Genomic DNA, 54,194 nt, shown 5'->3' on the forward strand with positions numbered 1-54,194 from the left:
ACGACGATGCCAGCGTCGCAGGCCTGCTTGATGGCGCCGTTGAGCGCATCGGGCGAGGCGGCATTGATGACGATGGCGTCATAACCCTGCAGGATCAGGTTCTGCACCTGGGCTGCCTGGGTCGGCACTTCCTTGTCGGCCGTGGTGAAGATGTCGGCGGCTGCGACCACCTTGTCCTCGACCGCTTTCTTGGTGACGATGCCGTAGCTGTCGAGCATCGCCTGGCGCCACGAATTGCCGGCATAGTTGTTGGAGAAGGCTATCTTCTTGCCGCTTGTGTCGGCCAGCGCCGTGCCCGAGGCAAGCATCGCCGCCAGAGCGCTCAGGACGAGTAGTTTCTTCATCGCAAAAATCCTCCCAGATGTTGTTGACTGCTGCAATTCCTGCCGGATCGCGTCCGGCACACCTCCATGCCACGATGCCTTGGCACCGCTGCCGCCGGACCTTGGATCGGCGGCCATCCCGAATTGAGCGCCAACGCGCTCAAAACAGCCTCAATCCCGGCACGCGAACCCTTAGCCGGTAAAGCGAAGTCGACGCGGCGATGTAGAGGCTCCTCAGATCCTCGTCGCCGAAAGTGAAGTTGGCGCAGTATTCCGGCGTGCGTATGACACCCAGAAGATCGCCCGACGCATCGAAGACATGAATGCCGCCCGGGCCTGTGCAATAGAGGTTGCCACGGCTGTCGATCTTCATCCCGTCTGGCGATCCGGGCTCGCCGCCCTCGGTCACGGCCCATACGGCGCCGCCATTCAGGTCGCCATTCGCTTCGACGCCGAACACCCTGATATGGCCGCGCTCGGTATCGTTGATGAACAGGCGCGACTCGTCCAGCGAAAAGCACAGCCCGTTCGGCTGCACGAAATCATCGGCAAGCAGCGTCAGAAGGGCGCCGTCGCCATCGATGCGGTAGACGCCCTGGAACGACAGCTCCTGCATCCTCGGCACGCCGTAGAATTCCATGCGTCCAAAGCTCGGATCGGTGAAGTAGATCGCCCCGCCCGTGGCGACGACGACATCGTTCGGGCTGTTGAGCTCTCTGTCACCGTGATGCGTTGCCAGCACGCTCATGCTGCCATTCGGCTCGGCGCGGGTGACGCGGCTTGTCGCATGCTCGCAGGTGACCAGCCGCCCCTGGCGGTCGAGCGTATTGCCATTGGCCTTGTGGCTTGGATCGCGGAACGGCTCGATCTCGCCCGAGACAAGGCGCCGGTACATGCGGCTTTCCGGAATGTCGGAAAACACCAGCCATTTCTCATAGGGATGCCATACCGGCCCTTCGGTGAAGCTGAAGCCGGTCGCGAGCCGCTCCATGGCGGCGTTGCCGACGACATCGCCGAAGCCGGAATGGCGGGCTGCCGCCGACATCGGCATTATTGGCTCTTCGGCTTTCCGACGGCCGTGCCGCCGACGAACCAGTCGCTGGCCGCGACGTCCTCGAACACCACCCAGATCGCTTCCCTGGGCAGTTCCGCAACCTCGCTGATTGCTTCGGTGACGCGGCGCGAGATCTCGTCCTTGCGCTTTTGCGAATGGCCCTCGAGTATTCGTATGTTGACGAACGGCATGAGCGCTTCCCGGTATTTTCTTTGTTGTGGGCCGAGCCTAGTCACGGCGCCAACGGCGCGATACCGCTCAAAGCGCAACGCCGACTGTGCGTTTGCACAGTCGCCGCCATCAAGACGCGGGCACGCGCGGGCGGCGTCCCTGGAAGTAAGGAAACTGACAATGGCACAGCCTCACATCGATCCAATCGTCCGCATAGCGGAATTGGAGATCGACCCAGATCAAATCGATGAGTTCAAGGCCTTGCTTGCCGAAGAGATCGTAACGTCTGTAGAGCGCGAGCCCGACGTGTTGTTCCTTTACGCCGTGTCGGTAAAGGGCACGCCTTCAGCGGTGCGCGTGTTCGAATGTTACGCCGACCCGCTCGCCTACCAAGCCCATCTGACCACCCCGCACTTTCTCAAGTACAAGACGCAGACGGCCGACATGGTAAGGTCGCTTCGGCTGATCGAAACCGAGCCGATTGCTCTTGCGGCAAAGAGCGGTCAACACTCAGGCTGAGCGACTGTCCAGGGGCCATGATCGAGGATCACTGATCCGGCAGCGGAGCCGTCTGCGCCAGCCAGGCGTCGAGCCGGTCCTGCTCGCGGCGCAGCGCGTCGATGTTGATCAGGCCGCGCGCCATGGCAAGATAGATCGCCCGGGTGCGCGAGTTGAAGACGGAGGCCTCGCCTGCGCCCTCCTCCGACGGCACGATGCCGAGCTTGTCGTAGACATGCTTGATGCGGCTCTGCGCGCCGCGGATCGACAGGCCGCGGCGAGCGGCGATGGCCCTGTCGGTGAGGCCGAGCGCGATGTCGATCAGGCTCTCATATTCGCCGTCGGTGATGCCTTCGAAGCGGTCCTGCACGCGGTGCTGGATGCCGCGGATCTCGCGGTCGATGATGCAGTGGCCTTCGCGGAACACACCGCGCAGCGCCGAGCGCATGCCCTCTTCCGTCGCCGATTTCAGCACATAGCCATAGACCGAACCGGGCGGCACGATACGCGCCACGCCCCTGACATAGGCCTCGTCGGCGAAATTCGACCAGAACAGGATGTGGGTGCCGGCGCGGCGGCTCCAGATCGCGCGCGCCACCTCTATTCCCGTAGCCTTGGGCAGCTGCAGGTCGAGCACGACATGCGGCGGCTCGCGCTCGGCCGCCAGGCTGATTGCGTCCGCGCCGTCGCCGGCTTCGATCACCTCGACATCGCCCGGCCATAATTGCTCGACGGTGCGGCGCGCGAAGGTGCGGTGCAGACCGTCATTCTCGGCAATCATCACCAGCATCACACCACCTCCGGCACGGCCTGTTCCCCGGGCATTGCGGCGGGCATGGCCTGGGCCCTGCCCAAGGCGGGCCTGCGGTCGACCTCGATGACCACGCGCGTGCCACCCTTGCGGCTCGCCGCTTCGAAGCTTAGCCGCGCCCCGACAAGGGCTGCCCGCGTATGCATGTGGCCGATGCCGCCCTGGGAGGCCGGATCGACCGCGCCGCAGCCATGGCCGTCGTCGGTGACGACGACCCTGAACACGCTTTCGGTCGATGTCAGAAGCACCTCGATGCGGCCGGGTGCGGCATGGCGCACCGCATTGTTGATCGCTTCCTGGATGATCCGGTAGAGCGCCGTGCGCATCGTTTCCGACAGGCCGTCGGCGCTGCCGTCGCTGCTGTCGGCGATGCGCACCGCGATCGGCGGCTTGGCCCTGGCGACGCTGCGGTTGAGATGCGCCTCGACGGCGTCGCGCAGGCCGAACAGTTCGAGCACGCTCGGCCGCATGTCGTCGACGATGTGGCGCAGTTCGGTCAGGCAGCTTGCGATCTCCTGCTCGAGATCGGCTAGCTGGGCGGTTCGCGCCACGCCCTGGCTGCGAAACGCCGAGACCTGGCGCGCGATGCGGGCAAGGTCGCCAAGCGTCTGGTCGTGCAGGTCCATGGCCATGCGGCGGCGCTCGCGCTCCATGCCTTCGGTGAGCTGCGAGGCGCCGACCCGCAAAAGTTCGGCACGGTTGCGCGCCTCGCTCTCGGCCAGCATGGCGCGCCGCGCCTCCTCGGTCTGGATCAGCGCGAAGATGTAGGGCGCGATCAGATCGGCGCATTGCTGGGCGACCGCGACGTCCGCCAGCGTGTAGCAGCCGACCTCGTGCCGGCTGATGTTGAGGGCACCGATGATGCTGCCGCGCGCCCTGAGCGGCACGATGATGCGGCTGCGCAGCTCGGCGGCGAAGATCGGCTCGTCGAACGCCCCTGCGAAGTGGAAGCGTGGGTCGACAACCGCGTTGTCCGACAACAGGTAGGGCGTCTCGCCCCACAGCACACGCCGGATCGGGCTGCCTTCCACCGGATGCTGCGCCAGTTCGCTCCAGCTGGTGTGAAAGCCGGCTTCGTAGCAGGCGTGCAGGCGTCCGTCCTGCAACAGCACCGCCAGATCGATGTGATCGTGCGGAATGAGCGTTCCGATTTCGATGGCTGTTGCCCGAAACGCCGAGCCGGTATCGATATGGCCGGCCAGCGCCCGCGAAATGGCCACCAACCGGTCGATCAACTGGGGAGATGCGTCCGACATGGTTCCTCCCTGGCATCACTGCAAATCGACCGGGCGCCGCGACGCCATTGCCAGCGCACGGCCGATACCCGGTTTGCCTGCAGTCCTCCCTGCCAGCGAAATAGTGGACACTTGCCGATGCCGCTGTCAACGGCGCCTCCCGTTGCCGCAGGCGATTAACTTCAGGTGCGACGATTGAAAAGGCTTCGGCTCCTGGTTTAGGAACGGCGGCAGGAGACCAATGCATGGCAGCGACGCCGACTGTTGCTCAGGGCGCCCCGGGGATACCGGCGCGCTGGACGTCAAGCGCCAAGAGTGGCGTCGGCACCGCACTTTCAGCGGCCAGCCGTGTCTGGTTCACCATCAGCCACGGCATTTTGAACGAAATCTACTATCCGCGCCTCGACAGCGCCTGCACGCGCGACTTGGGGCTGATCGTCACCGGTCCCGGCGGCACTTTTTCCGAAGAAAAGCGCGGCGCCAGGCATGAGATCGCGCCGTTCGAGGATGGCGTGCCTGGCTACAGCCTGACCAACACCGCCGCCGACGGAAGCTGGCGGATCGAAAAGCGCATCGTTACGGACCCGAAATGCCCTGCTCTACTGCAGGAGATCACCTTCACGCCGCTGAAAGGCTCGGCTGCCGACTACTGCGTCTACGCGCTGCTGGCGCCGCACCTCGTCAATGCCGGCATGGGCAATACCGCCTGGGTTGCCGACCACAAGGGCAAGCCTGTCCTGTTCGCAACCGGGCGCGGCGTCTTTCTGGCGCTCGCCTCGTCGCTGCCCTGGGGCGCCTGCTCGGCCGGCTATGTCGGTTTCTCCAACGGCTGGCAGCAGCTCCGACATGGCGGCGGACTCGACCCCGCCTGCCAAAGGGCCGAAGACGGCAATGTGGCGCTGACCGGCGAGATCGGCTTTTCCGCCGCGGCGACCAAGGCCCTGCTGGCGCTCGGCTTCGGCGCGACGCACGAGGAAGCGGCCGACAACGCTTCCGCCAGCCTGAAGCGAGGCTTCGAGCCGGTGGCGAGGTCTTATACCCAGAACTGGCGCAAATGGCAGGACGGCCTGCTGCCGATGGATCGCCATACGGCGTCCGACCTCAACACCTACCGCGTCAGCACCGCGGTTCTGGCCGCGCACCGGTCGTTCGCCGTGCCGGGCGCGGCGGTAGCCAGCCTGTCGATCCCCTGGGGCTTCAGCAAGGGCGATGACGATCTCGGCGGCTATCACCTGGTCTGGCCGCGCGACCTGGTCGAGACGGCGGGCGGCTTCCTGGCCGCCGGCGACCCCGATGAGGCGCTGCGCATCCTCGCCTATCTCCGTTCGATCCAGCAGCCGGATGGCCATTGGCCGCAGAATGCCTGGCTCGACGGCTCGGCCTATTGGCCGGGCATACAGATGGACGAATGCGCCTTTCCGCTGCTGCTCGCCGACGCGCTGCGTCGCGCCGGCCACCTCCCGGGCGCCGCACTCTCCGCCTTCATGCCGATGATCGAGCTGGCCGCGTCCTATGTCGTGCGTAACGGCCCGGTCACCGGCGAAGACCGCTGGGAGGAAGATGCGGGCTACAGCCCGTTCACGCTTGCCGTCGAGATTGTCGCTTTGCTCGCGGCGGCGGACATGTTCGATATCTCGGGAAAAACAGAGCCGGCAAAATATCTGCGCGAGACCGCCGATTGCTGGAACGACCAGATCGAGCGCTGGACCTATGTCACCGGCACGGCGCTGTGCACCGATGCCGGCGTCAAAGGCTATTATGTCCGCATCGCACCGCCGGACGCTTCAGGCGCCGCATCGGCGAAAGACGGTTTTGTCCCGATCAAGAACCGGCCGCCCGGCGATTCGAACCGTCCGGCCGAAGCGATCGTCAGTCCCGATGCGCTGGCGTTGGTGCGCTTCGGCCTGAGAGCGGCGGACGATCCGTGCATTCTCGACACGCTGAAGGTGATCGACGCCACGCTGCGCTGCGACCTGCCGCAGGGGCCGGTCTGGTACCGCTATACGGGCGACGGTTATGGCGAGCACGACGACGGCGCGCCTTTCGATGGGACCGGACGCGGCCGGCCCTGGCCATTGCTGGTCGGCGAGCGCGCCCACTACGAACTCGCCGCCGGGCGCAACGACGAGGCGGCGCGCCTGCTCGAAACCTTCGAAGCTTCGGCCGGAGCGGGCGGCCTGCTGCCCGAGCAGGTCTGGGACGGCTCCGACATGCCCGAACGCGAATTGCGGCGCGGCGCGCCATCAGGCAGCGCCATGCCGCTGGTCTGGGCGCATTCCGAGCACATCAAGCTGCTGCGTTCGCTCCGCGACGGCGCCGTCTTCGACATGCCGCCGCAAGGCGTCAAGCGCTACATCGAGGACAAGACCGTCTCGCCGCTCAGGATATGGCGCTTCAACAACAAGATCCGGACCATCCCTGCCGGCAAGGCGCTGCGCGTGGAACTCTCGGCGCGCGGCGTGGTGCACTGGACGACAGACAAATGGCTGACCATCCACGACAGCAAAACCGCCGAGAATACCTTCGGCGTCCATCTGATGACCTGCCGGTTGATGACGTTCCACCGGGTCGTACAATCGTCTTCACTTTTTTCTGGCCCGACACCGGTCGTTGGGAGAATGTCGACTTCTCCGTCGGCATTGATGAGCCGGATAGAGCATGATCCCGAAAAGTGGGAACCGGTTTTCGGAAAAGATCATGCTCAACCAGCAGGCCACTAGACCTTCGATTCCTCAAACGTTCAGGACGAGACCATGCAGATCGGAATGATGGGACTGGGCAGGATGGGCGCCAACATGGTGCGCCGCCTCATGCGCGACGGCCACCAATGCGTCGTCTACGACATCAACGCGGCCAGCGTCGCCGCTTTGGTCAAGGACGGCGCCGTTGGCGCCGCGTCGATGGAGGAGTTCGTCGGTAAGCTCGCCAAGCCGCGCAGCGCCTGGCTGATGCTGCCGGCGGCGATCACCGGCAAGATCGCCGACCAGGTGGCTGCTTTTATGGAACCCGGCGACATCATCATCGACGGCGGCAATTCCTACTACCACGACGCCGTCGACCAGGCGGCCGAGCTTGCGGCCAAGGGCATCAGCTATGTCGATGTCGGCACCAGCGGCGGCGTCTGGGGGCTGGAGCGCGGCTACTGCCTGATGATCGGCGGCCCGGACGAGGCGGTGCGCCATCTCGATCCGATCTTCGCGACGCTGGCACCGGGCGCCGATGCCGGCGCCACCCCGGCCAAGGACAGCAGCACCGCCCCCTTCGGCTACCTCCATTGCGGGCCTAGCGGCGCCGGCCATTTCGTCAAGATGGTCCATAACGGCATCGAATACGGCGTCATGGCCGCCTATGCCGAAGGCATGAACATCCTGAAATCGGCCAATGCCGGCAAAAGGCAGCGTTCGGCCGACGCTGAGACCAGTCCGCTGGAGAACCCGCAATATTACCAGTTCGATATCGATCTAGCCCAAGTCGCCGAAGTCTGGCGCCACGGCAGCGTCATCGGCTCCTGGCTGCTCGACCTGACGGCCGGTGCCTTGAAAACCGATTCGGCGCTGACCCAGTTCGGCGGCCGGGTTTCAGATTCGGGAGAAGGACGCTGGACGCTGAAGGCGGCCATCGACACCGGTGTGCCGGCGCCGGTCCTGTCCTCGGCCCTGTTCGACCGCTTCTCCTCGCAAGGCGAATCCGAATTCGCAGACAAACTGCTGTCCGCCATGCGCTATGCCTTCGGCGGCCATGTCGAGAAGCCGAAGACCGGCGCCTGAGGGGAAACAAGATGAGCCAGGAACGGTCCGATACGCTGGTGCTCTTCGGGGCGACCGGCGACCTCGCCCACAAGAAGATTTTTCCCGCCCTCTACCAGATGGTCGCCAAGGGGACGCTCACCGAGCCGGTGATCGGCGTCGCCTTCGACCCCTGGGACATCGGCAAATTGCAGGCGCGTGCCCACGACGGCATCGTCAATGCACTGGGCAGCGTCGACGAGAAGGTCTTCGCCAAGCTCGCTTCGCAATTGCGCTATGTCAGCGGCGATTATCGCGATGGGGCGACCTTCGAGAAGCTGAAGGCAGCACTCGGCTCGGCGCAGCGTCCGCTGCACTACATGGCGGTGCCGCCGACCATGTTCGAAACCGTGGTCCAGGGGCTGGAACAATCAGGCACCGCGCATGGCGCGCGGCTGATGGTGGAAAAGCCCTTCGGCCATGATCTGCAATCGGCGCGCTGGCTGAACCGGGTGCTGCACCTGGTGTTCGACGAACAGTCGATCTTCCGCATCGACCACTATCTCGGCAAGGAGGCGATCCAGAACCTGCTCTATTTCCGCTTCGCCAATTCCTTCCTCGAACCGATCTGGAACCGCAACTTCGTCGAGAGCGTGCAGATCACCATGGCCGAGGATTTCGGCATCGAAGGGCGCGGCCGCTTCTACGACGACGTCGGCTGCATCCGCGACGTCATCGAGAACCATCTGCTCAACATCCTGTTGCTGCTGGCCATGGAGCCGCCGGTCGGCCACTCCGCCGACGATCTGATCGACGAGAAGGTGCAGGTGCTGCGGGCAATCCGCACGCTGACCAAGGACGACGTCGTGCGCGGCCAGTTCACCGGCTATCTCGCCGAGCCCGGCGTGGCGCCCAACTCGCCGGTCGAGACCTTCGCCGCGGTGCGCTTCTTCGTCGACACCTGGCGCTGGCAGGATGTGCCCTTCTTCATCCGTGCCGGCAAGAACATGCCGGTGCACGCCACCGAGGTGATCGTGCGGCTGAAACGGCCGCCGCTCGACGTCTTCGATCCGATCAAGCCGGGCGATGCCAACCACGTGCGCTTCCGCATCAATCCGCTGGTGGCGATCTCGATCGGCGCGCAACGCAAACAGGCCGGCGACGACATGGTCGGCGAGCAGGTCGAACTCACCGCCCTCGACGACAGCAAGGACGACATGCCGCCCTACGAGCGGCTTATCGGCGATGCCATGAACGGCAATCGCCAGCTGTTCACCCGCCAGGACGCCAGCGAGCTTGCCTGGCGCATTGTCGGCCCGGTGCTTGGCGACACCACGCCGCCGCATGTCTACGAGCCGAAAACCTGGGGACCGGCCGAGGCCATGAACGGTTTCGGTCCGCCGAACGGCTGGATCAATCCGTCGAAATAATTTCCGAGAGTCAAAGCGATGGCCAAGACGGCAAAGCCGGCTACACCAAACAGCGAACAGATCGTGCTCTCGATCGACATCGGCGGTTCGCACGTCAAGATCCTGACCAGCGCCGGCGGCGAGGAGCGCCGCGCCGATTCCGGACCTGGCCTTACGCCGCAGCAGATGATGGCGGCGGTGAAGACGCTGGCCGAGGGCCTGCCCTATGACGTCGTCGCGATGGGCTATCCCGGACCGGTGACCCATAACCGGCCGATGATCGACCCCGCCAATCTCGGCAAGGGCTGGGCCGGCTATGATTTTGCCGCCGCCTTCGGCAAGCCGGTGAAAGTCGTCAACGACGCGCTGATGCAGGCCATTGGCAGCTATGAGGGCGGCCGCATGCTGTTTCTCGGCTTGGGAACGGGCCTCGGTGCAGAGATGATCGTCGACAACGTCGCCCAACCGATGGAACTGGCGCACCTTCCCTACAAGAAGGGCGGCAGCTTCGAGGACTATGTCGGCGAGCGCGGTCTTGAAAAACGCGGCAAGAAGAAATGGCGCAGATACGTCTTCGATGTTGTCGACCGGCTTCGCGCCGCCTTGCAGCCGGACTACGTGGTCATCGGCGGCGGCAATGTCGACAAGCTTGACGAATTGCCTGCCGATTCGCGGCGTGGCGACAATACGCGCGCTTTCGAGGGCGGATTTCGACTGTGGCGCGACAGGGCGCTGATCGTCTGATAGTATTACGATTCAGTATAGTTGTTCAAAATTACGTGTGATGCGGCACGAAGTCATTGCGTCGGGCAGATTTGCCGACTAGGAGTGCCACCACCCCCCACCGACGGAGAGATAAATTGGCCGACGACAGCAATAACGCTCGCAAAGACATCGACCTGCTCGAGCTCACCGCCCACATTGTATCCGCCTACGTCGAGAAGAACCGCCTGCCCGCTTCCGGCCTCAGCGACCTCATCGCCAGCGTCAGCGCCTCGATCAGCGGCCTCGGCCAACCGGCCATCCCCGAGGCAGCGCCGCTGGTACCCGCGGTCAACCCCAGAAGGTCGGTGACGCCGGACTACATCATCTGCCTCGAGGACGGCAAGAAGTTCAAATCGCTGAAGCGCCATCTCGGCGTTCATTTCGGCCTAAGCCCGGAAGCCTATCGCACCAAATGGGGCCTGCCGTCCGACTATCCGATGGTCGCTCCCAACTATGCGGCCTCGCGCTCCGAGCTGGCGAAGTCGATCGGCCTTGGCCGCAAGGCCGCCGCGCCGGCGCCAGCCAAGGCAAAGGGCAGGAAAGCCAAAGCCGCGGCTTGAGCAACCGATGCCCGGCGCGGTCGGCGCTGAGCCAACGGTTTGAGCGACTGGAACCGAAGCCTGCCGGCGAATCCGCCTTGGCAGGCTTCATGCTTTTATGGCTTGGATACACCAAACAGGCTGTTTGGGGTGAAGCCATGAACTATGCCAGGATGGTGATCGAGAAAGAGGCGCCGGAGGAGTACGGCTACGACCGTATCCGCTACAATCTTTCCGAGAGCTCGATCGCCGACCAGAGGCTCTCCGATATCGGCCTGTCGCTGCCCGACCTGACGCTGTTCTATGGCGAGCATCGCGGCGACAAGGAATTGCGGGCGCTGATCGCGGCGCAGGATGAGGGGATCTCGCCCGACGACGTGCTGGTCACCGCGGGTGCCGCCGGCGCGCTGTTCATCATCTCGACCTCGCTGCTGTCGGAGCGCGACCACCTCGTCGTCATCAGGCCCAACTACGCCACCAACATCGAGACGCCCAAGGCGATCGGCTGCGCCATCTCCTATGTCGATCTCGATTTCGACGCAGGCTTCGCCATCGACGTCGCGCGTGTCGCAGCCAGCATGCGGCCGAACACGAGGCTGATCAGCGTCACCTGCCCGCACAACCCGACCGGCACGATGATGACGCGATCCGATCTCGACGCGCTGGTGGCGCTCGCCGAGCGCAGCAGCTGCCATCTGCTGGTCGACGAAACCTATCGCGACCTCTCCTATGGAACGCGCCTGCCATCAGCGGCATCGCTGAGTACGCGGGCGATCAGCGTCTCCTCGCTGTCAAAAGCCTTCGGCATTCCCGGCATCCGCATCGGCTGGCTCGTCACCCGCGACGCTGAACTCCAGGAAAAATTCCTCGCCGCCAAGGAGCAGATCGGCATTTGCGGCAGCGTCATCGACGAGGGCATCGCGCGCGGCATGCTCGAACGACGCGAGGCCTTCCTGGCGGCTTTGCTGCCCGATATGGCTAGGCGCCGCGACATCGTCCAGGCCTGGATCGACCGCGAACCATTGGTTGACTGGGTGCGGCCGGAAGGCGGCGTTGTCGGCTTCCCCAGGCTGAACGTCGATGCCGGTTTCGACCTCGACCGGTTCTACACCGATCTGCTCGAACGCCACGGCACCTATGTCGGCCCCGGCCACTGGTTCGACATGCCGAAGCGCTTCTTCCGCATCGGCTTCGGCTGGCCGAAAGAGGCCGACTTGCGCGGCGGGCTCGACGCCATCTCCGCCGCGCTGCGGGAATGAGCGCAGCCGCTGCGTTCATTCCGCAGGCACTCTGCTCTGAACTTCAGCCCGGAAACTCCCGATTCACCGCTGCGCCAGATGGATTCCTGCTAGCATGCAACGGACTGATCCGCCCGCGAGCTCTATGGTCGGAATGTCGAGGCTGACCGGGGTAATGCAGCGCTCTATGGCGGCGATCTGGTCAGGTCGCAGCGACCGCATCGCCCGTGATGAGATCGCCAGCAGGCGGCCATCGCGCCCCTGGAGTTCAAGGGCGTTGCCCGCGAACGCCTCGACCTGCTCAGCTGTCAGATCGACGACCGTGCGCCCTCCGGCCTCGAGCCGTTCGCGGACTTCGGCCCGCCGGCGATCCGACATGATGCTGGCAAGACCGATGAGGCACAGTTCTGTGCCGACGCACATCATGACGTTGGTGTGGTAGATGGGCCGGCCGGATCGGTCGAAGGCGTCGAACAGCATCGGTTCGAAGTTGAAATGAGTGCAGAAGCGTTCCAGCGCCGCCTCATTGGTGCGGTTCGACCGAGCTGCATAGGCGACGCGCTCAAGATGGTCGAGGACCATGGCGCCGGTGCCTTCGAGGAAGATGCCATCGGGCTCCAGCCCGGAATAGTCGATGACGTCCTGGACGCGGTAGTGTCGCTTAAGGAACTCGATGATGTCCCACCGCCGTTCCGCCTGCCGGCTGGGCGAAAACATCGGATAGACCGCGATATGGCCGCCGGTGTGGGTAGAGAACCAGTTGTTCGGAAAGACCGAATCCGGACGCCCGTCGGTCTCGTCTTCGAAAAGATGGACGGTGACGCCGACCGCCTCGAGGCGCGCCACCATGCGTGTCGATTCCTGGTAGGCCTCGGCGCTGATGGAGGCAGTTGTCCGGGTTCCGTCGCGGTTCTGGAATGCGTTGTCGGCGGCGGTCGCCTCATTGGGGGTGAAGTGATGCGGGCGGATCATGACGACGCCGCGCGGCGCCTGTGCGGAAATGGATCGCATGGTCATTCCGCCGCGCAAGCCGAGACCGGGCCGCTGGAGGCGGGCGCCGATAGCAGGCCGAACAGGTTTTGCGGATCGGCGGGCTGCGCCAGAAGGTCGATGTCGATGAAGAAATCGGTGTCCTGCACCTTGTCCACGAGGAAGCGGAGCGCGGAAAAATCTTCGATCGCGAAACCGACCGAATCGAAGATCGTGACCTGCCGGTCACTCCATCGGCCGGACACGTGGCCCGCGATGACCCGCCACAGTTCGGTGACCGGATAGTCGGACGGCATCTGCTGGATTTCGCCCTCGATGCGGGTCTGTTTCGGAAATTCGACAAAGGTATCCGCACGCAGCAGGATATCGCGCTGCAGTTCGGTCTTGCCGGCGCAGTCACCTCCGACGGCGTTGATGTGGATGCCGGCGCCAATCATGTTGTCGGAGAGGATCGTCGCATAAAGCTTGTCCGCCGTGATGGTGCTGATGATGTCGGCGCCAAGCACCGCTTCTTCGGTGGAGGATGCGGCGACGACTTCGAAGCCATGGCCGGCAATGTTGGCGCGGAACTTTTCCGTCGCGGCTGGATCGATGTCGAAGACGCGCAGTGCACGTATGCCCAGCAGCGCCTTGAACGCCAGCGCCTGGAATTCCGACTGCGCGCCAAGTCCGATGACGGCCATCGTCGCGGCGTCGCGGCGCGCCAGGTGTTTGGCCGCCAGCGCTGAAGTGGCGGCGGTGCGCAAGGCGGTGGTTATGGTCATTTCGGACAGGAACCGCGGATAGCCCGTCACCACGTCCGACATCATGCCGAAGGCGGTCACCGTCTGCAGTCCGCTCTGCGTGTTTCCGGGATGGCCGTTGACATACTTGAACCCGTACAGATCGCCATCGCTGACAGGCATCAGTTCGATCACGCCATCAGCGGAGTGGCTGGCCAGGCGCGCAGATTTCTCGAAGCTGTCCCAGCGGCGGAAATCGGCCTCGATATAGTTCGCCAAACCGGCGATGAAGGGTTCCACCCCGATCGAATCGACCAGCCGTATCAGATTTGCCGTGCCGACATATTGCACCATCCATGCGCTCCGCCTCGAGTGGGACTTTCTGACGAGGCGAGAGCTTAGGGGTAGCAGAATTTACAAGAAACCTGCAAAGTGTTCAAAACTGACGCTAGAATCGGGCGATCTGATCACTACGAGCTTGCAACATTGCCATGCATATCTTCGACGAAATCGATCGCCGGCTGATCTCGGTCCTCAGGGAGGACGGCCGCGCGCCCATTTCCAAGCTTGCGGATGTGCTCGCTGTTTCGCGCGGAACGGTGCAGGCGCGGCTGGACAAGTTGCTGTCGTCGGGCGCAGTGCTCGGCTTTACCGTCCGGGTGCGCCAGGACATAGACGATCGCGCCATCCGCGCCATCATGATGATCGAAGTCGCCGGAAAATCCACCACAACGATCATTAAACGGCTGCGCGGCATACCGGAACTGTATTCGCTGCATACGACCAACGGGACCTGGGATCTTATCGCCGAGATCCATGCGGCGAGCCTTTCGGACTTCGACCGTGTGCTGCGCGAAGTCAGGGCAATCGATGGCATCCTCAACAGCGAAACCAGCCTGATGCTGAGCAGCGTTTGAGCCTTTCGCCAAAGCTTGCAGTCGGCAGAAGATCCTTGGTCCAGTGCCAATTTTAGCGCACACGCTGCGACGAACTGAGCTAGAGTCTCCTTGGCCGGAACAGCGCCCACCGTGGAAGTGCCCCGCCGGCCAATGTCATTGCAACGGGGCCTTACCTCCATGACTGCAGAACAGATATCACCGGACCAGCGCTATGCCGCCTTCCGGCACAAAGCCTTCCTGAGCTACTGGACGGCGCGCTTCCTCGGCACATTCGCGACCATGATCGTCTCCGTCGCTGTCGGCTGGCAGATCTACGACCTGACGCGCGATCCCTTCGATCTTGGCATTGTCGGCATCGTCCAGTTCCTGCCGTCGTTGCTCCTGGTGCTGGTCACCGGCGTCGTCGCCGATCGCTTCGGCCGCCGCCTGATCATGGGACTGTCGACATTGATCGAGGCAGGCTGCGCACTCGTTCTCCTGGTCTTGACGTTGCACGGTCTCGCCAGTCCGCTGCCGATCTTCGCCGTGCTCGCGCTGTTCGGCGTTGTGCGCGCCTTCTTCGGTCCGGCTTCGTCCTCGCTGTTCGCCAATCTGGTGCCACCGGAGGATTTCGGCAATGCGATTGCCTGGAACTCGTCCGCCTGGCAGACGGCGACCATCGTCGGCCCGGTCGCCGGCGGCCTGCTCTATGGCCTCTCGGCGGAAGCTGCCTACGCCACCGCCGCCATCCTGATGGCGGTGGCCGCCCTGCTGATCTTCACCATTCCGAAGCCGGCCCAGCAGAGCGCCACCGACAAGCCGACGATGCAGACGCTGTTTGCCGGCTTCCGCTACATCTGGGGCGAGAAGATCGTGCTCGACGCCATCTCGCTCGATCTGTTTGCCGTGCTTCTTTCGGGCGCCTCGGCATTGCTGCCGGTCTATGCGCGCGACATCCTCGAGCTCGGCCCATGGGGCCTCGGCCTGCTGCGCTCGGCGCCCAGCGTCGGCGCAATCGTGGTGGCGATCTGGCTGGTCGGCCATCCGATCCGCAACCATGCGGGAATGATCATGCTGGGTTCCGCAGCGGCGTTCGGCGCTTTTACCGTGCTGTTCGGTCTGTCGACCATCACCTGGCTGTCGATCCTCGCCCTCGTCTTCCTTGGCGCGACCGACATGTTCAGCGTCTATATCAGGGAGACCTTGATCCAGCTGTGGACGCCAGACCAAGTGCGTGGCCGCGTCAACGCCGTCAACCAGGTCTTTGTCGGCGCCTCGAACGAGCTCGGCGAATTCCGCGCCGGCACCATGGCAGCGCTGATCGGCACTTTGCCTGCGGTGGTGATCGGCGGCGTCGGCGCGGTGGCCGTCGTCGGGTTGTGGACCTATCTGTTTCCGGCGCTAAGGAAGGTCCGCCACCTGAACGGACGGAACTGAAATCTACCGAACAGCCGGCCTGCCGAAAATCAGCTGCAAAAATTCGCCGAGCCAGCGCTTGAGATGCATGTCCCAGATCAGCCGGCCGCCGAGATGGTCGCGGCCGGGCTGCGCGCCGGGAAGTTCGAAGCGATGCGCACCGCGCACCACCCAGCGCTGCATCATCACACGGGTCAATTCGCCGTGGAACTGGATGCCCCAGGCATTGTCGCCATAGCGGAAGGCCTGGTTGGGGTAGGTCTCGGAGGTCGCCAGCAGCGTCGCATCCCTGGGCAGCGAAAACCCCTCGCGGTGAAACTGGTAAACCATCTCCGGCCAGTGCATCAGCTTCTTGCCGGCTTCGGTCGCTTTCAGCGGATACCAGCCGATCTCGACCAGCCCTTCGCCATGACCCTCGACCTTGCCGCCGAGATGGTTGACCAGCATCTGCGCGCCGAGGCAGATGCCGAGGAACGGCCGGTTCTCCTTCAGCGGGACGTTGAGCCAGTTGGTCTCGCGGCGGACGAACTCGTCCTCGTCATTGGCGCTCATCGGCCCGCCGAACACCACGGCTCCGGCATGGCCGTCCAGCGTACCGGGCAACTCGTCGCCGAGCGGCGGCCGGCGGATGTCGAGATCGAACCCTTCCTCCAGCAGCATGTGGCCGACGCGGCCGGGGCTCGAATTCTCCTGATGCAGCACGATCAGGATTCTTGGCTTCGAACTCTGCTTGGGCGGCATCGGCACCCTATTCGTCGCTTGAGGTTCCGCTGGCGCCAGGCGCTTGCGCGGCCGCCTTGCGGCGCGCCTCGACGCGGTCGCGGCGCTCGACGCCGATCAGTTCGGCGACACGCCAGACCGTGTTGTCCTCCAGCTCGTGCAGCTCGCCATCGGCATAGACGATTTCCCACATCAGGCCGATGAAATCCTTGCGCGCCTCGGCGTCGAGATGGCGCTTCAGCACGCTGGTGAAGGCATAGAGGTCGATCGCCTCATTGTCGGCGTGCTCGCCGGCGGCGGCCAGTGCGTCGAGTTCTTCGCCGCTGATCGAATAGCTTTGCGCCAGCACCTGCTTGAACCGCTCCCACTCGATGTCCTGGCGCACGCCGTCGGCACTCATGACATGGTAGAGCAGCGCCGACGCGGCAATGCGCGGATCGTCCGCGTTTGCGCGAACCCCGGTGCCACCCGGCAAATCCTTGAGAAACGACAATACGCGTTCGAACATCACATCATTCCCAAACGGCCAAATCCTGGCCGAGCCTCAAAACAAGCGAAACCGGCGCGGCGCTTTTTCCGCTTCCTCGTCGGGGTCGACGCCGGGATCGTCGGGCAGCCTCGCCAGTTCCTCTGCCGGCTCGACCGCTTCGGAATCGGACGGCACGGCGGCAAAGGCGGCGGCTGTGACCGGCGTGACCTGGTCCTCGCCGATTTCCGCTACGGCCCCGGCCGCTGCTGTCGTCTTGCCGGCGGAGACGGCCGGGTGATCGATCACATCGGCAGGCTTTTCCTTGACCGATACGACTGGCGCCGTAATGGCCGGCACGGCGGTCTCGGGCAAATCCTCGTGGCTGTCGATGAGCTGGCCCAGCCGCTCCATCGGCGCGCGCCACTCGAAGGCGTCGAGCTTGCCGGAGACCGGCGACACCGGCGCCCAGCGTTCCGAGATGACGCCGTCGGCGACCCAGGCCGGATCGCGCGGCGCCCTGACCGCCTTGGACAGCAATTGCCGCACCTTGCCCTGGTCGCCGGTTTCGGCCTCTTCGATATCGGCCAGCAGCAGATAGGCGCCTTCGCGGCGATCCATGCGGATCGCGGCCTCGGCCTCGCGCCGCGCCGTGGCAAAATCCTGCGCGTCGAGCGCGGCGCGCGCCACCGTCAGCGAGGACTCGGCATGGTTCTTCTTCATCTCCTGCAGCTTCTTTGCCCGGCTCAGCCGGTCGAGCACCGCATCGCCCGGCCTGGCATGGGTGTAGATCCCGGCGATCTCCGGATGCGGCTCGGCCCTCCACGCCGTCTCGAGGATTTTTGAACCCTTGCGCACATCGTTCTGCTTGAACAGCAGGCTTGCCGCAGCGACGGCTGCCGGCGCGAAATCGGGAGCGAGCTTGTTGGCCTCGAGCGCGGCGGTCCTCGCTGCATTGGGATCGCTGTCGATCAGCGCTTGCGCCTTGGCGGTGAGCAGCACAGCGCGGCGGCGGTTGGCGGCATCGCGCTCGATCTGTCGGGTGGATTTCTGCGCCTCGACCAGCTTCAGCGCGCCGTCCCAGTCGCCGCGCCCGGTCAATTCTTCCAGCGTCGATTCGGCGGCCCAGGCCAGCTGCGGCGCCATCACCGCGGCGCGGCCGGCATAATGCCTGGCGGCATTGCGGTCGCCGAGGCGCTCGGCCTCCAGATAGAGCCCACGCAGGCCGAGCAGCCGCATTTCCGGATCGTCGAGCATGCTCTCGAATTTTTCGCGCGCGCCTTCATGGTCGCCTTCGAGCAGCGAGGCCTGCGCTTCCAGGAGATGGATCAGCGGCTCCTGGTCGGAGCGGATCAGCTTCGCCGCTTCCTTGGTTTTCTTGCGGGCCAGCGCGCCATCGCCGGCGCCGGCGGCGATCATGCCGGTCGACAGCGCCTGGTAGCCGCGGTCGCGGCGGCGCACGCGGAAATAGCGCGAGATGGTGTAGGGGCTGTTCCACAGCGACTTGATCAGCCACCAGAAGATCATCACCGCGGCGACGACGGCAACGACCGCCACCGCCGCCACCATCAGGCTGACCTGATACTGGTAGCCGTTGAAGGTGACGAGCATCTCGCCGGGTCGATCGGCCAGCCAGGCGAAGCCGAGACCGAGCCCGAAGACGACGGCGAGGAAAAACAGGATGCGGATCATCGGATTTTCCTCACGCCTTCATTGCACCGGCAATCAGCGAATCGATCTGCTTCTCGACCTCCAGGCGCGCCTTCAGTTTGCCGGCAAACTCGGCACCGGCCGTTTTCACCGCTTCGGGCAAGGTCTCGTATTCGGCGAGCGCCTTGGCGTAGTCGCCTTGGTTGACCGCCACCTCCATGCGCGCCACGGTCTCGGGCGCGCCGGCGCCTTCGACGGCGCCGATCGGCCTGACCTTGACCAGCGATTCGGCGCTCGTCATCAGGTTCTGCAGGAAGCTTGCATTCTGGTCGACGGGCGTGGCGGCGGCGACCATGGCATTGGCCGCGGCGTCGATCTCGCCTGCGATCTCGGTTCGGGTCGAAACGCCTTTCTCGGCATAGGCGCGCAAGGTCGCGATCTCCGGCGCATCCGGCGAAATCGCCGCGAAGGTCTCGAGTTCGGCGGCGAATGGCGCGCCACGGTCGAGCGCCGCCTTCAGCGCCGAGGCGGCGATGGCCAAAGCGATCTTCGGCTGCGAAGCCTGCGCCTCGACCTTGCCGGAAAGCTGCGACACCGACTGTTCCAGCGCGGCGAGCCGGCCGTCCTGCGCCGTCGCCGCCTCGCCGGCCGATTTCACCAGCGCCTCGAGCCCGGCGAGCTTTTCGTTGAGCGGGCCGAGATCGACGGGCGCCGTGCTGCTCGCCTTGCCGAGGTCGGCGACCGCCGTCTCGATCTGCTTGACCTTGTCGCCGAGTGCGGCAAGCCCGGCATTGTCGCCGGCGCCGCCTTGCTCGACCGCCGATTTCAGCGCCGCGACATCCGTCTTTACCTGGTCCAGTGCCGACGACAGGCCATCGACCTTGGCCGAGGCATCGCCGTTGCCGCCCGCTTCCTTCAGGCCGGCAATCTCGCTCTTCAGCGCGGCGATTTCGCCATTGACGCCGTCGAGCGACACGCCGCCCGCGCCCGGCCCGGGCGCGCCGAGCAGGCCGGCGAACTGCAGCCCGCCGGCACCGGCCAGCGCGATGACGCCGCCGATGATGCCGGCAGCAATGCCGTTGATGCCGCTGCGCTTCGGCGGTGGCGCCACATACTCGTTTCGGGCCTGGCTCGTCCTCGGCTTCTCTTCGGCCGGCTTGGCGGATGCGTCCTCGAAACTGTAGTCGGAGGTTTTTGGCTGTTCCGGCGCCGCCTTCGCTGTTCCAGGATAGGCGGCTTGCGGTTCCTCGGAACCTTTTAGGGAAGTCTCCGCAGGTTGCTCCGCGCTGGCCTGCGCCGCCGCGTCGGTGTGCTCCCACGGCTCGAGGTCGGTCTGGTCGGCATGGACGGGCTCTTCCGGAGCCTCCGGCTGCGACGCATCGACGGCATCCTCCGCTTTCGCCTCGGCCTCAGCCTTCGCTGCATCCTCGTCGACGATGCGCGACACGGCGCCGGGTTCGAGCTCGATCGTCACCGGCTCGCGGCGGCTTTTCGAATGTCGCATCTTCGGCGTCTTGACCATGCTTGGGCTCCGCAAAATTGGCTTGGGATGGTTCAAAGGGTGTCGAGCTAAGGATGCTCTAGCACATCACCAAGCGGTGAAAAGGGGCGGTGTGATGACGCGGGTTCAGCGCCATGCCCGCAACAACTCCAGCAACGCCTCTTCCTGCGGTTCCGGCGCGATCCGGATCCTTGACCCGGCGATGCTTTCGAAGACTGCGGCGATACGCCCCGACAGAGCGAAAAACACGGTCTTTTCAAAAAGATCACGCAAAGCGGGCCGGTTGATCAGGGCTTGCGTCGCAGCTGCCGCCTTGGCCGAATAGAGCAGGACCGCCTCGACCGGCCGGCTGGACAGTCGCGCAAGCAGGTCCGTGTCGGAATATTCCAGCGCAACGGTATCGTAGGTCTCGATGGCGCGGACCTCGACGCCGGCTGCCATGAGCTGCTCCTCGAAGGCCGGAAAGCGCACGCGGCCGGTGAGATAGGCGATCGTCCCTGCCGAATAGCCGGCAGCGATCGCGTCGGCCAGTGCGGCGGCATCGCCCGGACCTTCGCTGACCGACAGGAAACCCGCCTTGCGCGCCGCTTCCGCCGTCCTGTTGCCGACGGCAAGACAGGGCAAGGCAGCGAGCGCCGCGATGAGCTCTTCCGGCGCATGGCGCACCGCATTGGCGCTGGTGACCGCGACCGCCGCATCGCTTGGGGCAGCGCGGGCGTCGACCGGCAACGCCACGGTCTCGGTCAGCGGCAGCAGGGTCGGCTGAAAACCCATGTCCTGCAGCCGCCGCATCGTGCGCGTCGCGCCCGGTTCCGGCCTCGTCACCAGGACGCGGACCATTTTAGGCCCAGCCGTCGAAGAATGCTTCGCCGGCCTTGGCCCGCACCGTCCTCGCAGCGTCCGCGCCGATCCGCGCAGCGTCCTTCGCAGGACCGTCCAGCTCGACCTCATGCGAGGCCGTGCCGTCAGGCGAGATGATCAACCCGGCGAAGGAGAGCGTTTCGCCTGCTATCGTCGCATGGCCGGCGATCGGCGTGCGGCAGGAGCCGTCGAGCGCCGCGAGAAAAGCGCGCTCGCAGGTCAGCGCCTGCCCGGTCGGCACATCATGGATGGCCAACAGCATCTTTTCGACGCCGGCATCGCCGATGCGGCTTTCGATGCAGATCGCGCCTTGCCCGGGCGCCGGCGGAAAAATGTCAAGCGGCATCAGATCGGTGACGACATGCTCAAGCCCGAGCCGTTTCAGCCCGGCATAGGCCAGAATGGTGCCGTCGGCGACGCCTTCGTCCAGCTTGCGCAGCCGCGTCTGCACATTGCCGCGAAACATCACCACGTCGAGATCCGGCCGCATGCGCCGGATCAGCGCCTGACGCCGGAGCGAGGACGACCCGACCTTCGAGCCTTGCGGCAGGTCAGCAATCCTCTTCGCCGTCTTGCCGACGAAAGCGTCGCGCGCGTCCTCGCGCGGCAGGAAAGCGGACAGCTCGAGCCCGTCCGGCAACAGCGTCGGCATGTCCTTCGACGAATGCACGGCGATGTCGATCCTGCCCGCGAGCAATGCCTCCTCGATTTCCTTGGTGAACAAGCCCTTGCCGCCGGCTTCCGACAGCGGACGGTCCTGGATGCGGTCGCCGCTGGTCGAGATGACCACCACCTCGAACGCCGCCTCCGGCAGGCCGTGTGCCGCCATCAGGCGCGCCTGCGTTTCATGCGCCTGGGCCAGCGCCAGCGGGCTGCCGCGTGTTCCGATTTTCAAGGTTGTTTGCATGGCGCGCGGTCCGTGATAACCCCCGGCAGGTTTCAGGGTTTTCTCCTAACGGGGAAAGGTCTGGCATACAATCTCTAGGGACAGCGACCAATTGATCCGCGTTCTGGGCATTGAGACAAGTTGCGACGAGACCGCCGCCAGCGTGGTGGCGCTCGACGGCACGTCCGCGCCCGAAATCCTGTCCAACATCGTGCTCAGCCAGATCGAGGAACATGCCGCTTTCGGCGGCGTTGTGCCGGAGATCGCCGCGCGCGCCCATGTCGAGGCGCTGGACGGCATCGTCGAGGCCGCCCTTGCCGATTCGGGCGTGGCGCTCGGCGATATCGACGCCATTGCCGCGACCGCCGGTCCCGGCCTCGTCGGCGGGCTGATCGTCGGTTTGATGACGGCAAGGGCCATTGCGGCAGCAGCGAACAAGCCACTGATTGCCATCAACCATCTCGAAGGCCATGCGCTGACGGCAAGGCTGACCGACGGGCTCGACTTCCCCTATCTGCTGCTGCTGGTTTCCGGCGGCCACACGCAGATCGTCGCCGTGCGCGGCGTCGGTGACTACCAGCGCTGGGCGACGACCATCGACGATGCGCTCGGCGAAGCCTTCGACAAGACCGCCAAGATGCTCGGCCTGCCCTATCCCGGCGGCCCGAATGTCGAGAAGACGGCGGCGTCCGGCAATGCAGCGCGCTTTGCCTTCCCGCGCCCGATGAAAGGCTCGGCGCAACCCGATTTTTCGTTCTCCGGCCTCAAGACCGCCGTGCGCCAGGCGGCGACAGCGATTGCACCGTTGAGCGATGAGGATGTCGCCGACATCTGCGCCTCGTTCCAGGCGGCGGTGGCGGACGCACTGGGCGATCGTGTCGGGCGGGCGCTGAATCGATTCCGGCAGGAATTCCCGGGCAAGGCGGACCCGGCGCTGGTCGTTGCCGGCGGCGTTGCCGCCAACGTCACGATCAAGGCGACGCTGGACAAACTGTGCGCACAAGCCGGCTTCACCTTTGTCGCACCGCCGCTGAAACTCTGCACGGATAATGCAGCAATGATCGCCTGGGCCGGCATCGAGCGGCTGCGCGCCGGCATGGCTGAGGAGAACGCCGCCGATTTCGTGCCGCGCTCGCGCTGGCCGCTGGACAGCATCTCGGCGCCGATGGTCGGCTCGGGCCGGCGCGGGGCCAAGGCATGATCGGCGGCGAGGATAGGGCACCAAGCGGCTGGCGCGTTGCCGTGCTCGGCGGCGGCGCCTGGGGTACCGCACTTGCGCTGGCCATGCTGCGCACCGGCCATTTCGTCCGCCTCTATGCGCGCGACCCGGAGACCGTCGCCGCGATCGACCGCGGCGAAAATCCGCGCTATCTGCCGGGCATCGCCATCGAGCCCGGCATCGTGGCGACCAGCGACATCAAGGCCGCGCTCGACGGCGCCGACTGCGTGCTGGCCGTGGCCCCGGCGCAGGCGCTGCGCACCATGCTGGCCTCAGCAAAGGACCATGTGCCGAAGGCCGTGCCGCTGGTCCTCTGCGCCAAGGGCATCGAACGCGACACCGGTGCGCTGCTCTCGGCGATCGTCGAGAATATCCTTCCGACCAACCCGGTTGCCGCCCTGTCCGGCCCGAGTTTTGCCACCGACGTCGCGCGCGGGCTGCCGACGGCAGTGGTGGTCGCCGCCCGCGACGCGGATCTGGCCGCCGACCTTGCCGCCCGCTTTTCGGCAGAAAATCTGCGCTGCTACTCGAGCGACGACCTCGTCGGCGTCGAGATCGGCGGCGCGCTGAAGAATGTCTTTGCCATTGCCGCCGGCGCGGTCACCGGTGCCAGCCTCGGCGCCAGCGCCCAGGCTGCCATGGTGACGCGCGGCTTCGTCGAACTGCGCCGCATCGGTGCGGCCTTCGGCGCCAAGCCGGAGACGCTGATGGGGCTTTCGGGCCTCGGCGATCTTCTGCTGACTTGCTCGTCGGCGCAGTCGCGCAATTTTGCCTACGGACTGGCGCTGGGACAAGGCAAGCCGCTTGCCGGCCTGCCGCTCGCCGAAGGCGTACCGACGGCAGCGATCGCCGCCCGCATCGCCGCGGAGCGTGGCATCGACGCGCCGATCATCACCGCCATCGCCGCCATACTGGACGGCACAGTTACGGTCCGACAGGCTGTGTCGGCGCTGATGACGCGGCCGCTGAAGACCGAAACCGACATATAAGTCTCGAACAACCGGAGCTAAAAAAGATGCTGTTTGCGTTGATTTGCAAGGACAAGCCCGGCAGCCTGCAGGTGCGCCTCGATACGCGGCCCGAGCATATCGCCTTCCTGGAAGGGCTGAACGGCGACAAGAAGCTCGCCTTCGCCGGCCCGTTCCTCGATGGAGACGGCAAGCCGAACGGCAGCCTCGTCGTGGTCGAAGCCCCGGATCTGGCCGGCGCTGAGAAGCTGTCGGCGGCCGACCCCTATGCCAAGGCCGGCCTGTTCGAGAGCGTCGAAATCCGCCAGTGGAACTGGACCTTCAACAAGCCGGCGGCTAGTTAATTCTGGTTGCTGATGAACGGGCCGCACGGAGGAGCAAAAGCATGAACTACTGGCTGTTCAAATCCGAACCCTCGGTGTTTTCCTTCGAGGCGCTGAAGGCCAAGGGCAAGGCCGGCACGCAGTGGGACGGCGTACGCAACTATGCGGCGCGCAACAACATGAAGGCGATGCAGATCGGCGATCTCGGCTTCTTCTACCATTCCAATGAGGGGCTCAACATCGTCGGCATCGCCGAGGTCTGTGCCCTGGCGCATCCAGACAGCACCACCGACGATCCGCGCTGGGAATGCGTCGACATCCGCGCCGTCAAGGACGTGCCGAACCCGCCGACTCTCGAGCAGGTCAAGGCCAATCCCAAGCTCGCCGAAATGGCACTGGTCCGGCTCGGACGGCTTTCCGTGCAACCGGTGACGCCGGCCGAATGGAAGGAAGTCTGTCGCATGGGCGGGCTGACACCGGCCCCGTGACCGTCCTCACCCCGAACAGCGCGAAAAGATTCATCCTCGACAACACGGCGCTGATGGCGCCGCCGCACGTGCCTGAAATTCTTCTTCACCTGGCCGACGAAGCCCATGACCTCTGGCTGCGGACGGAAGACGAACTGGCGGCAATCGGCCTGCCGCCGCCCTTCTGGGCCTTCGCCTGGGCCGGCGGCCAGGGTCTCGCCCGCTATCTGCTCGACCATCCGGCCACGATACGCGGCAAGCGCGTGCTCGATTTCGCCTCCGGCTCCGGCCTTGTCGCCATCGCCGCCGCCAAGGCCGGCGCGGCCGAGGTGACCGCGGCCGACATCGACCCGTTCTGCGCAACGGCGATCGCCCTCAACCTCGAAGCCAATCAGGTCAAGGCGGAATTCCTCGCCGCCGATTGCGTCGGCAGCGACGCCGGTTGGGACGTCGTGCTGGCCGGCGACGTCTTCTACGACAAGCCGTTCGCCGACAGGCTGATGCCGTGGTTCACGGCGCTGAAGGCACGCGGCGCGGAAATACTGATCGGCGATCCCGGCCGCTCCTATCTGCCCGGGACGGGACTGGAGCCGCTCGGCGTCTACGAAGTGCCGGTGACACGCGCGCTGGAGGACGCCGAGGTCAAGCGCACGACCGTCTGGCGCCTTGCTTGACGCCACCGCCGAACAGGCGTTCCATCGCGCATCGATTTAAAGACTATGCATGTCGCTGTCCCAAAGCTGCAGCACACTTTGGGGCGACATGCATCGGGAGGGGGAATCATGGATTTTTCGGCAGTGAACTGGCTGGCGGTCATTGTTGCCGCCGTGGTGGCGTGGCTGTTCGGCGCGGCCTGGTACATGGGCTTGAGCAAGCCGTGGCTGAAGGCCGCCAAGCTCGACCCGGCGACGATGAAACGCTCGCCGCTGCCCTTCATCATCTCCTTCATCGCCGAACTGATCATGGCGCTGGTCATGGCCCTTGTCGTCGGTGCGATGACCGGCGGCGAACCGACCCTGGTCGCCGGGCTGGTCTTCGGCTTCGTGCTGTGGCTTGGCTTCGTCGCCACGACGCTTTCGGTCAACCACCGTTACGAAGGCTTCGGCTGGGACCTGACGCTGATCGACACGGGTCACTGGCTGGGCGTGCTGCTTCTCATCGGCGCGGTGATCGGCTGGTTCGGCGCGCCGGTGGTCGCCGGCTGAGCGCAACCCCCGACCGCACGGCGGCTGGTGCAACCTAAAGCTCGTCCCAACTCCGGCGTGTCGGGTCCGGCTGCGGCTTGTGGACCTCGTTCAGGATCCAGTCCTTGAAGGCCACGATCCTGGCGTCGTTCGCGGATGCGACCGGATAGACCAGGAAGTAGGCGAATTCCGGCGCGACCTTGATGCCGAGTGCGAACGGCCGCACCAGCCGGCCTTCGGACAGGTCGTTTGCCACCATGGCGAAATCGGCGAGCGCCACGGCATTGCCGTCGAGCGCTGCCTGCACCGCATCCGATGAGCTGCCGAAAACGATGGTCCGGCTGTCGTCGAAATCGTCGATGCCCGCCGCCGCCATCCACATGCGCCAGTTCGGCCAGGTGACGCCCTGGCGGGACCATACGATATGGGCGAGCGTGTGCTGGAATAGGTCGCGCGGCTCCTTGAGCGGCGGCCCGGAGCGCAGCAGGGCCGGGCTGCAGACCGGAGTGATGATGTTTTCGAACAGCCGGTCGGCGTATAGTCCCGGATATTTGCCGGTGCCGAAGCGGATGCCTATATCGACGTCGTCGCGGTCGAAGTCGCGCACTTCATAGGAGATGTCGAAGCGCAGCTCGATGCCCGGCCGCTGCCGGCGAAAATCATCGACGCGCCGCATCAGCCATTTCGTCGCGAACTGCGCGTCCAGCGTGATCTTCAGCAGCGCCGTTCCGCGCGCCGTCTTCTGCGCCCGCGAAACCGCGCGGCCCAGCAGGTCGAGCGCGTCGGTCGCGGCGTCGAACAGCACCGTGCCGGCCTCGGTCAGCCGGATGGTACGGCTGGTTCGCGTGAACAGCACCAGACCGAGCTGGTCCTCGATCTCCTTGATCTGATGGCTGACGGCGGCCGGCGTCAGCCCGAGCTCGTCGGCAGCACGGGTGAAATTGAGGTGCCTGGCCGCCGCCTCCAGCGTCCTCAAGGCACGGGTTCCCGGCAGCAGGCGGGCCATCAGGACGAGACCGATTCGAGGGGGATCATAGCGCTTCGACCCTCAAAGAAAACTTGATGATGAGAAAAGAACTACTCGTTTCCCCCTTAGATTTCAATCCGGCATGATGTGACCATCGAAACACCATCAAACCGGATTTGATATCCGGAGAACGGAGGACACGATGTCCCACATCGCTTTGAGATCACCAACCGCCCGCCCGACCTGGCTCAGCGCTGCGCTTGATTGGCTCCGCCACGCCAGGGTCGCCGTGCGCGTCGCCCACCAGGATGTCGCCCACCGCAACGTCGAGGATCTCTCCGATCGCCAGCTGCGCGACATTGGCGGCGAGCGCAAGGATGTCGCCCGCGCCATGGACCGCGAACTCGGCCGCCTTGGCCTGCTCGACACAGGATGGCAGCAGCCGAGACGGAGGATAGGGGAATAAGGGAGTAGGGCAGTAGGGAAAGCTAAAGCGGCGCCGACGCGTATGCCTTACTGCCTTACTGCCTTACTGCCTTACTGCCTTACTGCCTTACTGCCCTATTCCCCTATTCCCCTACCTCACCACCCTCACCACCGTTCGATCCGACAGCAACGGCAAAAGCCGCGCCATGGTTTGCGCCGTCACCGCCACGCAGCCTTGCGTCGGCGTGAAGCCCGGCCGCGCCAGGTGGAAGAAGATGGCGCTGCCGCGCCCGCGGCGGCGCGGCGAAATGTTCCAGTCGAGCACCAGGCAGGCATCATAGAGCCGATCGGAGCGCCGCATCCGCTCATGGCTGGCGCCGTAGGGAATCTTCACCGGGCGATTGTAGTTGCGGTCGTCCGGCACCTCGCACCAGCCGAGATCCGGGCCGATCGGCGTCATCGCCAGCCGGGTCCCGCGGCCGCCGGAAAACTGATCCCCACGGAAATAGCCTGACAGGATCCGCATCGCGGCGAGCGGCGTGGCGCCGTCGCCTTCGCGCTTGTTTGCAGAAATGCCGCCGCGCCCCAGGGCGCAGGCAAACACCAGACGGCCGGCCTGCAAAAACCCCTGACTGGGGTTGCCGGGCCTGGCGCGCACGCTGAGCACGCGCAACCCTTTTGGCAAAAATGCGCCGGCTGCATTGCATGGACGTTTTTTCTTGTATGATCGTGTCACGGAACAAATCACTGTGATCGGCTGTTCTGTCGGTCAGCTTCCGCATAAACGGGGGGCGGTCAACTGAATTTTCTTTTCAAAACAACGGATTGATCCATGACCTCACGCACCATTCTGATCGTTGACGACGATGACGACCTGCGCGGCACACTCGTCGAGCAACTGGCCCTCTACGAGGAATTCGACGTCCAGCAGGAAGCAACGGCCGCAAAAGGCGTCGCCGCGGCCCGCGGCGGCCTCGTCGACCTGCTCATCATGGATGTCGGCCTGCCCGACATGGACGGCCGCGAGGCCGTGAAAATCCTGCGCAAGGGCGGCTACAAGGCGCCCATCATCATGCTGACCGGTCACGATACCGATTCCGACACGATCCTCGGTCTCGAGGCTGGCGCCAACGACTATGTGACCAAGCCGTTCCGCTTCGCGGTGCTGCTTGCCCGCGTCCGCGCCCAGCTGCGCCAGCACGAACAGAGCGAGGACGCCACCTTCTCGGTCGGCCCCTACACTTTCAAGCCGAGCCAGAAGCTCCTGATCGACCAGCGCGGCGCCAAGGTGCGGCTGACCGAAAAGGAGGCCTCGATCATCAAATATCTCTACCGCGCCGACCAGAAGGTGGTGACGCGCGACGTGCTGCTGGAAGAGGTCTGGGGCTACAATTCCGGCGTCACCACGCACACGCTGGAAACCCACGTCTACCGTCTGCGCCAGAAGATCGAGCGCGATCCTTCCAATGCCGAAATTCTTGTGACAGAAAGCGGCGGCTACAAGCTGGTTCCTTAAACTTTTCATGATCCAACGAGCGGTCGGGGCCGCTTTCGGGTACGATCCTGGTGCTGGAGGTGGTTCTGGATCGACCCCCTGCCGCATCGGCCCAAAAATCGGAATCGATTTTTGGAAAAGCACGATGCGCAGATTCAGGATGTTAGGGCGTCCTTTGCGCGTCGAGGAGGACGCGCGGCGCTCTAGAGCAATTCCAGGAAGTCCGGAATTGCGTAAAAACAAATACTTAGAGCGGATCTGCGATCCTATCAAAAGCAGAACCGCTCTAAGGGAGGGATTGGACTGATTGTAAGGGGACATAGCTGCTAGATGGCGCTGGATGACGACATCCGCATCCTGTCCGCCGTGAGGCTCTTCGAGGGTTTCACGCAGGAACAGTTGCGTCTGCTCGCCTTTGGCGCCGAGACCACACTGCTGCAGGCTAACCATAAGCTCTACCGTGAGGACGACGTGGCTGATTCGGCCTATATCGTGGTCAGCGGCCGCCTCGTGCTCTATCGCGAGCAGAATGGCGAACGCATCCCGATCAACACGGTTGGTCCGGGCACCATATTGAGCGAGCTGGCGCTGATAGCCGACACCAACCGGCTGACCAGCGCTTCCGCCGAGATCGATTCGGAAGTGCTGCGGCTCAGCCGCAAGATGTTCCGCCGCATCCTCGAAGAATACCCCGAGATCGCGGTCCAACTGCACCAGCGCATCCTGGAGGATTTTCAGGCGTTGATCCGTCGCATCGAGGAGCTGGCGCCGCGCTTTACGGGGTAGGTTCGACTATGCGCCGACCACGCCTACTCTAAATCAAATCGCGCAATCACAGGCACATGGTCCGACGGCCGCTCCCAGCCACGCGCCGGCCGCAAGATTTCATAGCCGGCAAAATTCTCGACCAGATTCGGCGACGACCAGACATGGTCGAGCCGGCGGCCGCGGTCCGATGCCTCCCAATCCTGGGCGCGATAGCTCCACCAGGTGTAGAGCTTCTGTTCCTGCGGCACGTTGAGCCGCATCAGATCGACCCAGTCGCCGGAGCGCCGCATCGCCTCGAAGCTTTCCGTCTCCACCGGCGTGTGGCTGACGACCTTGAGCAACTGCTTGTGCGACCAGACATCGTGCTCGAGCGGCGCGATGTTGAGGTCGCCGACCAGGATCGAGCCGGACACCTCGTCGTGCTCGGCGCGGATGGCGTTCATCTCGGTGACGAAATCGAGCTTGTGTTTGAACTTGCGGTTGATCTCCGGGTCGGGTTCGTCGCCGCCGGCAGGGACGTAGAAATTGTGCAGCAGGATCGCCTTGCCGCCGGCCCGCACCGTGACCGACAGATGCCGGCTGTCATCGATCTCGCAGAAGCGCCGCTTCTCGACCACTTCGATCGGACGCCGCGCCACCGTCGCGACGCCGTGGTAGCCCTTCTGACCATGGAAGGCGATGTGCCCGTAGCCAAGCTTGCGGAAGGCTTTTTCGGGAAACAATTCGTCGGGGACTTTCGTCTCCTGCAGGCAGAGCACGTCGGGAGCCTGCTCAATAAGCAGGCGCTCGACGATCGGCATGCGCAGGCGAACGGAGTTGATGTTCCAGGTGGCGACGGAAAAGGGCATGCGAAGGATCCGGGACAGCGCAAGACCCGCCACAGCCGGACCGGCTCTGACGGGAAATGACGCCCTTTTGAAAGAGTCAGTCCCGGACCCTGCCAGCCGCGGCCGGCAAAGACAAGCCGGGCCGTGCTGAAGCCCGGCTCAGGCTGCGGTCGGGGTCCGCCGAGATTCAGCTCCGACCGGCCTCACCTGAAAACGGCGGAACCCTAGCGCGTCTTGGTATTCAGTTCGCGGTTCGCGGTATAGTCGATGGCGAAGGTGTCGGGGGCGAAGCTGACGCCTTCCTTGACGTTGAAGATCATCACCGTCGTGTCCTTGCCCTGCGCGTCGGTGATGGTCCACTGGCGCAGTTCGTAGGATTTCGGATCGAACATCATGGTGATCCTCGCGTTGCCGAACACGGATTTGTCGGAGAGCTGGATGGTGGTGAGATCGTCCTCTTCCTTTACGCTTTTGACCCGGTTGCCGGAGAGGTCGATCCTGTCGTCGAGCAACAGCTTCAGCGGCGTCTTCGACAGCGGATAGAGGTCTGACGTCTTCAGCTTCTTGTTGAGGATGACCACCGACTTGCCGTCGGAAATCACCCGGAAATTCGACGATCCGTCATAGTTGAAGCGGATCTTGCCCGGACGTTCCAGGAAGAACTTGCCGCCGGTCTGCTCGCCCTTCGGCCCGAACTGCACGAATTCGCCGGACATCGATTTGACGGACGAAAAATGGTCGGCGATCTTCTGCGCCGCCGGCGGAACCGCGGCTTGCGCCGACGCCAGCAGCTGGAAACCGGGCACGACGTTGATGGCCGCGGCACCCGCAAGGACCATGCCTGGGCCAAGCACCTGACGGCGGGTTGGGGCATAATCGCTGTTGGCGAAAATCAAGTTTTTCATGCCGGTCACTTTCGTCTGTTGCGTGTGGTGTAGCAGTCCGTGGACCCCCAGTTAGGCTTAAGTTTGGCGGGTCGGACAGCGCTCAGTCGCTTCAACGCGCCAGAAGGTTCAAAGGTTGCTGGCAGGCGCTGCGCGGCGCCCTGCCGGCACATCAGAACTTGTCGTCCTCCGTCGGCACCAGGATCTCGCGCTTGCCGGCGTGGTTGGCGGGACCGACAATGCCTTCCTTCTCCATCTTCTCGATGATCGAGGCGGCGCGGTTGTAGCCGATGCCGAGCCGACGCTGGATGTAGCTGGTCGAGGCCTTGCCGTCGCGCAGCACCACGGCCACCGCCTGGTCGTAGGGATCGTCGGAATCCTCGAAATTGCCGCCGCCGCCGGACCCGCCCTTGCCGGACGGCTCATCGTCGTCGTCCTCGCCATCGTCCTCGGTGATGGCGTCGAGATATTCAGGCACGCCCTGCAGCTTCAGATGGGCAACGATCCTCTCGACCTCGTCGTCCGAGACGAAGGGCCCGTGCACGCGCTGGATGCGGCCGCCGCCGGCCATGTAGAGCATGTCGCCCATGCCGAGCAGCTGTTCGGCGCCCTGCTCGCCCAGAATGGTGCGACTGTCGATCTTCGACGTCACCTGGAAGGAGATGCGGGTCGGGAAATTGGCCTTGATCGTGCCGGTGATAACGTCGACCGACGGGCGCTGCGTGGCCATGATGACATGGATTCCGGCCGCGCGCGCCATTTGCGCCAGGCGCTGCACGGCACCTTCGATGTCCTTGCCGGCGACCATCATCAGGTCGGCCATTTCGTCGATGATGACGACGATGTAGGGCATCGGCTCGAGATCGAGGTTCTCCGTCTCGTAGATCGCCTCGCCGGTCTGGCGGTCGAAGCCGGTCTGTACGGTGCGTGAAATCTTCTCGCCCTTTTTCTCCGCCTGCTGGACGCGTGCGTTGAAACCGTCGATGTTGCGCACGCCGACCTTCGACATCTTGCGGTAGCGGTCCTCCATCTCGCGCACGGTCCATTTCAGCGCTACCACCGCCTTCTTCGGATCGGTGACGACGGGCGTCAAAAGATGCGGGATGCCGTCATAGACCGAGAGTTCCAGCATCTTCGGGTCGATCATGATCAGCCGGCAGTCCTGCGGCGTCAGCCGGTAGAGCAGCGACAGGATCATGGTGTTGATGGCGACCGACTTGCCGGAGCCGGTGGTACCGGCGACCAGCACGTGCGGCATCTTGGCGATGTCGACGATGACAGCCTCGCCGTTGATGGTCTTGCCGAGCGCCAGCGCGAGCTTTGCCTTGGTGGTCTCGAAATCGCGGCTGGCCATGATTTCGCGCAGATAGACCGTCTCGCGCTTGGCATTCGGCAATTCGATGCCGATGGCGTTGCGGCCGGGCACGACGGCGACGCGGCAGGCAATGGCGCTCATCGAGCGGGCGATATCGTCGGACAGGCCGATGACACGCGAGGATTTGATGCCGGGCGCCGGTTCTAGCTCATAGAGCGTGACGACCGGACCCGGGCGGACATGGATGATCTCGCCCTTGACGCCGAAATCCTCCAGCACGCCCTCGAGCAGGCGGGCATTCTGCTCCAGCGCGTCCTTCGACAGGCTGGCGTCGCGCACGACGTTCTTCGGTTCGGACAGGAAATGCAGCGACGGCATTTCGAACGTCTCCGAACCGATCAGCGAGGTCTGCGCCTCGCGCTGGACGCGCGCGCCGGGGGCCGGACGCGGCGCCGGCGCCTCGACGCGGGTCGCCGCATCGGAGCGGAAGTTCTGCACCTTGGCGGTCGGCGCGGCACGGCGCTGCACGGGCTCCTCGTCAAAGTCCATGTCGGCGTCATCGTCATTATCGAAGACGTCGTCATCGTCCGGGTCGACGGAAACGCTGCGGTCGTTGACCATGGCGGCAAAGAATTCCGGCTCGACGCGGGCGCGGCCGCCCGGGCTCATCCGCGCCTCGGCATACTCGGCCGATTCGACGCGTTCGGCGGCGCGCCGCCAGGCGCTGGCGCGCGGCTCCATCTCCGGCTCGAACTCGTCCCGCTCCTGCTGGCGGCGCACGGCGCGGCGGTGCATCCAAGCACGCAGCGACAGCCACCAATGGGTGATGGCGCCGAGCGCCAATATGCCTTCGTCGCCCTCATCCTCGTCATTGTCGAAGAGCAGGTCGTCCTCTCGGGGATCGGGCGCGGCAGCCGGCTCGAGCACGGCGAAGCCGTTCTTGCGCGCGATCAGCGCCGAGCCATAGGCAAACAGCCACAGCGCCGGCGCGGCAAGCAGCACGGCGAGCACGCTGGCGAAGAGACCGGTCGGATAGCCGCCGATGACCAGGCCGGGAATCTTCAGCACCATGTCGCCGAACACGCCGCCGAGCCCGGTCGGCAGCGGCCAGGTCTTGGGCGGCGTCACGCAGCCGGCGATCGCCGCCGCAAGCAGCGCGAAGCCGAACCAGGCGGCCCCTCGCTTCGGCACCCTGTCGACACCGCGCGCGGAAAACAGCAGGTAGCCCAAGATCACCGCCGGCACCAGGGCAGCGACCGCGGCAAGACCGAAGAACTGCATGGCAAGGTCGGAGAAGACCGCGCCGGCATAGCCCATGGCGTTGGTGACGATGTTGGCGGTGGCGTGGGAGAAACTCGGATCCGCGACGTTCCAGGTGGCGAGGCTGGCAATGCCGAAGGCAACCAGAACGAACAGGGCGACGCCGACCAGCCGGCCGACCTGGCGCCGCGCGAATGCCTGGATGCCGTGCCCCGTATCGGTCAGCGCGAGCGGTGCTGAAGCCCCTGAACGCATGCCTCGTTCCCCGTCTGTCATGGACTGACCGGGCGCAACACGCACTCCGGCAGATTCGGATGCCAGACTATCGGTGGGAAGGTTAAGGCCGCATTAACTATAAGAAGTTGAGGCGACCAAAACCCTGGTACCAGGAGTTGCGGGAGCTTACAGGCGCACGCCTTGCCGGGCCCGGACGCGTCAATGCAAAAAAGCCTCGCGAGCCGGAGCCAACGAGGCCTTTCTTGAGGAGGGCGAAAGTGGGATTTGGCCCTCCGCTGATCCGGGGGTGGGATCGAGGCGCAAGCTAGCCGACAAACGATGCGCCTGTGGAATCACTCTGAATCACATTCGCTTGATGCTTGGCGGGCCGGATCCATACCAACAAAAAATGGCGACCCTGCGGGCCCGCCATTGCTTGCTTGGAAAGATCAGGGCCGCATGGGCCTGGTCCTTGCCATCTCAGTTGGCGCCGCCGAGCGCCTGCAAATTGGCGCAGAATTCGGCATGCGGCTTGCTCATCGCCGCATCCTGGCATTCCTTCATCATCGCGTCCTGCTGGTCCTTGGCCATCGAGTCCCAGGCAGCCTTGAACTCGGCCTTCGGCTTCATGGTCTTCATGCCGCCGTCGGTGAAGAATGGCGCCATGTTGTCCGGCGAGTCGAGAGCGCCGGCGAATGACACACCGCTGACCATGGAAAGAGCAAGCGCTCCAAGGCAGATCCTGATATTCATGAGATGGTTCCTTCCCTGTTGTTCGTGAGCGCCCAAGCGACGATCGCCACCCCAGTTCGGAACCGACCCGGCCGATGTTTCAGGCCGGATGCCTGAACATGCGCCCGATCAACTGATTGTGACTGAGCCACCGGGATTGGAGGCAGGCGGGCATCTAGAGCAATTCCAGGAAAAGTGTGCAGCGGTTTTCCGTCCGGAATTGCGCAAAAACAAAAGGTTAGACAAAAAAGAGGCCCGGAACAGGTCCGGGCCTCAATGCGTGAGCCCTTTTCGGGAGCGTCACGACGGGATGGGAGGATGCGGGGCGGCGCAAGCCGCCCGGCACTGGCGAGGCTTACGAGTGATAGGCCGCTTCGCCATGCGAGGTGAGGTCGAGGCCTTCGCGCTCTGCGTCGGCCGACGGGCGCAGGCCGACGATCATGTCGACGATCTTGTAGAGGATGGCACTGCCGATGCCCGACCAGAGCACGGTCACCAGGACACCCTTGCCCTGCGCCAGCAACTGGGTGGCCGTTCCGGCATAGCCGGCGGCGAAGTCGGCCGTCGAATAGTCGACGATGCCGGCGCCGCCGAGGGCGGGGTTGACCAGGATGCCGGTGCCGAGCGCGCCGATGATGCCGCCGACGCAGTGGACGCCGAAGACATCGAGGCTGTCGTCATAGTCGAACGTGTTCTTCACCACCGAGACGAAGAAGTAGCAGACGCAGGTGGCGACGATGCCGAGCACGATGGCGCCCATCGGTCCGGCAAAGCCGGCAGCAGGCGTGATGGCGACGAGGCCGGTCACCGCGCCCGAAGCAATGCCCAGCATGGAGGCTTTGCCGCGCAGCAGCGATTCAAGCACGGTCCAGGTCAATGCCGCCGCCGCCGTGGCAACGAAGGTATTGACCATGGCCAGCACCGCATAGGCGTTCGCTTCGAGGTTCGAACCGGCGTTGAAGCCGAACCAGCCGACCCACAGCAGTGAAGCGCCAACCATGGTGAGCGTCATCGAGTGCGGAGCCATGATGTCCTTCTTGTAGCCGATGCGCTTGCCGATCATGAGCGCGCCGACGAGGCCCGCGATGCCCGCATTGATGTGAACGACCGTGCCGCCGGCGAAGTCGATGGCGCCGAAGCTGAAGATCAGCCCGGACGGGTCGGAATAGGCGCTCGGGCCGCCCCAGAACCAGACCATATGCGCGATCGGGAAGTAGACGAACGTCACCCAGAGGATGACGAAAAGCATCACCGCCGAGAATTTGACGCGTTCGGCGAAAGCGCCGACGATCAGCGCCGGCGTGATGCAGGCGAAGGTCATCTGGAAGACGACGAACACCAGTTCAGGAATGGCGACGCCCTTGGTGAAGGTTTCCGACAGCGTCGATACGCTGACACCGGAGAGAAACGCCTTGGACAGGCCGCCGACGAAGGCGTTGCCGGCGGTGAAGGCGAGGCTGTAGCCGTAGAAAACCCAGATGATCATGACCACGCAGGTGATGGTGAAGACCTGCATCAGCACCGACAGCATGTTCTTGGCACGAACCAGGCCGCCGTAGAAAAGCGCAAGGCCGGGAATGGTCATCAACAGCACCAGCACGGTGGAAATCATCATCCACGTGGTGTCGCCCTTGTCGACGGTGAAAGCGGGGGCTGCCGGCGCGGCTGCGGCGACGGCGGGGGCCGCTTCCTGCGCCAGCGCGGCGACCGTGCCCAATGCTCCGAGCGCGAACGAGCCCAACAGCGCGGAGCGCGCCGCCGACTTCAAGGTGGAAGGTATGTTCATTGAACTCTCCATTGGAATACGTGCTCGCAGCTCAAAGCGCGTCTGTGTCTGTTTCGCCGGTGCGGATGCGCACGGCCTGGTCGATGCCGAAAACGAAGATCTTGCCGTCGCCGATCTGGCCGGTCTTGGCCGCCGCCGTGATGGCTTCGACGGCCTTGTCGACCATGTCGAGACCGACCGCGACCTCAATCTTGATCTTCGGCAGGAAGCTGACCGCGTATTCCGCCCCGCGATAGATTTCCGTATGTCCCTTCTGACGCCCGTAGCCTTTGACTTCGGTGACGGTCAGGCCCTGGATGCCGACTGCGGTGAGCGCCTCGCGCACCTCGTCGAGCTTGAACGGCTTGATGATAGCCATCACGATTTTCATAAGGTTTCACCCTTTGCTGTTGCGGGTCCCCCGCGTTTGCACGACTTCGCCGATCCCAATGAGAGCCGGAGAGTGCCCGCTAGGATTCAAGCTCCGTGCCAATTGCCGAAGCAGCCTGTTAACCTATTGTAAACAAAGAGATTGGAGGCCGCCGAACGGCAGACTGTGCACAGTCACAGCGTTGTCACTGATTAAAAAATAGGCAATTTTTTAAAAATGCCTATTCGGCAGGCTGAAGCAGAATGCAGCCCGCGTCCTGTCCTGCTCAACGCTTGAGCCGGATCAGCCCTTCCTGGGCAACGGAGGCGATCAGCGTGCCGTCGCGGGCAAACAGCGAGCCGCGCGTGAAGCCGCGCGAGCCTTGAGTCGAGGGGCTGTCCTGCGTGTAGAGGATCCAGTCGTCGAGCGGATGGCTGCGATGGAACCACATGGCGTGGTCGAGGCTGGCCGCCTGGATGTCGCGGTCGAAAATGGCGCGGCCATGCGCGAAGGTTGAGGTGTCGAGCAGTGTCATGTCGGAGAGATAGGCGAGCACCGCCGCCTGCGTGGCCCGGTCGGCCGGCACTGGCCCTGTGGTGCGGATCCAGATGTTCTGCTCCGGCTCCAGCTTTTCGCGGCTCGTATAGTGCTTCAGCATCACCGGCTTCATCTCGATCGGCCGGTCGCGGTCCCAGTAGCGCTTGATGCCTTCCGGAACCGCCTCGCCGAACTTGCCGAGCAATTCGCGCTGCGACAACAGGCTGTCGGGCGCCGGCACGTCCTGCGGCATCGGCACCTGGTGCTCGAGACCGACCTCGTCCTGCTGGAACGAGGCTTCCAGCGAGAAGATCGCCTGGCCGTGTTGGATCGCCACCACGCGGCGCGTGGTGAAGGAGCCGCCGTCGCGGATGCGGTCGACCTCGTAGACGATCGGCACCGTGGTGTCGCCCGGCCGCATGAAATAGCCATGCAGCGAATGCACGTGGCGCTCGGGCTCGACCGTGCGCTGGGCGGCGACCAGCGCCTGGGCGATGGTCTGGCCGCCGAAGACGCGCTGCCAGTCGAGCTTGGGGCTGCGACCACGGTACAGGTTGTGTTCCAGTTGCTCGAGGTCGAGAATACCGAGAAGCTCGTCCATGGCCGCTGTCATGTTTCGCGCTCCTGCCGCGGAAATGTTATGGCGGTTTCCGACAGGAATGACGGGCAGTCAAGGCCGAATGGCCGGACATGGCCGGCCAGGGCCAGGGCCACGAAAGGAATTTGTCATGGTTGACCGCAAGGCGGATGCAAAAACCCGGGCCTCGCTCGACGTGCTGGTCGCCGGCGCCGGCTATGTCGGCCTGGCCAGCGCCGTAGCGCTGAAGCAGGCGCGTCCCAGCCTCGCCGTCGCCGTGGTCGACGCCGCGCCCGCCGGCGTCTGGCAAAGGGACGGCCGCGCCTCGGCGATCGCAGCCGCCGCCTGCCGCATGCTGGAGCAGCTTCAGGTCTGGAACGAGATCGCACCGGAGGCGCAGGCGATCACCGACATGATCATCACCGATTCGCGCACATCCGATCCGGTGCGTCCGGTGTTTCTCACCTTCGACGGCGAGGTGGCGCCAGGCGAGCCTTTCGCGCATATGGTCGCCAACAGGGATTTGAACGGCGCCTTGCGCCGGCGCGCCGAAAAGCTCGGCATCGACATCATCGAGGGCCTTGCCGTCAGCGCCTTCGACACCGACGGCGCCGGCATCACCGTGCATCTGGCCGACGGCGCGACGCTGAAGGCGCGGCTATTGGTCGCCGCCGACGGCGTCAATTCGAAGCTGCGCGACATGGCCGGCATCAAGACGGTGAAATGGGAGTATGGCCAGTCCGGCATCGTCTGCACCGTCGCGCATGAGCGCCCGCACAATGGCCGCGCCGAGGAGCATTTCCTGCCCGCCGGCCCCTTCGCCACATTGCCGCTCAAGCCGGACAGCAACGGCACCAACCGCTCGTCGATCGTCTGGGTCGAACGAACAGAGGATGCGCAAAAGCTGGTCGACGGCGACGACCTCGTCTTCGAGCACGAGCTCGAGCAGCGTTTTGGCCTCAAGCTCGGCGCGATCCACGTCGCCGACAAGCCACGCGCCTGGCCGCTTGGCCTCACCCTTGCCCGCGCCTTCGTCGCGCCGCGCATCGCGCTCGCGGGCGACGCCGCGCACGGCATCCACCCGATCGCCGGCCAGGGCCTCAACCTCGGCTTCAAGGATGTGGCCGCGCTTGCCGAAGTGGTGGTCGAGGCCGACCGCCTCGGACAGGACATCGGCGCGCTCGACGTGCTCGAGCGCTACCAGCAGTGGCGGCGCTTCGACACCGTGCAGATGGGCATCACCACCGATGTGCTGAACCGGCTGTTTTCCAACGACATCGGCCCGCTGCGCACTGCCCGCGACATCGGCCTCGGCCTCGTCGAGCGCATGCCCAAGCTGAAGGATTTCTTCATCCGCCAGGCCTCGGGGCTTTCAGGCGACACGCCAAGGCTGTTGAAGGGCGAGGCGATCTGAGCCTTGCCGCTCAGTTGACTTCGAAGCCCAGCTTCTGCCGCAGCCGCAGAATGCGCTGGTCGGCTATCTCCAGTTTTTTCTCGCCGCCCTGGGCCGCACGGTTCACCATCTGCAGCAGATCGTTTCGCTCGGCCATGTCGAGACGTTCGCGCAGGAACGGCGCCAGCTTGTCGATGACGATCGTGGTGTCGTCGATCTGTGCTGCCGCCCATTTGGCATAGACCACGGCCTCGTCGGTCTTCTTCTTGTCGGCAATCTCCGAGATCACCGAGCGGATGACGGCTTCGCGCTGCGGCAGCACGGGACCATTTTCGGAGACGATGGCTGTAATCAGCGTCGCAGCGGCCACCACCGGATCGTCGATCGCCGTCAACGGCGACAGCGCCGCCTGCTTGCGCAACTTCTTGCGCCGGATGCTGCCTTGCACGCGCCCGACGACGTCCGCGACCTCGCGCGCCGCGTCGTTCATGGCCTTCATCCGGTACCACCAGAATGCCGCCGCCCCCAAAACACCAAGGATAGCAAGCAGGAAAGGCATGTCGAAATCCCCCAAAACCGCGGCGAGGATAAGAGAAGTATCGCCTTGCTTCAACACTCTAAAGTTGCGACTGCGAAGAAATCCGAAGTGTTCCATTCAGGCATTTTAGATACCGCAATCGGAGTCCGCGGTTTCAGGTCACCGGCCGCAAGAGTGGGAACAGGATGCCGGGCTATGACCCGGGCACGTTGTAGATCGCGCGGACTTCGATCGTGCCGAGTTCGGCCAGCGGAATGTTGCCCGCGATCGCCAGAGCTTCTTCGAGGTCCTTCGCTTCGATCATGACGAATCCGAGCAATTGCTCCTTGGTTTCGGCGAAGGGACCGTCGATGACCAGCCGCTTGCCCTTGCGCCGCCGCACCGACTTCGACGTCTTCACCGATTGCAGCGCCTGCGCGATGATCAGCTTGCCTTGCTGGTCCAATGACCTGTCATAGGCCAGCGAATCGGCGTCGAGCTTGGCCGACCCCTCGGCGGTGAGCGCGTAGAGGTCTTTTTCCTTGCCATAGACCAGGCAGACATATTTCATTTCCGGCACCCTTGCTGTGACGAACCATAGGATGCGGTGACGACGCTGTCAGCGGCGCCTTTGACTGCCGCCGCGTGATCGAGAAGGCATGCCGCGACCGCGATGATCGCGACCGCCGCCAGCAACCGGCCGAAGCCGGACCGCGGCGGATGCAGCCAAAAATCTTCCTGTCGCCCGGCCTTGCAGCCTGACCTCTTCCATAGGGCGAAAAACAGATTGTCCATCTTGAACCTCCATCCGGCCACGAACCCATGGCCGCCCGCAGGACGGACGAGGCGGATGGAAGTCGACATTCTTGCACGCACATTTTTTCAGAATTATTTTCGCCGCCGCCGACATTGCATGACCGCTCGCGGTGGCCTTCCCGCGCGCCCGCGCTATAGTTCGGAGGAACGCCGCCGCCCGGCCGGCGCAACGACGACAATCAAGGAGGACTTCATGGACCGCACCGCAAACGCCGTCTGGCAAGGCAATCTGAAAGAGGGCAAAGGCACGCTCGACGCGCAGAGCGGGGCGCTCAAGGGCACGCCCTATTCGTTCAAGGCGCGCTTCGAGGACGAGAGCGGCAAATCCGGCACCAACCCGGAAGAGCTGATCGCCGCAGCCCACGCCGGCTGCTTCGCCATGCAGTTCTCGCATTTCCTGGCCGAGAACGGCACGCCCGCCGACCAACTCGACGCCAAGGCCGTGGTCACGCTCGTTCCCGGCACCGGCATCACCGGCAGCGCGCTTACGGTGGTCGGCAAGGTGCCGGGCATCGATGCCGCCAAATTCCAGGAATTGGCCGAAAAGGCCAAGGCCGGCTGCCCGGTGTCGAAAGCGCTCGGCGCCATCAATGTATCGCTCGACGCCAGGCTCGGCTGAACGAGACGACCTTGTGTCGGAAAACGCCGGTCTCGGGGCCGGCGTTTTCGTTTGCCGATCAGGAGCGTCCTTCGCCGGTCAGGGCGTCGATGCGCGCACGCAACTGCGCGAGCTCTTCCTCGAGAGCCTCAACCCGCGCTTCCAGGTCGGAGGTTGGTGGAGAACGCTGAGGAGCGGCCGTAGCCACCGGCATCTGAACGGCTCCGGACAACAGATGCGCATAGCGCTCTTCGCGCTGGCCGGGTCCGCGCTCGAGCAGCACGACGAGCGGCGGCCTGCGGCCGATCAGGAGGTCGAGATCGGCGCGAAGCGCCTCGATCGACGAGAACCGCGCCATGCGTTCGGCCCGCGCCAGCAATTCATAGGCTGTCTGCGGCCCGCGCAGCAGCATCAGGCCGAGCACCGCGATCTGCGAAGAGGTGAGCGAAAAGCGCTGCGCGACGGTATGCTCATAACGCTCGACGCGAGAGGCGAAGGCCCGCCTGACCAGGCCTTTCTGCTCGAGCTGGCCGAACGCCCTTGCGACCTCAGCGAGCTCCAGCGCCATCACCGGCTCGCGCGCCGTCTTCTGGTTGGCGGCCGCATGCGCGGCATTGAGCGTCAGCGGATAGATATCCGGCGTCAGCTCCTTCTTCTCGATCAGGCAGCCGAGCACGCGGGCTTCGGCGGGTGAGAGGATGGGAAGGTCGGCGTCGGTCATCGGATCGGCTACTGCTGCTCGTTCTTGGCGCGGTGATTTTGACAGACATCCGCGCGCCGCGACAGGGCAGACTACGACAGGAGAGGCATAGAACCTAAACCCGCCGTTCCACCATCATCTTCTTGATCTCGGCGATCGCCTTGGCCGGATTCAGCCCCTTCGGGCAGGTCTGGGCGCAGTTCATGATGGTGTGGCAGCGATAGAGGCGGAACGGGTCCTCGAGATTGTCGAGCCGCTCGCCCTTGGCCTCGTCGCGGGAATCGATCAGCCAGCGATAGGCCTGCAGCAGCGTCGCCGGACCGAGATAGCGCTCGCCGTTCCACCAGTAGCTCGGGCACGAGGTCGAGCAGCAGGCACACAAGATGCATTCGTAGAGCCCGTCGAGCTTCTCGCGGTCCTCATGGCTCTGCAGCCATTCCTTGGCCGGCTCCGGCGACACCGTCTTCAGCCACGGCTCGATCGAGGCATGCTGGGCGTAGAAATTGGTGAGGTCGGGCACCAGGTCCTTGACCACTTGCATATGCGGCAACGGATAGACCTTGACGGCGCCGGAAATGTCGTCGCAGCCCTTGGTGCAGGCCAGCGTGTTGGAACCGTCGATGTTCATGGCGCAGGAACCGCAAATGCCCTCGCGGCAGGAGCGGCGAAGCGTCAGCGTCGGATCGATCTTGTTCTTGATCCAGAGCAGCGCGTCGAGCACCATCGGCCCGCAATCGTCCATGTCGACGAAATAGGTGTCGATGCGCGGGTTCTCGTCATCATCGGGCGACCAGCGGTAGATACGGTATTCGCGCAGATTGGTGGCACCCTCCGGCTTCGGCCAGGTTTTTCCCGCCTTGATCTGCGAATTCTTGGGGAGCGTGAGTTCGACCATTACCTGCGGTCCTTTCGGATGACGAGCTTCAGCCCGGACCAGACTTCATTCACGGCGGCGACCTTGACGTCGACCAGGTCGCGCTTCAGCGCCTCGGCGCGAATGACGTCCTCGGTGACGTCGGTCGGCACCTTCGATGCCTTCTTCGGCCACGAGACCCAGACCATGCCGTCGCGCTTGATCGCCGTTTCGACAGCGCCGAGACGATCCTCGATCTCGGCGCGCTGCCGGGTGAAAGCGTGGACGGCATCATACTTCTGGCGGCCCGAGATCGCCGACCATTCGGCCAGCCGGTCAACCTGGGCGAAATTGACGGCATCGGCCAACTCGTCGAGTTCCGGCGGCAGAGCGATGAAAGCGGCGACCATCCCGTCCTTCAGGCCGAGCTTGGCCGGAAGGGGTGTGCCGGAATATCCCGCCAGCGCCATCGCTCAGTACACCCTGGCCTTGGGCGCGATCTTGGCCGGGTTGATGCCGCCATCCGCTTCCTTGAGCAGCAGCTCGGTGTGCACCGGCCTGTAGCTCAGCGTCACTTTGCCAGCTTCGTTGACGCGAGCCAGCGTATGCTTGCGCCAGACCTTGTCGTCGCGCGCCGTGAAGTCTTCGCGCGCATGCGCACCGCGGCTCTCCTTGCGCGCCGCTGCGCCATGGACGGTGGTGATGGCGTTGGCCATCAGGTTCTCGAGCTCCAGCGTCTCGACCAGGTCGGAGTTCCAGATCATCGAGCGATCAAAGACTTTGAGGTCCTTGAGCTCGCCCCAGATGGCAGAAATGCGCTTGCAGCCATTGTCCAGCGATTCCTGGGTACGGAAAACCGCTGCGTCTTCCTGCATCGCCTTCTGCATCTTTTCGCGTACCACCGCCGTCGGCGTCGAGCCATTGGCGTGGCGCAGCCGGTCGAAGCGATCCATGATCTTCTCGACCGAGGCTTCGTTGGGCGAGGGAATGGCCGATTTGCGGTCGATCACCTGGCCGGCGCGGATCGCCGCAGCGCGCCCGAACACGACCAGATCGATCAGCGAATTCGAGCCGAGCCGGTTGGCGCCATGCACGGAGGCGCAGCCGGCCTCGCCCACGGCCATCAGCCCTGGCAACACCTGGTCCGGGTTCTTGGCCGTCGGATTGAGCACCTCGCCCCAGTAATTGGTCGGGACGCCTCCCATATTGTAGTGGACCGTCGGCAGCACCGGGATCGGCTCCTTGGTCAGATCGACGCCGGCGAAGATTTTCGCCGACTCCGAAATACCCGGGAGCCTTTCGTGCAAAACGGCCGGATCGAGATGGTCGAGATGCAGGAAGATGTGGTCCTTCTTCGGGCCAACGCCGCGCCCCTCGCGGATCTCCAGCGTCATGCAGCGCGAGACCACGTCGCGCGAGGCAAGATCCTTGGCCGACGGCGCGTAGCGCTCCATGAAGCGCTCGCCCTCGGAATTGACGAGATAGCCGCCCTCGCCGCGCGCGCCCTCTGTGATCAGGCAGCCGGCGCCATAGATGCCGGTCGGGTGGAACTGCACGAATTCCATGTCCTGCAATGGCAGGCCCGCACGTGCGGCCATGCCACCGCCATCGCCCGTGCAGGTATGCGCCGAAGTGGCGGAGAAATAGGCGCGGCCATAGCCTCCGGTGGCCAGAACCACCATCTTCGCCGAGAAGCGGTGGATCGTGCCGTCGTCGAGGTTCCAGGCAACGACGCCGGTGCAGGTACCGTCCGGCTCCATGATCAGGTCGAGTGCGAAATATTCGATGAAAAACTGCGCATTGTGCTTCAGCGACTGGCCGTAGAGCGTGTGCAGCATGGCGTGGCCGGTGCGATCGGCGGCGGCACAAGTGCGCTGCACCGGCGGGCCTTCGCCGAAATTCATCATCATGCCGCCGAACGGCCGCTGATAGATCTTGCCCTCTTCGGTACGCGAGAACGGCACGCCGTAATGTTCAAGCTCGTAGACGGCGGCCGGCGCCTGCCGGACCATGTATTCCTGCGCGTCGATGTCGCCCAGCCAGTCCGAACCCTTGACCGTGTCGAAGAGATGCCATTGCCAGTTGTCGGGGCCCATGTTGGCGAGCGATGCGGCGATGCCGCCTTGCGCCGCCACCGTGTGCGAGCGGGTCGGGAACACCTTGGTGATGCAGGCGGTGCGCAGTCCCTGCTCGGCCATGCCGAGCGTGGCGCGCAGGCCAGCACCGCCGGCGCCGACGACCACCACGTCGAACTTGTGGTCGACATAGGTGTAGGCGGGAGCCGTGCTGGCGGCTTTTGCGTCCTTGGCCAAATTCAGCCTCCGAATGCCAGTTTGAGCAGGGCGAAGAGCGAGGCGACGCCGACCGCTATGGAAAAGAAAGTGTTGAGTGCGATCAGCGCCAGCTTCATGCCCTCGCCATGCACGTAATCCTCGATGATGACCTGCATGCCGAGCCGCATATGGTAGAGCCCGGAGATCAGCACCAGCGCCAGGATCAGCGCCACGAACGGATTGGCGAGCGCTGCCCGCACCTCGGCATAGCCGGCGCCGTTGAGCGCGATCAGGAAGCCGACGAAGAACAGCGTCAGCGGGATGTTGGCGATTGCGGTAAGGCGCTGGCGCCAGAAGTGCTCGGTACCCTCGCGGGCCGAGCCAAGGCCACGGACCTTGGCCAGCGGCGTGCGCATATCGGTATTCTTGCCGCTCATGGTCAGGCTCCCCGCGCCATGTAGCCGGCGATCCAGATAAGCAGCGTCAGCGCGATCGAGCCGGCGAGCGTCGCCCAGGCAATCTTCGAGGCGGTGTGCTTCTCGAGCCCGACGCCGGTGTCCCAGACCAGGTGGCGCACGCCGCCCAGCATGTGGTGCATCAAGGCCCAGGTGTAGCCGAACAGCACCAGCCGCCCCAGCCACGAGCCGAAGGCCCAGTTGACGAAATCGAAGGTGGCCTCGGTACTCGCCGCAGCCATCAGCCAGAGCGCCACCAGCAGTGTGCCGAAATAGAGGGCGCCGCCGGTGATGCGATGGATGATCGACATCGTCATGGTGATCGGCGGCCGGTATACGGTCAGGTGTGGCGAAAGCGGCCGTTCACGTCTGGCAGTTGCGCGGGTGGCTGGTGATTTGCTCATGGCTCCCCCAGTTCGACGTCGCTCAAGCCCCAGGCGGAAAAGCGGCATCGCCGCTTCCGGATGCGACTTCGGACAGCCGGTTTCTAATGCTCTTTTTGCACCGCGTCAAAGCCAGAAAATCGTTTTGGAAACGTCATTTAGTCTGACAAATTGGCAGTCTTTTGCTTCAATCGATTAGGGCACCGTCTCGAAGCCGGCGCAACGTTCGCTGCAGTGCGGTATGCCGGTAGCACCGCATTACCGTGTGCATGTCAGCGGCGTCTTTCCGCCCTTCATCACCAGCGCGTCGCGACCGTCGATCACGATTGCGTCATGTGCGATGCCGAAGCGGCTGTTCTGGTTGGCGGGCGAAGCCGGCAGATCCTCGCTCGTGCCGTCGGGACCGAGCACGCGCAGCGACGTGCCGTGGTTCTCGATGGTCATCCTGCCGCCGTCGGCGCAGTTGTAGGTCGCGGTGCGCGGCTGCGGCGCCGTCAGGTCGGTGGCAGTGGGGGCGACGGCATTTCCAGCCTTCGGCGCGCTGTTTTGCGGCACGCAGGCCGCTACGGCCAAGAGCAGCAAAACCAACGGCGCCACCCGAAATGTCCGGCGAAACGCCATATGCTGTCCTCCCGCGCGGCAAGCTAGCCGCGATGTCTTGCCAAGATCAAGCTCGCTCTATGTCAACCCACCGTGCGGCGCTGTGCGATGGTGCGGGCAAGCATGGCCGAAAGATGGCTACCGGCGGCGGGATATTAACCATGTTCATCAAGATCCTGCCGCCGAAGCCGCCTAGCTATTAACAAAGGTTAAGAAAAGGTTAATTTCTGATTCGAACAGGCTCCAGACCAAAAGGTCGAAGATCACGGAGGACGCCATGCGTTCGAATTCGGGCAGACTGCGCCTCGCGGCGCTCACGCTGGCGGCGCTGGCCGTCGGCTTTACGGCTCCGGCCAGTGCCGGGCTGAGACACCATGATCGCGTCTATGCCGATTCCTTCGGCAATCTCGTCATCGACAGCGCCGCCGGCTACAAGCGCATCATCGTCGGCGAGGGAAAGCTGGCCAAGGAATTGTCCGACTACACCGGCGCCGACCAGCCCGACGTGATCTATGAAAACGAATCGGACGATGTCTCGGGCCACGGCTGCTACCAGCCGCCGGTCTTCGTGAAAGGCCGCTCCTATATGTACGGCCTTTCCGACGGCGAGATGCCGAACCTCAGCCCCTGCCGCTGACCTTGGGCATCGCGCGGTCTTGCCGCGCGACCGGCCCGGCCGAGACGCGCACGCAGTCGCGGCCGCTGCCCTTTGCCTGATACAGCGCCTCGTCGGCGCGCCGTAGCAGATCGGAAAAATCTTCGCCCGCATGAAGCTCGGCGACGCCGAAGCTGGCGGTGCAGCGATGTTCGACTGGCAGGCTGTCGATGGGCAGCGCGCCGAAAGCGCTGCGCGCGCCTTCGGCGAACAGGCGCGCGGCCGCGAGGTTGGTGCCCGGCAGGATGATGGCGAACTCCTCGCCGCCGATGCGGCCGGCGACGTGATGCTCGGCCGCTGCCTCGCGCAGGAAGCCGGCAAACGTCTCGATGACGCGGTCGCCGGAGGCGTGGCCAAAACTGTCGTTGATGCTCTTGAAATGATCGAGATCGGCGATCACCAGCGCCACCGGAACGCCCTGGCGCACCGCGTCCTTCAGCGCGATCTCGGCATGGCGCTCGAAGCCGCCGCGGTTGAGCAGCCGCGACAGCGTGTCCGTCTCCGACTTCGACGTCGCTTCGGCCAGCACGTCGCGCACCAGGATGGCCAGCGCCAGCAGCGCCAGCGCGAAGCCGAACACCGTGCCGAGCGATTGCGACACCAACGCGTAGACGGTCTGCCCATAGGCCTGCGGATTGGCGCCCCAGCCACCCAGCGCATGCGCAATGAACGGCTTCGAGGCGAATTGCACGGCACTGGCGGCCAGAACGGCCATCAGCAGGACATCGAGCCGCCCGCGCCTTTGCCTGGACGACCAGACGATGCCGAGGGCCGCGAACTGCATGGCGGCGTAGGGAAGCTGGTAGGCCATCATGCGGGTGAGCGAATGGCGCGGCAGATCCTGCACGAACCACACCGCAACCGAAGCGACGGCCAGGAAGGCCAGCATCGGCGGCCAGGGCGGCGTCACACCGTATTTATGGGCCAGCCCGCCATTGAAGGCGATGGTGGCGCCGAGGAACACGGCAAAGGCCGTGACAACCACCGGCCGGGCATTGTCGAAGGCCGGGATGCTGAATTCGATGGCGAAATAGGCCATGCCCAGCATGTAGCCGAACGCCAGCCAGCGCGCCGACACGCGGCCCACGTCGTGGATGGCGATCATCATGAAGGCCGCCGCCAGCAGCCCGGCGACGAACAGATTGATAATCAGAATGAATTCGGCGCTGCCCATGGTTCTTCTTACCCCGCAGGACAGCAAACCATCGACGGGCGAAAAAGACGTTAACAGGATCGCTTTGGCAGGTGCCTCAACTTACCCGAAGCTGGCGTTCTCCGGAACGAAGACGGTTTCCGCCCGCTCAAAGGACAGGCGCACGCTGTCGCGGCCGTTCTTCTTGGCCTTGTAGAGCGCCTCGTCGGCGCGCTGCATCAGTGGCGCCAGCCCTTCATCGCCGGTACGGGCGGCGACGCCGAAGCTTGCCGTCACCCTGACACCCGGCGGCAGGGTGGTGACGCCGCCGGACGAATAGAGTGAGCGGATCGCCTCGGCGAACAGGCGCGCCGAAGCCAGGTCGCACAGCGGTAGGAGCACGGCGAACTCCTCGCCGCCAATGCGGCCGGCAGCACCCCGCGTGCCGGTGGCGAAGCTCAGCTTGGCGGCGAAATCGGCGATGACCCTGTCGCCCGCCGCATGCCCGTGCTGGTCGTTGAGCGCCTTGAAGTGATCGAGGTCGGCCAGCACCAGCGCAACCGGGAGCCTGGCCGAGGCGCACTGCCGCAAAAGCAGAGTTGCCCGTTCCTCGAAGCCGCGTCGGTTGAGCAGGCCGGACAGCGGATCGGTGTAGGTCTCGGCCTTCAGCGCCTTCATCACGTCGAGCGCGGCTGCGGTAAACAGCGAGAGCGCGATCAACAGCGACAACAGCGCCTGCGACAGCAGCGCCGTCGTCCAGTAGGACGAGGAATAGAATCCGTCATAGGTCGTGAAGGGGCCCTGCACGACGACGATGGCGAGGGTACGGCCGATGAAATTGAGCCCGGAAAGCAGCGCCAGCACGAACAGGATCATCTCCGTCGGGCCATTTCTGCGCACGGTGCGCAGTTCCGCCGCGACCAGCAGGCTGAGGCCGCCGAAACCGAAATTCATCGCCAGGATCCGCCATGTCAGGTCGGGCTGGACGAACAGGAACCAGCACAACGCCGACAGGCCGCCGCCCGCCAGAATGCCGATCCCGACATAGGGCACGCGCCGCCCGTAGCGCGCCACGATCGCCCCGGCCAGGCAGCAGGCGGCAATGGTGAAGCATATGTTGGACAGGAGCTTGGTCGGCGCCATGCCGATCGGCAGCGTGAAATACTGCAGCAGGAAACCCGCCGGACAGAAGGCATAGCTGAGAGCCAGCACGGCCAGATACGGACGGTGGCGCTGATGGAACCACAGCACGAGGAACGCAGCGCCGAGCGCCAGCGCTATCGTCGGATTGAGCAGCGCTATGAATAGGCCTGTGTCCAAAGGACCGTGACTTCCCCTCGCTTACGCCGGGGAAAACGTTAGACCCTAAGCCCAAACAAGCAGTTAAACGTCGCCGGAAATATGCCGGGATCGTCTCCTATCGGCGGGCCGCCGGCGCGATTCTTCAAAGCAAAACCCAGAGCCGCATCGCGGTCTCGGGGTCTGGCATGGGTTCGCAACGGATTGCTGAGGCTCGGACCTATTTCCAGTCGCGGATGTCGACGAAATGGCCGGCGATCGCCGCCGCCGCCGCCATCGCCGGCGACACCAGATGGGTGCGGCCCTTGAAGCCCTGCCGTCCCTCGAAATTGCGGTTCGAGGTCGAGGCGCAGCGCTCATGCGGCTTCAGTCGGTCGTCGTTCATGGCCAGGCACATCGAGCAGCCCGGCTCGCGCCAATCGAAACCGGCGGCGAGGAAGATCTTGTCCAGACCCTCGGCCTCCGCCTGCTCCTTGACCAGGCCGGAGCCCGGCACGATCATGGCATTGACGCGCGCATTGACGGTCTTGCCTTCGACGACCTTGGCGGCGGCGCGCAGATCCTCGATGCGGCCGTTGGTGCAGGAGCCGATGAAGACGCGGTCGAGCGCGATGTCGGTGATCTTGGTGCCCGGCGTCAGCCCCATATAATCGAGCGCGCGCAGCTTCGAGGTGCGCTTGTTCTCATCGATGATATCTTCCGGGTTCGGCACGATGCCCTGCACCGAGACGACGTCCTCGGGCGAGGAGCCCCAGGAGACGATCGGCGGCAGTTTCGCCGCGTCGAGCACGATCACCTTGTCGAAATGCGCGCCTTCGTCGGACTGCAGCGTCTGCCAATAGGCAAGGGCCGCATCCCAGGCGGCGCCCTTGGGCGCGCGAGGCTTGTCCTTGACGTAGGCGAAGGTCGTCTCGTCGGGCGCGATCAGGCCGGCGCGAGCGCCGCCCTCGATCGACATGTTGCAGATCGTCATGCGGCCTTCCATCGACAGCGCGCGGATCGCCGCGCCGGCATATTCGATGACATAGCCGGTGCCGCCGGCGGTGCCGATCTCGCCGATGATGGCGAGGATGATGTCCTTGGCGGTGACGCCTTCCGGCAGCACGCCGTCGACGCGCACCAGCATGTTCTTGGCCTTGCGCTGGATCAGTGTCTGCGTCGCCAGCACATGCTCGACCTCGGAGGTGCCGATGCCATGCGCCAGCGCGCCGAAGGCGCCATGCGTGGAGGTGTGGCTGTCACCGCAGACGATTGTCATGCCGGGCAGCGTAAAACCCTGCTCCGGTCCGATGATGTGGACGATGCCCTGGCGGATATCGTTCTCGGAATAATATTCGATGCCGAAATCCTTGGCGTTCCTGGCCAGCGCCTCGACCTGGATGCGGCTTTCCTCGTTCTTGATGCCGAACTTGCGCTCCGGCGAGGTCGACACATTGTGGTCGACGACGGCCAGCGTCTTTTCCGGATGCCGGACTTTGCGGCCGGTCATGCGCAGGCCTTCGAAGGCCTGCGGGCTGGTCACTTCATGGACGAGGTGACGGTCGATGTAGAGCAGACAGGTGCCGTCGTCCTGGCGATCGACGACATGGTCGTCGAAGATCTTGTCGTAGAGGGTGCGCGGTGCGCTCATGTGCGTAAATCCGTCGATATGAAAATGGGGAAGAGGTAAGCGCCGGAAGCCATCCGGCCCGGCGAAATCGGCTTGGTGAGTTCGGCCTAGCTAAGTCGGCTGGTCAGCGCGCCGCAGACGCGCGCGGAAAATCGCGACGGCAGGCGTTTTCTGTCCTGCAGCACGAAACCCTTGTAGGCCGGATCGCCAAAAAGCTCTTCCATGGCGCTGCTCATACCAACGTTTTGGCTTTTCGGCAATTGCGGTTGCCTGGCGCGGCTCTGCCTTCTCCTTGTTGTGGGAGAAGGAAAGATGCGCCCCGCTCAAACCACCTCGAACACGAACGTCTTCACCAGCGCCTCCGGATCGCCGATCGCATAGCAGCGGAACCACGGGCTTTCCTCGACCGGCCGCCATTTCTTCGCCTGTTCCAACTCATCAAACACCGCCTGGAACCCGCCGCTCGCAAAAACCTGGTCGCGGACGGTGAAGATGGCGTGGCCGCCCTTTTTCGTGATGCGCACCAGTTCATGCAGGCCGGAGGCCGGCGCATGGCCGATGGTGAACACGCCAGTCGAGAAGAAGACGCGGAAATGCCCGTCCGGCCAGGGCAGCGGACCGCCGAGCATCGCCTTCTTCAACTCGCTGTAAGCATTGCGGCTGCCGGCGATCTTCAGCATGTCGTCGGACAGGTCGAGCCCGGCAATGTCATGATAGCCCAGCGCCTTCAGCGAAGGCCCGGACAGGCCGGTGCCGCACCCGGCGTCGAGGAGTGGCCCTTCGCCCAATGGCACATGACGCGCCACCCAGGCGGTGATCAGGAACGGCAGCAGATAGCCGAGCGAGGCGGTCTCGCTGTCATAGGTCGCGGCCCATGCCGCATAGGCCTTGGCGAGCGCTTCCGGCGTATCGGCCGCATAGACGGAATCCAGCGCCGCATTGGCCTTGTCGACGATCATGGGGTTCTCCGGAACGGCTCGCATTTTGCAATCGTAGCGCCGTCTTTGCCGGACTTCTATTCCCCGTGCTGTTTTCGCAGCCGCTTCTCCAGCGCCCGCAAGGCCAGCGACAGGCCGACCGTCAGGATGAGATAGATGTAGGCGACGATCGAGTAGGTCTCGAAGAAGCGGAACGAGCCGGCGGCATAGACCTTGCCCATCTGGGTGATGTCGGCGACGCCGAGCACCGAGACCAGCGAGGAATCCTTGACCATCGCGACGAAGTCGTTGCCGAGCGGCGGCAGGATGGTGCGGATCGCCTGCGGGAAGACGATCAGCCGGAAGCGCTGCGCACGCGTCAGCCCGAGCGCCTTGGCCGCCTCGATCTGGCCCTTCTCGACCGCCTGGATGCCGGCGCGGAAAACCTCGGAGATGAAGGCCGAATAGCCGATGGTCAGCGCCATGATGGCGCGCCAGAGCAGCGACACGTCGCGCACCAAAAGCTCGCCGAGGAGACCGGCATTCTGCAACGGTGCGGTCACAGCGTTCCACGCCGCGACGAAGGCCGGCGCGCCGGCGAAGGCGATCCAGAACAGTAGCACCAGGATCGGCACGCCGCGGATGATCTCGACATAGAAGCGCGCGACCTGGCGCAGCACACGCGAGCCGGACAATCCCATCAGCGCGATGCCGAGCCCGATGGCCGAGGCCAGCGCGAAGGCGACCACTGTGACGAAGACGGTGATGCCGATGCCCTTTGAGACGGTGGCAAAGACCTGGGCGTAGAGGTCGCTCGCGGCGATGAAGATGGCGGCCGCAAGCGCGAGCGCCGCGGCTACGGCCAGCCACCAGGGGAACTCGGATTTGGGGGTGGAAGATGCGGGCGTTGCCATCAGGCGATGCCGGTGACAGAGTGAAGAAACGAAGTCCTCGCGGATTTCCGCCCGCACCCATCGCGCATCACTCGCGGCAAGACGAGCTCACTGCCCCATCTTGTAATCAAGAAACCACTTCTTGTTCAGCGCATCCAGCGTGCCATCCGCCTTCAGCGCGGCAATCGCCGCGTTGACCGGCTTCACCAGATCCGACCCCTTCGGGAAGATGAAGCCAAAGTCCTCGGTGCCGAGCGGCCCGCCGATCAGCTTCAGCTTACCTTCGGAGGCATCGACATAGCCCTTGCCGGCGGTGCCGTCAGTGAGCACCACGTCGACGTCGCCGGACTTCAGCGCCTGCACCGTGGCGCCGAACGTCTCGAACAGTTTTATCCTTGGGTTCTGCTCATTGCCGTCGAGCACGCTGTAGACGGCGGTGTAGAACGGCGTCGTGCCGGCCTGCGCGCCGATCAGCCCGTCCTTGAAGGCGCCGAAGGTCTTGGCGTCGGTGAAGCGGCTTTCATCGCCGCGCACCAGCATGAACTGTTCCGAGCGCATATAGGGGTCGGAGAAGTCGACCTTCTCCTTGCGGTCGTCCTTGATGGTAATGCCGGTCATGCCGATGTTGTACTGGTTGTCGGAAACCGCCTGGATCATCGCGTCCCAGGAAGTGTTCTGATACTCGACCTTGAAATTCAGCCGCTTAGCGATCTCGTCCATCGCGTCATATTCCCAGCCGATTTGCTTGCCGGTCTTGGAATCGATGAACTGCAGCGGCGGATAGGCGTTTTCGGTCACCACCACCACCTTCTTACCGCCGAGGTCGGGCAGCGCTTGCGCCCATGCGGCGACGGGCGCGAGAAGGCAAGCCAGCAGGCCGGCGAGCAGCAGTTTCGATTTGGTCATGACACACTCCCGGAACGTGAAGCGCCCCGATCCGTCC

The 54,194-nt window shown here is 64.5% G+C and carries 58 protein-coding genes and 1 pseudogene (1 of these 59 cut by a window edge); 21 read left to right on the top strand and 38 right to left on the bottom strand.

Going from position 1 to position 54,194, the window contains the following annotated elements; all coding sequences use genetic code 11:
* The 3 genes from ACSQ3Z_RS02405 to ACSQ3Z_RS02415 form a co-directional block, all read right to left on the bottom strand.
* A protein-coding gene (locus tag ACSQ3Z_RS02405; protein ID WP_436169789.1) for an ABC transporter substrate-binding protein crosses the window boundary here: on the bottom strand, positions 1-344 show its 5' end (the start). The gene continues 670 nt to the left of window position 1, outside the view; the window shows 344 of its 1,014 coding nt (coding positions 1-344); it begins with the start codon at positions 342-344; its stop codon lies off the left edge, out of view.
* A 139-nt stretch (positions 345-483) separates the two neighbouring features.
* Complete coding sequence (locus tag ACSQ3Z_RS02410; RefSeq protein WP_436169790.1) at positions 484-1,374, bottom strand: SMP-30/gluconolactonase/LRE family protein; 891 nt, start codon at positions 1,372-1,374, stop codon at positions 484-486.
* On the bottom strand, positions 1,374-1,568 hold the full coding sequence (locus ACSQ3Z_RS02415; protein ID WP_120014410.1) for a tautomerase family protein: 195 nt from the start codon (positions 1,566-1,568) through the stop codon (positions 1,374-1,376). The genes ACSQ3Z_RS02410 and ACSQ3Z_RS02415 overlap by 1 nt, the downstream gene beginning before the upstream one ends.
* A gap of 160 nt (positions 1,569-1,728) precedes the next feature.
* On the opposite strand from ACSQ3Z_RS02415, the gene ACSQ3Z_RS02420 reads away from it, so the two are divergent.
* On the top strand, positions 1,729-2,067 hold the full coding sequence (locus tag ACSQ3Z_RS02420) for a putative quinol monooxygenase (protein WP_436169791.1): 339 nt from the start codon (positions 1,729-1,731) through the stop codon (positions 2,065-2,067).
* A gap of 28 nt (positions 2,068-2,095) precedes the next feature.
* On the opposite strand, the gene ACSQ3Z_RS02425 is transcribed toward ACSQ3Z_RS02420, so the two are convergent.
* Together ACSQ3Z_RS02425 and ACSQ3Z_RS02430 are read right to left on the bottom strand one after the other, a co-directional pair.
* Positions 2,096-2,836 carry a response regulator transcription factor gene (locus tag ACSQ3Z_RS02425; RefSeq protein WP_436169792.1) on the bottom strand — a complete coding sequence of 247 codons (741 nt, stop codon included), beginning with the start codon at positions 2,834-2,836 and terminating at the stop codon, positions 2,096-2,098.
* Complete coding sequence (locus tag ACSQ3Z_RS02430) at positions 2,836-4,113, bottom strand: histidine kinase (protein ID WP_436169793.1); 1,278 nt, start codon at positions 4,111-4,113, stop codon at positions 2,836-2,838. Before ACSQ3Z_RS02430 ends, ACSQ3Z_RS02425 begins: the two co-directional genes overlap by 1 nt.
* A 224-nt stretch (positions 4,114-4,337) precedes the next feature.
* Here ACSQ3Z_RS02430 and ACSQ3Z_RS02435 point away from each other — a divergent pair.
* The 6 genes and pseudogenes from ACSQ3Z_RS02435 to ACSQ3Z_RS02460 all read left to right on the top strand — a co-directional run bounded on the left by ACSQ3Z_RS02435 (position 4,338) and on the right by ACSQ3Z_RS02460 (position 11,789).
* A pseudogene (locus tag ACSQ3Z_RS02435) lies at positions 4,338-6,754 on the top strand (glucan 1,4-alpha-glucosidase).
* A gap of 91 nt (positions 6,755-6,845) precedes the next feature.
* Positions 6,846-7,859: a phosphogluconate dehydrogenase (NAD(+)-dependent, decarboxylating) gene (gene gnd / locus ACSQ3Z_RS02440; RefSeq protein ID WP_436169794.1), complete on the top strand. Its 1,014-nt coding sequence runs from the start codon at positions 6,846-6,848 to the stop codon at positions 7,857-7,859.
* An 11-nt stretch (positions 7,860-7,870) separates the two neighbouring features.
* Positions 7,871-9,247 carry a glucose-6-phosphate dehydrogenase gene (zwf, locus tag ACSQ3Z_RS02445; RefSeq protein WP_436169795.1) on the top strand — a complete coding sequence of 459 codons (1,377 nt, stop codon included), beginning with the start codon at positions 7,871-7,873 and terminating at the stop codon, positions 9,245-9,247.
* Between the two features lie 18 nt (positions 9,248-9,265).
* The gene (locus ACSQ3Z_RS02450) at positions 9,266-9,970 is read left to right on the top strand and encodes an ROK family protein (RefSeq protein WP_436169796.1); all 705 of its coding nucleotides are present in this window, start codon (positions 9,266-9,268) and stop codon (positions 9,968-9,970) included.
* 116 nt (positions 9,971-10,086) lie between these two features.
* Complete coding sequence (locus ACSQ3Z_RS02455; protein ID WP_436169797.1) at positions 10,087-10,551, top strand: MucR family transcriptional regulator; 465 nt, start codon at positions 10,087-10,089, stop codon at positions 10,549-10,551.
* A 137-nt stretch (positions 10,552-10,688) separates the two neighbouring features.
* Complete coding sequence (locus tag ACSQ3Z_RS02460; protein ID WP_436169798.1) at positions 10,689-11,789, top strand: aminotransferase class I/II-fold pyridoxal phosphate-dependent enzyme; 1,101 nt, start codon at positions 10,689-10,691, stop codon at positions 11,787-11,789.
* A 63-nt stretch (positions 11,790-11,852) separates the two neighbouring features.
* Here ACSQ3Z_RS02460 and ctlX read toward each other — a convergent pair whose 3' ends face one another.
* Positions 11,853-12,779, bottom strand: coding sequence for a citrulline utilization hydrolase CtlX (gene ctlX / locus ACSQ3Z_RS02465; RefSeq protein WP_436169799.1), 927 nt, complete (start codon positions 12,777-12,779; stop codon positions 11,853-11,855).
* Between the two features lie 2 nt (positions 12,780-12,781).
* The gene (locus ACSQ3Z_RS02470) at positions 12,782-13,834 is read right to left on the bottom strand and encodes an ornithine cyclodeaminase (RefSeq protein WP_436169800.1); all 1,053 of its coding nucleotides are present in this window, start codon (positions 13,832-13,834) and stop codon (positions 12,782-12,784) included.
* Between the two features lie 137 nt (positions 13,835-13,971).
* Between ACSQ3Z_RS02470 and ACSQ3Z_RS02475 the strand changes: the two genes are divergently transcribed.
* Positions 13,972-14,397 (top strand): Lrp/AsnC family transcriptional regulator, encoded by a 426-nt coding sequence (locus ACSQ3Z_RS02475; RefSeq protein WP_436169801.1) that lies wholly within the window; start codon positions 13,972-13,974, stop codon positions 14,395-14,397.
* A gap of 159 nt (positions 14,398-14,556) precedes the next feature.
* Complete coding sequence (locus ACSQ3Z_RS02480; RefSeq protein WP_436169802.1) at positions 14,557-15,795, top strand: MFS transporter; 1,239 nt, start codon at positions 14,557-14,559, stop codon at positions 15,793-15,795.
* Positions 15,796-15,798: 3 nt separating this feature from the next.
* On the opposite strand, the gene ACSQ3Z_RS02485 is transcribed toward ACSQ3Z_RS02480, so the two are convergent.
* The 6 genes from ACSQ3Z_RS02485 to hemC form a co-directional block, all read right to left on the bottom strand.
* The gene (locus ACSQ3Z_RS02485) at positions 15,799-16,515 is read right to left on the bottom strand and encodes a glutamine amidotransferase (RefSeq protein WP_436169803.1); all 717 of its coding nucleotides are present in this window, start codon (positions 16,513-16,515) and stop codon (positions 15,799-15,801) included.
* 7 nt (positions 16,516-16,522) lie between these two features.
* The gene (locus tag ACSQ3Z_RS02490) at positions 16,523-17,002 is read right to left on the bottom strand and encodes a TerB family tellurite resistance protein (protein WP_436169804.1); all 480 of its coding nucleotides are present in this window, start codon (positions 17,000-17,002) and stop codon (positions 16,523-16,525) included.
* A 36-nt stretch (positions 17,003-17,038) separates the two neighbouring features.
* On the bottom strand, positions 17,039-18,652 hold the full coding sequence (locus ACSQ3Z_RS02495) for a heme biosynthesis protein HemY (RefSeq protein ID WP_436169805.1): 1,614 nt from the start codon (positions 18,650-18,652) through the stop codon (positions 17,039-17,041).
* A gap of 10 nt (positions 18,653-18,662) precedes the next feature.
* Positions 18,663-20,132 (bottom strand): COG4223 family protein, encoded by a 1,470-nt coding sequence (locus ACSQ3Z_RS02500; protein WP_436169806.1) that lies wholly within the window; start codon positions 20,130-20,132, stop codon positions 18,663-18,665.
* Between the two features lie 105 nt (positions 20,133-20,237).
* Positions 20,238-20,951, bottom strand: a complete 714-nt coding sequence (locus ACSQ3Z_RS02505) for a uroporphyrinogen-III synthase (protein WP_436169807.1) — start codon at positions 20,949-20,951, stop codon at positions 20,238-20,240.
* 1 nt (position 20,952) lies between these two features.
* Positions 20,953-21,879, bottom strand: coding sequence for a hydroxymethylbilane synthase (gene hemC / locus ACSQ3Z_RS02510; protein ID WP_436169808.1), 927 nt, complete (start codon positions 21,877-21,879; stop codon positions 20,953-20,955).
* Positions 21,880-21,973: 94 nt separating this feature from the next.
* On the opposite strand from hemC, the gene tsaD reads away from it, so the two are divergent.
* From tsaD to ACSQ3Z_RS02540, 6 genes are all read left to right on the top strand, one after another.
* Positions 21,974-23,059, top strand: coding sequence for a tRNA (adenosine(37)-N6)-threonylcarbamoyltransferase complex transferase subunit TsaD (gene tsaD, locus ACSQ3Z_RS02515; protein WP_436171819.1), 1,086 nt, complete (start codon positions 21,974-21,976; stop codon positions 23,057-23,059).
* Positions 23,056-24,066 (top strand): NAD(P)H-dependent glycerol-3-phosphate dehydrogenase, encoded by a 1,011-nt coding sequence (locus ACSQ3Z_RS02520; RefSeq protein ID WP_436169809.1) that lies wholly within the window; start codon positions 23,056-23,058, stop codon positions 24,064-24,066. Before tsaD ends, ACSQ3Z_RS02520 begins: the two co-directional genes overlap by 4 nt.
* A gap of 26 nt (positions 24,067-24,092) precedes the next feature.
* Positions 24,093-24,389 (top strand): YciI-like protein, encoded by a 297-nt coding sequence (locus tag ACSQ3Z_RS02525; protein WP_436169810.1) that lies wholly within the window; start codon positions 24,093-24,095, stop codon positions 24,387-24,389.
* Between the two features lie 41 nt (positions 24,390-24,430).
* Positions 24,431-24,856 (top strand): EVE domain-containing protein, encoded by a 426-nt coding sequence (locus ACSQ3Z_RS02530; protein WP_436169811.1) that lies wholly within the window; start codon positions 24,431-24,433, stop codon positions 24,854-24,856.
* Entirely contained in the window at positions 24,811-25,509 is a 699-nt protein-coding gene (locus tag ACSQ3Z_RS02535) for a class I SAM-dependent methyltransferase (RefSeq protein ID WP_436169812.1), read from the top strand. Before ACSQ3Z_RS02530 ends, ACSQ3Z_RS02535 begins: the two co-directional genes overlap by 46 nt.
* Positions 25,510-25,617: 108 nt before the next feature.
* The gene (locus ACSQ3Z_RS02540; protein WP_436169813.1) at positions 25,618-26,040 is read left to right on the top strand and encodes a DUF1761 domain-containing protein; all 423 of its coding nucleotides are present in this window, start codon (positions 25,618-25,620) and stop codon (positions 26,038-26,040) included.
* 34 nt (positions 26,041-26,074) lie between these two features.
* Here ACSQ3Z_RS02540 and gcvA read toward each other — a convergent pair whose 3' ends face one another.
* A complete protein-coding gene (gene gcvA, locus ACSQ3Z_RS02545) occupies positions 26,075-27,025 on the bottom strand; it encodes a transcriptional regulator GcvA (RefSeq protein WP_436169814.1) in 951 nt (316 codons plus the stop codon).
* 163 nt (positions 27,026-27,188) lie between these two features.
* Between gcvA and ACSQ3Z_RS02550 the strand changes: the two genes are divergently transcribed.
* Positions 27,189-27,452 carry a hypothetical protein gene (locus ACSQ3Z_RS02550; protein ID WP_436169815.1) on the top strand — a complete coding sequence of 88 codons (264 nt, stop codon included), beginning with the start codon at positions 27,189-27,191 and terminating at the stop codon, positions 27,450-27,452.
* Between the two features lie 111 nt (positions 27,453-27,563).
* Here the strand turns inward: ACSQ3Z_RS02550 and ACSQ3Z_RS02555 are convergent, their stop codons facing one another.
* Positions 27,564-28,097, bottom strand: a complete 534-nt coding sequence (locus ACSQ3Z_RS02555; RefSeq protein WP_436169816.1) for a L,D-transpeptidase family protein — start codon at positions 28,095-28,097, stop codon at positions 27,564-27,566.
* Between the two features lie 147 nt (positions 28,098-28,244).
* On the opposite strand from ACSQ3Z_RS02555, the gene ACSQ3Z_RS02560 reads away from it, so the two are divergent.
* Together ACSQ3Z_RS02560 and ACSQ3Z_RS02565 are read left to right on the top strand one after the other, a co-directional pair.
* Complete coding sequence (locus tag ACSQ3Z_RS02560; protein ID WP_006201134.1) at positions 28,245-28,928, top strand: response regulator transcription factor; 684 nt, start codon at positions 28,245-28,247, stop codon at positions 28,926-28,928.
* Between the two features lie 309 nt (positions 28,929-29,237).
* Positions 29,238-29,693: a cyclic nucleotide-binding domain-containing protein gene (locus ACSQ3Z_RS02565; RefSeq protein WP_436169817.1), complete on the top strand. Its 456-nt coding sequence runs from the start codon at positions 29,238-29,240 to the stop codon at positions 29,691-29,693.
* 23 nt (positions 29,694-29,716) lie between these two features.
* Here ACSQ3Z_RS02565 and ACSQ3Z_RS02570 read toward each other — a convergent pair whose 3' ends face one another.
* From ACSQ3Z_RS02570 to tesB, 7 genes are all read right to left on the bottom strand, one after another.
* On the bottom strand, positions 29,717-30,523 hold the full coding sequence (locus ACSQ3Z_RS02570) for an exodeoxyribonuclease III (RefSeq protein ID WP_436169818.1): 807 nt from the start codon (positions 30,521-30,523) through the stop codon (positions 29,717-29,719).
* A 203-nt stretch (positions 30,524-30,726) separates the two neighbouring features.
* A complete protein-coding gene (locus ACSQ3Z_RS02575; protein ID WP_436169819.1) occupies positions 30,727-31,407 on the bottom strand; it encodes an outer membrane lipoprotein carrier protein LolA in 681 nt (226 codons plus the stop codon).
* Positions 31,408-31,558: 151 nt separating this feature from the next.
* Positions 31,559-34,216, bottom strand: coding sequence for a DNA translocase FtsK 4TM domain-containing protein (locus ACSQ3Z_RS02580; RefSeq protein WP_436169820.1), 2,658 nt, complete (start codon positions 34,214-34,216; stop codon positions 31,559-31,561).
* A 441-nt stretch (positions 34,217-34,657) separates the two neighbouring features.
* Entirely contained in the window at positions 34,658-34,930 is a 273-nt protein-coding gene (locus tag ACSQ3Z_RS02585) for a hypothetical protein (RefSeq protein ID WP_436169821.1), read from the bottom strand.
* Between the two features lie 334 nt (positions 34,931-35,264).
* Positions 35,265-36,695 (bottom strand): ammonium transporter, encoded by a 1,431-nt coding sequence (locus ACSQ3Z_RS02590; RefSeq protein ID WP_436169822.1) that lies wholly within the window; start codon positions 36,693-36,695, stop codon positions 35,265-35,267.
* Positions 36,696-36,726: 31 nt separating this feature from the next.
* Positions 36,727-37,065 carry a P-II family nitrogen regulator gene (locus ACSQ3Z_RS02595; RefSeq protein ID WP_023800571.1) on the bottom strand — a complete coding sequence of 113 codons (339 nt, stop codon included), beginning with the start codon at positions 37,063-37,065 and terminating at the stop codon, positions 36,727-36,729.
* A gap of 265 nt (positions 37,066-37,330) precedes the next feature.
* On the bottom strand, positions 37,331-38,194 hold the full coding sequence (gene tesB, locus ACSQ3Z_RS02600; RefSeq protein WP_006206119.1) for an acyl-CoA thioesterase II: 864 nt from the start codon (positions 38,192-38,194) through the stop codon (positions 37,331-37,333).
* Positions 38,195-38,309: 115 nt separating this feature from the next.
* Here tesB and ACSQ3Z_RS02605 point away from each other — a divergent pair, with 115 nt between their 5' ends.
* Complete coding sequence (locus ACSQ3Z_RS02605) at positions 38,310-39,572, top strand: ubiquinone biosynthesis hydroxylase (protein WP_436169823.1); 1,263 nt, start codon at positions 38,310-38,312, stop codon at positions 39,570-39,572.
* A gap of 10 nt (positions 39,573-39,582) precedes the next feature.
* On the opposite strand, the gene ACSQ3Z_RS02610 is transcribed toward ACSQ3Z_RS02605, so the two are convergent.
* The 3 genes from ACSQ3Z_RS02610 to ACSQ3Z_RS02620 form a co-directional block, all read right to left on the bottom strand.
* Positions 39,583-40,110 (bottom strand): hypothetical protein, encoded by a 528-nt coding sequence (locus ACSQ3Z_RS02610; RefSeq protein WP_436169824.1) that lies wholly within the window; start codon positions 40,108-40,110, stop codon positions 39,583-39,585.
* A gap of 172 nt (positions 40,111-40,282) precedes the next feature.
* Positions 40,283-40,639 (bottom strand): YciI family protein, encoded by a 357-nt coding sequence (locus ACSQ3Z_RS02615; protein WP_436169825.1) that lies wholly within the window; start codon positions 40,637-40,639, stop codon positions 40,283-40,285.
* Positions 40,636-40,863, bottom strand: coding sequence for a hypothetical protein (locus tag ACSQ3Z_RS02620; RefSeq protein ID WP_436169826.1), 228 nt, complete (start codon positions 40,861-40,863; stop codon positions 40,636-40,638). Before ACSQ3Z_RS02620 ends, ACSQ3Z_RS02615 begins: the two co-directional genes overlap by 4 nt.
* 214 nt (positions 40,864-41,077) lie before the next feature.
* On the opposite strand from ACSQ3Z_RS02620, the gene ACSQ3Z_RS02625 reads away from it, so the two are divergent.
* Positions 41,078-41,503 carry an OsmC family protein gene (locus tag ACSQ3Z_RS02625; RefSeq protein WP_436169827.1) on the top strand — a complete coding sequence of 142 codons (426 nt, stop codon included), beginning with the start codon at positions 41,078-41,080 and terminating at the stop codon, positions 41,501-41,503.
* Between the two features lie 58 nt (positions 41,504-41,561).
* On the opposite strand, the gene ACSQ3Z_RS02630 is transcribed toward ACSQ3Z_RS02625, so the two are convergent.
* From ACSQ3Z_RS02630 to ACSQ3Z_RS02660, 7 genes are all read right to left on the bottom strand, one after another.
* Positions 41,562-42,203 (bottom strand): YceH family protein, encoded by a 642-nt coding sequence (locus tag ACSQ3Z_RS02630; RefSeq protein ID WP_436169828.1) that lies wholly within the window; start codon positions 42,201-42,203, stop codon positions 41,562-41,564.
* A gap of 94 nt (positions 42,204-42,297) precedes the next feature.
* Positions 42,298-43,077, bottom strand: coding sequence for a succinate dehydrogenase iron-sulfur subunit (locus ACSQ3Z_RS02635; protein ID WP_436169829.1), 780 nt, complete (start codon positions 43,075-43,077; stop codon positions 42,298-42,300).
* On the bottom strand, positions 43,077-43,505 hold the full coding sequence (locus ACSQ3Z_RS02640) for a DUF3052 domain-containing protein (protein ID WP_436169830.1): 429 nt from the start codon (positions 43,503-43,505) through the stop codon (positions 43,077-43,079). Before ACSQ3Z_RS02640 ends, ACSQ3Z_RS02635 begins: the two co-directional genes overlap by 1 nt.
* A gap of 3 nt (positions 43,506-43,508) precedes the next feature.
* Positions 43,509-45,347, bottom strand: a complete 1,839-nt coding sequence (sdhA, locus tag ACSQ3Z_RS02645; RefSeq protein ID WP_436169831.1) for a succinate dehydrogenase flavoprotein subunit — start codon at positions 45,345-45,347, stop codon at positions 43,509-43,511.
* 2 nt (positions 45,348-45,349) lie between these two features.
* Complete coding sequence (sdhD, locus tag ACSQ3Z_RS02650) at positions 45,350-45,745, bottom strand: succinate dehydrogenase, hydrophobic membrane anchor protein (RefSeq protein ID WP_006202213.1); 396 nt, start codon at positions 45,743-45,745, stop codon at positions 45,350-45,352.
* A gap of 2 nt (positions 45,746-45,747) precedes the next feature.
* Positions 45,748-46,167: a succinate dehydrogenase, cytochrome b556 subunit gene (sdhC, locus tag ACSQ3Z_RS02655; RefSeq protein WP_436169832.1), complete on the bottom strand. Its 420-nt coding sequence runs from the start codon at positions 46,165-46,167 to the stop codon at positions 45,748-45,750.
* A gap of 237 nt (positions 46,168-46,404) precedes the next feature.
* Positions 46,405-46,767: a hypothetical protein gene (locus ACSQ3Z_RS02660; RefSeq protein WP_436169833.1), complete on the bottom strand. Its 363-nt coding sequence runs from the start codon at positions 46,765-46,767 to the stop codon at positions 46,405-46,407.
* 256 nt (positions 46,768-47,023) lie between these two features.
* Between ACSQ3Z_RS02660 and ACSQ3Z_RS02665 the strand changes: the two genes are divergently transcribed.
* Positions 47,024-47,383 carry a hypothetical protein gene (locus ACSQ3Z_RS02665; RefSeq protein ID WP_436169834.1) on the top strand — a complete coding sequence of 120 codons (360 nt, stop codon included), beginning with the start codon at positions 47,024-47,026 and terminating at the stop codon, positions 47,381-47,383.
* On the opposite strand, the gene ACSQ3Z_RS02670 is transcribed toward ACSQ3Z_RS02665, so the two are convergent.
* The 6 genes from ACSQ3Z_RS02670 to ACSQ3Z_RS02695 form a co-directional block, all read right to left on the bottom strand.
* Positions 47,367-48,575 (bottom strand): diguanylate cyclase domain-containing protein, encoded by a 1,209-nt coding sequence (locus tag ACSQ3Z_RS02670; protein ID WP_436169835.1) that lies wholly within the window; start codon positions 48,573-48,575, stop codon positions 47,367-47,369. The two genes, ACSQ3Z_RS02665 and ACSQ3Z_RS02670, sit on opposite strands and share 17 nt — an antisense overlap.
* Before the next feature lie 81 nt (positions 48,576-48,656).
* The gene (locus ACSQ3Z_RS02675; protein ID WP_436169836.1) at positions 48,657-49,853 is read right to left on the bottom strand and encodes a diguanylate cyclase; all 1,197 of its coding nucleotides are present in this window, start codon (positions 49,851-49,853) and stop codon (positions 48,657-48,659) included.
* Positions 49,854-50,052: 199 nt separating this feature from the next.
* Entirely contained in the window at positions 50,053-51,462 is a 1,410-nt protein-coding gene (leuC, locus tag ACSQ3Z_RS02680) for a 3-isopropylmalate dehydratase large subunit (RefSeq protein WP_436169837.1), read from the bottom strand.
* Between the two features lie 302 nt (positions 51,463-51,764).
* Entirely contained in the window at positions 51,765-52,400 is a 636-nt protein-coding gene (locus ACSQ3Z_RS02685; RefSeq protein WP_436169838.1) for a class I SAM-dependent DNA methyltransferase, read from the bottom strand.
* 56 nt (positions 52,401-52,456) lie between these two features.
* On the bottom strand, positions 52,457-53,272 hold the full coding sequence (locus tag ACSQ3Z_RS02690) for an amino acid ABC transporter permease (RefSeq protein ID WP_436169839.1): 816 nt from the start codon (positions 53,270-53,272) through the stop codon (positions 52,457-52,459).
* Between the two features lie 87 nt (positions 53,273-53,359).
* Complete coding sequence (locus ACSQ3Z_RS02695; protein ID WP_436169840.1) at positions 53,360-54,157, bottom strand: transporter substrate-binding domain-containing protein; 798 nt, start codon at positions 54,155-54,157, stop codon at positions 53,360-53,362.
* Between the last annotated feature and the right edge of the window lie 37 nt (positions 54,158-54,194).

Origin of the sequence: Mesorhizobium sp. LjNodule214 (assembly GCF_964252735.1) — a bacterium.
In the GTDB taxonomy this organism is placed as follows: Bacteria; Pseudomonadota; Alphaproteobacteria; order Rhizobiales; family Rhizobiaceae; genus Mesorhizobium.

Bases quoted from the DNA above. Each gene is read 5' to 3' on its own strand.
- ACSQ3Z_RS02550 (WP_436169815.1), top strand. From the start codon at position 27,189: ATGTCCCACATCGCTTTGAGATCACCAACCGCCCGCCCGACCTGGCTC.
- ACSQ3Z_RS02520 (WP_436169809.1), top strand. From the start codon at position 23,056: ATGATCGGCGGCGAGGATAGGGCACCAAGCGGCTGGCGCGTTGCCGTG.
- ACSQ3Z_RS02495 (WP_436169805.1), bottom strand. From the start codon at position 18,652: ATGATCCGCATCCTGTTTTTCCTCGCCGTCGTCTTCGGGCTCGGTCTC.
- ACSQ3Z_RS02695 (WP_436169840.1), bottom strand. From the start codon at position 54,157: ATGACCAAATCGAAACTGCTGCTCGCCGGCCTGCTGGCTTGCCTTCTC.
- tesB (WP_006206119.1), bottom strand. From the start codon at position 38,194: ATGACAGCGGCCATGGACGAGCTTCTCGGTATTCTCGACCTCGAGCAA.
- ACSQ3Z_RS02530 (WP_436169811.1), top strand. From the start codon at position 24,431: ATGAACTACTGGCTGTTCAAATCCGAACCCTCGGTGTTTTCCTTCGAG.
- gcvA (WP_436169814.1), bottom strand. From the start codon at position 27,025: ATGGCCCGCCTGCTGCCGGGAACCCGTGCCTTGAGGACGCTGGAGGCG.
- leuC (WP_436169837.1), bottom strand. From the start codon at position 51,462: ATGAGCGCACCGCGCACCCTCTACGACAAGATCTTCGACGACCATGTC.
- ACSQ3Z_RS02580 (WP_436169820.1), bottom strand. From the start codon at position 34,216: ATGCGTTCAGGGGCTTCAGCACCGCTCGCGCTGACCGATACGGGGCAC.
- ctlX (WP_436169799.1), bottom strand. From the start codon at position 12,779: ATGCGATCCATTTCCGCACAGGCGCCGCGCGGCGTCGTCATGATCCGC.
- ACSQ3Z_RS02425 (WP_436169792.1), bottom strand. From the start codon at position 2,836: ATGCTGGTGATGATTGCCGAGAATGACGGTCTGCACCGCACCTTCGCG.
- ACSQ3Z_RS02625 (WP_436169827.1), top strand. From the start codon at position 41,078: ATGGACCGCACCGCAAACGCCGTCTGGCAAGGCAATCTGAAAGAGGGC.
- ACSQ3Z_RS02665 (WP_436169834.1), top strand. From the start codon at position 47,024: ATGCGTTCGAATTCGGGCAGACTGCGCCTCGCGGCGCTCACGCTGGCG.
- ACSQ3Z_RS02475 (WP_436169801.1), top strand. From the start codon at position 13,972: ATGCATATCTTCGACGAAATCGATCGCCGGCTGATCTCGGTCCTCAGG.
- ACSQ3Z_RS02570 (WP_436169818.1), bottom strand. From the start codon at position 30,523: ATGCCCTTTTCCGTCGCCACCTGGAACATCAACTCCGTTCGCCTGCGC.
- ACSQ3Z_RS02630 (WP_436169828.1), bottom strand. From the start codon at position 42,203: ATGACCGACGCCGACCTTCCCATCCTCTCACCCGCCGAAGCCCGCGTG.
- ACSQ3Z_RS02540 (WP_436169813.1), top strand. From the start codon at position 25,618: ATGGATTTTTCGGCAGTGAACTGGCTGGCGGTCATTGTTGCCGCCGTG.
- ACSQ3Z_RS02535 (WP_436169812.1), top strand. From the start codon at position 24,811: ATGGAAGGAAGTCTGTCGCATGGGCGGGCTGACACCGGCCCCGTGACC.
- ACSQ3Z_RS02560 (WP_006201134.1), top strand. From the start codon at position 28,245: ATGACCTCACGCACCATTCTGATCGTTGACGACGATGACGACCTGCGC.
- ACSQ3Z_RS02615 (WP_436169825.1), bottom strand. From the start codon at position 40,639: ATGAAATATGTCTGCCTGGTCTATGGCAAGGAAAAAGACCTCTACGCG.
- ACSQ3Z_RS02450 (WP_436169796.1), top strand. From the start codon at position 9,266: ATGGCCAAGACGGCAAAGCCGGCTACACCAAACAGCGAACAGATCGTG.
- ACSQ3Z_RS02640 (WP_436169830.1), bottom strand. From the start codon at position 43,505: ATGGCGCTGGCGGGATATTCCGGCACACCCCTTCCGGCCAAGCTCGGC.
- ACSQ3Z_RS02635 (WP_436169829.1), bottom strand. From the start codon at position 43,077: ATGGTCGAACTCACGCTCCCCAAGAATTCGCAGATCAAGGCGGGAAAA.
- ACSQ3Z_RS02565 (WP_436169817.1), top strand. From the start codon at position 29,238: ATGGCGCTGGATGACGACATCCGCATCCTGTCCGCCGTGAGGCTCTTC.
- ACSQ3Z_RS02605 (WP_436169823.1), top strand. From the start codon at position 38,310: ATGGTTGACCGCAAGGCGGATGCAAAAACCCGGGCCTCGCTCGACGTG.
- ACSQ3Z_RS02415 (WP_120014410.1), bottom strand. From the start codon at position 1,568: ATGCCGTTCGTCAACATACGAATACTCGAGGGCCATTCGCAAAAGCGC.
- ACSQ3Z_RS02575 (WP_436169819.1), bottom strand. From the start codon at position 31,407: ATGAAAAACTTGATTTTCGCCAACAGCGATTATGCCCCAACCCGCCGT.
- sdhC (WP_436169832.1), bottom strand. From the start codon at position 46,167: ATGAGCAAATCACCAGCCACCCGCGCAACTGCCAGACGTGAACGGCCG.
- ACSQ3Z_RS02505 (WP_436169807.1), bottom strand. From the start codon at position 20,951: ATGGTCCGCGTCCTGGTGACGAGGCCGGAACCGGGCGCGACGCGCACG.
- hemC (WP_436169808.1), bottom strand. From the start codon at position 21,879: ATGCAAACAACCTTGAAAATCGGAACACGCGGCAGCCCGCTGGCGCTG.
- ACSQ3Z_RS02460 (WP_436169798.1), top strand. From the start codon at position 10,689: ATGAACTATGCCAGGATGGTGATCGAGAAAGAGGCGCCGGAGGAGTAC.
- zwf (WP_436169795.1), top strand. From the start codon at position 7,871: ATGAGCCAGGAACGGTCCGATACGCTGGTGCTCTTCGGGGCGACCGGC.
- ACSQ3Z_RS02660 (WP_436169833.1), bottom strand. From the start codon at position 46,767: ATGGCGTTTCGCCGGACATTTCGGGTGGCGCCGTTGGTTTTGCTGCTC.
- ACSQ3Z_RS02590 (WP_436169822.1), bottom strand. From the start codon at position 36,695: ATGAACATACCTTCCACCTTGAAGTCGGCGGCGCGCTCCGCGCTGTTG.
- ACSQ3Z_RS02485 (WP_436169803.1), bottom strand. From the start codon at position 16,515: ATGCCGCCCAAGCAGAGTTCGAAGCCAAGAATCCTGATCGTGCTGCAT.
- ACSQ3Z_RS02480 (WP_436169802.1), top strand. From the start codon at position 14,557: ATGACTGCAGAACAGATATCACCGGACCAGCGCTATGCCGCCTTCCGG.
- ACSQ3Z_RS02685 (WP_436169838.1), bottom strand. From the start codon at position 52,400: ATGATCGTCGACAAGGCCAATGCGGCGCTGGATTCCGTCTATGCGGCC.
- ACSQ3Z_RS02670 (WP_436169835.1), bottom strand. From the start codon at position 48,575: ATGGGCAGCGCCGAATTCATTCTGATTATCAATCTGTTCGTCGCCGGG.
- ACSQ3Z_RS02610 (WP_436169824.1), bottom strand. From the start codon at position 40,110: ATGCCTTTCCTGCTTGCTATCCTTGGTGTTTTGGGGGCGGCGGCATTC.
- ACSQ3Z_RS02490 (WP_436169804.1), bottom strand. From the start codon at position 17,002: ATGTTCGAACGCGTATTGTCGTTTCTCAAGGATTTGCCGGGTGGCACC.
- gnd (WP_436169794.1), top strand. From the start codon at position 6,846: ATGCAGATCGGAATGATGGGACTGGGCAGGATGGGCGCCAACATGGTG.
- ACSQ3Z_RS02525 (WP_436169810.1), top strand. From the start codon at position 24,093: ATGCTGTTTGCGTTGATTTGCAAGGACAAGCCCGGCAGCCTGCAGGTG.
- sdhD (WP_006202213.1), bottom strand. From the start codon at position 45,745: ATGAGCGGCAAGAATACCGATATGCGCACGCCGCTGGCCAAGGTCCGT.
- ACSQ3Z_RS02595 (WP_023800571.1), bottom strand. From the start codon at position 37,065: ATGAAAATCGTGATGGCTATCATCAAGCCGTTCAAGCTCGACGAGGTG.
- ACSQ3Z_RS02430 (WP_436169793.1), bottom strand. From the start codon at position 4,113: ATGTCGGACGCATCTCCCCAGTTGATCGACCGGTTGGTGGCCATTTCG.
- ACSQ3Z_RS02410 (WP_436169790.1), bottom strand. From the start codon at position 1,374: ATGCCGATGTCGGCGGCAGCCCGCCATTCCGGCTTCGGCGATGTCGTC.
- ACSQ3Z_RS02585 (WP_436169821.1), bottom strand. From the start codon at position 34,930: ATGAATATCAGGATCTGCCTTGGAGCGCTTGCTCTTTCCATGGTCAGC.
- ACSQ3Z_RS02620 (WP_436169826.1), bottom strand. From the start codon at position 40,863: ATGGACAATCTGTTTTTCGCCCTATGGAAGAGGTCAGGCTGCAAGGCC.
- ACSQ3Z_RS02690 (WP_436169839.1), bottom strand. From the start codon at position 53,272: ATGGCAACGCCCGCATCTTCCACCCCCAAATCCGAGTTCCCCTGGTGG.
- ACSQ3Z_RS02500 (WP_436169806.1), bottom strand. From the start codon at position 20,132: ATGGTCAAGACGCCGAAGATGCGACATTCGAAAAGCCGCCGCGAGCCG.
- ACSQ3Z_RS02420 (WP_436169791.1), top strand. From the start codon at position 1,729: ATGGCACAGCCTCACATCGATCCAATCGTCCGCATAGCGGAATTGGAG.
- ACSQ3Z_RS02470 (WP_436169800.1), bottom strand. From the start codon at position 13,834: ATGGTGCAATATGTCGGCACGGCAAATCTGATACGGCTGGTCGATTCG.